Raw genomic sequence first — 57,671 nt, 5'->3', positions numbered from 1 at the left:
CTCGCCCGTACATATTTACCCCCTTAATGAAAGCAAATGCTTCAAACGCTTTAAACGGTATTCCAGTTTGGCTAGTGTTAGCTTGTCATTATCAAACTCAATACTATGCGCCTCTCGGTATTGCTTGGTTTTCTCAATCCGTAAAGCAAGCATAGTGATCAACTCTTGAAGGCTGTAAGGCTCTTCATCAGAATAAAGGCTGATAAAGGTAAAGGGGATAATCTGCTTACCGTGTTGATTTAGCTGTGATAGGTAAAATTCGCTCGCCTCGTCCATTAGTACCGGATTACGCTTTGCTATGCCGTTCTTCTCGTGCGAACCGTCTAACATTAGCCACGTAACAAAACGACTTGCGGTAAGTGCTGTTGCTGTTTCCTTAAGTTGTAGCATTGGTTTCTTCCTCTGTTGCTTTAACCTGTTCTACATACTCCGCCACGCTTTCAAACTGTTTGATCAGATAACGAGAGATATTTCTAAAGGCTTTCGCTTGTGCTTTCTCTTCATTGGTAAGCGGTCGGATTTTGGCTAAACTTTGCAATAAGGCTTCTCCTTGTGCCAATCCTGCCGCCAACTGCTTGCACTCTTTGGCGGTTTGAACCTTAAAATGAAAGCAATCAGGGAAAACGCGCTTACACGTCTCTACACTGTCCTTCATGATGTTGAATTGTCTTGTTACCTGTGTAAAACGCCCTAAATGAAGCATTTTCGCTTTGTTTGTTGCCTCCTTTGGGTTTGCCTTGCTCTGTGCTTTTGTCGCTGTTTTTGGCTCGTTTAGCTCGCTAAGGATAGCTTTCATTGCTTCTCTCATTTATTCCCCCCAAAATATTTCAAATAGTTCTGTGTTTCGGCTTCCGATAAGATAAGTACACCGCATTTACTCCGCTCAAAGTTAAGCAACTTGATAACCTTTAAAGCCTCTTCAACATCAGGGAGGCGGTAAACGTTATAAAATCCGTTGTGTGCTTGGTTGTAGCGTTTCTCTTTAATGATTTTTACATTGTGAAGGCGCTCAAGCTCCGATACTTCATTGTTCCCCTTGTTGATGAAATACTTAATATCGATCTCTCTACTGCTAATACCGTGAGGGTGTTCCAGTAAAGCGATATATGCCTTCGCTCTTCGGGTTGGGTAGATAGGTTGTTTCATAAGAATGCCCCTTATGATTTTTTTGCTTTTGAAAATGGGTTAAATGTTTCAGATGGCTTAAAGCTTGATAGCCACGCTTTTACGTCACTCTCTTTCCAACGAGAAGCACGCCCCCATTTATCAGCTTTTGGTAATTTGCCTTTTTGAATTTGTCGATAGATGAAAGCGTGAGAAAATCCGCTCAATGCCTTAAGCTCCGCCATTGAATAGCGTTTCTCTACGGCTTCGGTTGTGGTTTGGTTTTGGATTTGTTCCATAGAAATACCCCTGTTTATGTTGGTTTATGGTTGGAAATGTAGGGGTATTGTAGAAAGGGTGTTATGAAAGGTCAGTCAGGTGTACTGTAGGTCATATTATTTAACAGTAAGTCATATTGTCTTACTGTTAGGTTGTTGCTTTTACTGTGAAGCTGATATCTGCCAAATATATTTTAGATAAATAAAAAAGCCTAGTCATATAAAGCTAGGCTTTGGCATTTTATTCTTTAGATTTGGTTTTCTTTTTGTTTGGGTTTAAATCCCTTATCCATTCTTGAATAGAAGTGGATGCAACTTTCAAATTTAACTCGCTTTTTATTTGATACGCTGTATCTAGTAAGGCTTTTGATTTCTCTTTTTCCCATATTTTTTTAGCCGCCTCTCTAGCTTTTTCTATGTTTGGGTTTGGCTTATTGTTTCGTTTAGCGCGGTTTTGTTTGGCTACGATTGTGGGAATGTTTAATAAAACATCTGCTAAATGTTTACTAGAAAGCTCTAATAGAGTTAATGCTTGCTTTGTTCTTTTAAAGTTTTCTTCAGATACAAGCATTATTATATAAGGGACAATAGATAAATCCATATCTCCCAGATCAGGTAAATTTTTTGATGTTGGTTTATTTTTGCTTCTTATTATTTCTTGTAATACTTCTTTTCGTTGTTCATTTGTTAGTTTACCCCATGTTTTTATAAAAAAATCGCCAGTTATATTGTTTTGATTTTCTAATAATTCTAAAGAATTCTTCAAGCTCTCTATTGAAAACTTAAAAATTTTAAATATGGGATTTTCATTTAGTGATTTGCATTGTAAAAAGATCTCAATGTTATAACCGGTTTTGCAGAAAAAATCCCAAAGTTCGTTAAGCGTTTCAATCTGTTTTGAGAGTTCTTCTGTTGTTAGCTCTTCATCATCTTTTTTATTGAGTAGGGAAAATAACTCGCTCAACTCGTTAAATCGCTGTTGTTCCTCTTCTGTAAGTACTCTCATAACCGCCCCTATGCGTTACCCTATTTTGTGAGAACGTGGAAAAGAACAAATAGGGTTGCTCTCTTTCGGCTTGGTAGCTACTCCTTACCTATCCACGCTAATTTGATACAAGCTGTTACGCTCGTTTACCTTGTGAGATTATTTTACTGATTTTTTAAACAGTTTCAAGTCGGTTTATTAGACTAAATAAAAGGGTGTGCGGTGTTGCCGTATACCCCTTTTGTTGTGGTCATATAACCATGATTAAAATGTGATAGGTTTGATTGAGCATTTTTTTATTTCAAAATGTACAACGGAAAAATAAAAAAACTCAATTAAATCATAATGTTGCTCCGTTGTGGTGGATCATCCAAAATTTCAAAAAACTGCCGAAAACCGCGCGTCTGCTACCCCGTGGAAAGGTGTACCCCCTCGGGAGTACCTTTTCACTTACATAGGGTTGTTTTTAAAATCTACCCTTTAGCCGTTCTATTAAGTCGTCAATGCTCATAACAAAAAAGCCATACATTCAAAAATGTAAGGCTTTGAATTAAGTACTTGCTATCTGATACTTTCTTTATTTTACCCACTGATTTTCATATTTACCCACTGTTTACCCACTTTTACCCACTGTTTTTTAACCTTTACCCACTGTTTACCCACTGATTTCCACTTTTTTATTTTCTTTATTTATCAATTACTTAAATAAAAAATAGAGTAAATAATAGTCAAAAAGTGGGTAAAGTGGGTAAAAAATCAAAAAGTTTTAGTTTTTTTCAAAGTGGAAAAATAAATAAAAAAGCCTAGCAAAATTCGGCTAGGCTTATTCCATACTATTTCGGGAACTCCCTACTTTTTCGGGAGGTTTGGCAATTAAGCAACTTTCTTCAAATGATACTGTGGTAAAGCACCTTGAGAACACTCATCAACAAAATCCGCCCACGCTTGCAGTATTTGAAAACGCTGTTTCAGATAGTCCGCTCTGTTGTATGCCATTCTAATTCGGTCTTGGTTCATGTGTGATAGTGCAACCTCAATCAATTCAGGATCATAGCCCTGTTCATTCAAATAGGTGCTTGCAATACTTCGCAATCCGTGTGCGACTAACTTCCCTTTATATCCCATTCGCTTTATGGCCGCATTGGCGGTCTGAGTGTTCGTGTGCGTTTGTGGGTTCTTATGGCTAGGGAACAAATAAACCTTATCCCCACTTAACTTTTTAATCTCTTTAAGCAAGGCGAGTGCTTGGCGGGATAATGTAACGATATGCGCCCGTCCTTTATCATCTTGCTTTATCCCCTTGCTGATGTATATCGTCCACGTCTTCGCCTTCTCATCAATATCTTCATATTTTGCAGTCGCTGATTCATTCGGTCGTGTCATCGTAAGCAATTGCCATAGAATTAAATATCTTGTTTGTAGCTGAATTTGAGCATTGTTCAAAGTGAAAAGAAATTCCCTTAAGTCTTCCGGCTTAATCGTCTTGAAGTGTTCTACCGTTGGACTATCAAACTCTTTCGAGATATTTACCAAAGGATTTTGAGAAATGATTTCACGGTGCAATGCGAACGTCATGATCTCATTCATCTTCTGAATGGTGCGCTTCAAGGTTTCTAGCGTTCCTTTCTCTTGCAATGGTTTAAATGCTTTTAGTGCCATGGGTGCGGTTATTTGTGAAATAGGATACTTTCCAAAAGAGGGGAGTAATATTCTATTCATTAAACTTTTAACATCTTTCGCATAGCCGGCTGAAAAATTAGCCCGTGTCTTCCGCCATTCATACCACGCTAAAGCAACATTCTCAAAAGTATTATAAATTTCTGCTTGCTTCGCTTGCTCGATTGCTTGGCGGTGTGCTTGAGGGTCGATATTTTGAGCCAGTAAGGTGCGGTATTCTTCCCTTATTTCCCTTGCTCTTGCCAAAGTAACATCAGGATAACTGCCTAGCCCTGTTTCGGTTCGGTCTTTAGTATAGGGTTTGTAATAATTAAACCGCCATAACTTAGCCCCGTTAGGTTTAACCAATAAGAAAAGCCCTCCGCCATCTGTAAGAGAATACTTTTTATCTTTTGGTTTTGCCTTTTCTATTTCGGTGTTTGTAAGTGGTTTCGCTATTCTAGCCATTTTAGTAGGACGCTTTATTTTATATTGGAAAAAAGAATAAGGCTCTAAGCCTTGTGTAGCAACGTTTTGAGCGTTTTTAGTAGGACGGCTTTTTATGCTGCACTGAATGATCCTACTAAACGTCCTACTAAAAGTCTATTATTTTGGTTTACGTAGAGAGACAAAGAGAGAAACAAAAAAAGCCTCAAACCGTTGCGGTTCAAGGCTTCTTGTTACGTTCTGTTACGTTGGATTATTTCGATTTGGTGGAGCTGGGGGGATTTGAACCCCCGTCCGAAATTACTCTACCTTCAGCACTACACGTTTAGTCTCGTCTTTAATTTCACTTATCCCCAGCGGACAGACACGCAAAGAATAAGCTAGCTTGATTTAATTTAGTGCTTCGATCCTCAAGCGGAGGCTTCAACACGATCTCGTTTTGGATGACTTATCGTTACCCTCGTCTTACGAGCGGAAGCTGAGGCGATAAGGCTTTAAGGCAGGTTATTAAGCTGCTAAAGCGTATTGTTCGTCGTTTGCGACTATTTTTTTGCGGTTTGTTTACGAGGCCTACCGCACCTCGACGTGCACCTTGGGCTTCGCCAATCCCGTCGAATCCAGAATCAGCCCCAAAAAGTTTGGCAATTTTAAAGGAAAGCGGTAAGATCTGCAAACTATTTTGCAAAAATACACTCAAAAGAACATCAAAACGAGATAAAAACGAAACATGAAAAATTTTGACGAACACGAAATTGAAGATGCTGAAATTGTTGAAGCAGAGAGCATTGAGCCTGATGAAGTAGAATTACTAGATGAAGATAAGCATATTGAGGCAACACATCCGGCCTTGCTTTCTGCAAATATGCCTGTTACGACAGGTAATCTTGAAAGCTATATTCGTATGGCAAACCAGTATCCGATTTTAACGGCAGATCAAGAAAAAGAACTCGCAGAACGCTACTATTACGATGAAGATGTTGAAGCTGCAAAACAACTGATTTTGTCCCATATGCGTTTTGTTATTCATATTGCTCGAGGCTATTTAGGTTATGGTTTACCTCTTGCAGATTTAATTCAAGAGGGCAATATCGGATTGATGAAAGCGGTAAAACGCTTTGATCCGAATGTTGGCGTTCGTTTAGTCTCTTTTGCGGTACATTGGGTAAAAGCAGAAATTCATGAATATGTATTAAGAAACTGGCGAATTGTAAAAGTCGCTACGACAAAGGCACAGCGGAAACTCTTTTTTAACTTAAGAAAAAATAAAAATCGCTTAGCGTGGTTTAATGAAGAGGAAATCAAACGTGTTGCGCACGATCTTGGTGTGTCTGAAGAAGAAGTTCGTGAAATGGAATCTCGCATGACTGGGCAAGATCTTGGCTTTGATTTGCCAAGTGGCGATGATGAAGATGAAGCATATACCCCTTCAATGTATTTAGAAGATAATAGCTCTAATTTTGCTGATGAGCTGGAAGATGAAGAGCACACAGGAGAGGCTACCGCACAGCTTGCATATGCGCTATCAACGTTAGATGAGCGTAGCCAAGATATTATCAAAACACGCTGGCTAGATGAAAATAAGCTTACTTTACATGATTTAGCTGCGAAATATCAAATTTCTGCGGAACGTGTGCGTCAGCTTGAAAATGCGGCACTGAAGAAAATTAAAAATGCAATTACTGTTGAAGCATAACAAAATACCCGCAAACAAGCGGGTATTTTTTCAAGTTTTTTGCAATTATTTAGTTAATGTTAAAACAACGCTTTCGCCTGCAACAACACTACCTGATTTTTTCTCTAAGTTAGAGATTTCATCCATATTAGAGATAACAACCGGTGTTAATACTGATTTTGCTTTTTCTTCTAATAAAGCTAAATCAAATTTGATGATTGGGTCGCCTGCTTTTACAGTTTGACCTTCTTCTGCAATACGAGTAAAGCCTTCGCCTTTTAACTCAACAGTATCAATACCGAAGTGTACAAATAACTCTACGCCATCTTCAGACTCAATTGAAAATGCGTGGTTAGTTTCGAAAATTTTACCAATTGTACCGTTTACTGGTGAAACAATGGTATCGCCACTAGGACGAATTGCCACGCCATCGCCTACGATTTTCTCAGAAAATACAACATCTGGAACATCTTCAATATTAACAATTTCACCTGATAAAGGTGAGAAAATTTGAATTTCCTTTGATTCTTTTTGTTTAGAACCGAATAATTTGCTTAAAAAGCTCATAGAATCTCTCCATTTGTGAAAACAAAATTCTCATACATTCTATACGAGAATTTTGTTTTTGTATGCTATTTATTAAATTTTAGTTCAATTTTGCGTAAAAATCATTCACTAAACGTTCAATATCCGCAGCAGTTGGTTGTGCAAGTGCTTCATCTGCTAATGCTTTTGCATCAGCGTAGTTAATTGAACGAGCCAGTTTTTTCACGTGAGGCACTGAAATTGCACTCATACTAAACTCATCTAAGCCCATACCAAGTAATAATGCGGTTGCTCGAACATCGCCCGCTAATTCCCCACACATACCGGTCCATTTACCTTCTGCGTGTGAAGCATCAATTACTTGTTTAATTAAGTTCAATACTGAAGGACTTAATGGGTTATATAAGTGAGCAATGATTTCATTACCGCGATCCACCGCTAATGTATATTGAGTTAAATCGTTAGTGCCGATACTGAAGAAATCAGCTTCTTTCGCCAAATGACGAGCATTAACCGCAGCCGATGGTGTTTCAACCATAATACCTAACTGAAGATTTTCATCAAAGGCTTTACCTTCTGCACGAAGCTGTTCTTTTAATTCTGCAACGATGCGTTTTAATTCACGGATCTCTTCAACAGAAATGATCATTGGGAACATTACCGCCAATTTACCAAATGCTGAAGCACGTAATACCGCACGTAATTGAGTATCTAAAATTTCACGGCGTGTTAAACCAATACGCACTGCTCGCCAGCCTAAGAATGGGTTCATCTCTTTTGGTAAATCTAAATATGGTAACTCTTTATCGCCACCAATATCCATTGTACGTAAAACAACTTGTTTACCGCCCATTGCTTCTACAATTTCTTTATATGCTTGGAACTGCTCTTCTTCGCCCGGTAATTCCGTACGATCCATAAAGAGGAATTCGGTACGGTATAAACCAACAGATTCTCCACCATTACGTAATACGCCGTCCACATCACGAATAGTACCAATGTTACCCGCAACTTCAATACGATGACCATCTAATGTCTCTGCAGGTAAATCTTTTAATTTTGCTAATTCCGCTTTTTCAGCAGCTACTTTTTCTTGAACAGCTTTAAATTCTGCAATTTGAGAGTCTGATGGATTGATGTGAATTTGGTTATTTACCGCATCTAAAATTAACACATCTCCCGTTTTAACACGGCTAGTGATATCGTTGGTTCCCACAATGGCAGGAAGCTCTAATGAACGAGCCATAATTGAGGTGTGAGAAGTACGACCACCAATGTCTGTAACAAAGCCAAGCACTTTATCTAAATTTAATTGTGCTGTTTCTGATGGCGTTAAATCGTAAGCCACCAAAATAGATTCTTCTTGAATGTCGCCAAGATCAACAATGTGCATGCCTAAAATATTACGTAATAAACGGTTACCAATATCACGCATATCGCCTGCACGTTCTTTTAAGTATTCATCATCGATTTCTGAAAGTACTGCAACTTGTTGGTCAATCACTTTATTTGCAGCAACATCCGCCGTAGATAAATTATCCTTAATATAGCCAATAATTTCTTCTTCTAACTCTTCGTCTTCCAAAAGCATTAAATGCCCTTCGAAAATTGCGGCTTTTTCTTCGCCTAATGTACGCAACGCTTTCGCATGAATTGCGGTTAATTGGGCAGCTGCTTTTGCACGACCATCAAAGAATTTCGCGACTTCAGCATCAACCTGATCAGCTGTAATTTTTTGCGTGTTAAGCACAATTGGCTCTTCTTTTAAAACTAATGCTTTACCAAAAACAATACCAGGAGAAGCTGCAATACCTGAAATCATAATGTAATCCTTTTATTAAAAAGTAATGTAAAAACAATGGCAAGCCGAAACTTGCCATAAAAAACAGATCTTATTCTAAAGTAGGAATTAAATCTACTAAGAAATCAACTGCTTTTTGCTCATCTTCGCCTTCAGCAGTAATGGTAATGTTAGTACCTTGAGTAAGACCTAAGGTTTGAAGTTTAAATAAACTTTTTGCGCTTGCACTTTTACCGCCAGAAGTCACGGTAATATCTGATGTAAAGCCTTTAGCTGCTTTTACAAATTCTGCTGCAGGGCGAGTATGTAAACCACTTGGAGCAGTAATAACAACGTCTTTAGAATACGCCATAGGATTTTCCTCTTTTGAACATTCAAATAAAAAATGAATTGGAATGGAAAGCCTCCATTAAATCTTTTTCACTTTACTACAAAATATATATAAATTCACGATCAAAAATAAAAAACATAGAATAATCCTTAGTTTTTAGACTGTTTTTTAAGCAAAAAATACAATTTTAACGATTACGTGACATTTTTATCACGATTTTTCAATATATTTAAAGGCCATTTCTATCTAAAAAATGATAAACTCTCATCGCTACTTTTTTAGAATTATGATTATGTCCAAATTTTCTCCAACTGCCTTCTTAACGAAACAAGCTGCATGGCTGATCTATTTCAGTCTCATTGGTCTTTATGCATTTAGTTTATGGGCATTAGTTCAACATCAACAAGCAGAAAGTTTCTTTTCTTGGCAAGAAATGGGGCATATCCTTGCATATAGTTCATCTCAAGCATTGCTCTCCGCATTAATTTCTACCGGATTAGGTATTTTACTCGCAAAAGCATTCTTTTATATTGATTTCAAAGGAAAAGCGCTTTTATATAATGCAATTCAATTTGTTTGGGCGCTTCCTTCTCTCGTGATTATTTTTGCGGTTATCGGCATTTGGGGAAATTCAGGGTGGTTAGCTCAACTTTGGCAGGCCTTCGGCTTCTCATGGCAATTTAATGTGTACGGACTACAAGGTATTTTGATTGCTCATTGCCTCTTAAACATTCCGCTCGTTACGAAATATAGCCTTTCCGCACTGATGCAAATTCCCTCTAGCCAATATCAACTTGCCGCTCAGTTAAACCTAACAGGTTGGGCGTATTTTCAAATTGTTGAGCTACCCGCGCTCAAGCGTTTATTGCCTTATGTTTTTATGACGGTTTTCCTGATCTGTTTTACCAGCTTTCCCATAGTGTTAATGCTCGGAGGAAGCCCCAAATACAGCACCTTAGAAGTGGCAATTTATCAAGCGGTCAGTTTTGAATTTAATTTTGCAAAAGCTGTTAAACTCATTGCTGTTCAATTAGTAGTGGGTATTAGCTTACAGGTAATTTTATTTCTCGTTTCTCAACGTGCATTTCAAACGAAGCTAGAAACACTGAGCATTGATATTTGGAAACCTAAAGTTCAAGGGTTCACAAAAGCAATCTTACAAAGTTTACTTTGGTTGCAAAGCTTACTCATTATTTTACCGCTTGTAAGTGTTATTTGGGCTGGAATAACAGTTTCCCACTTTATCGAACGTTTACTCAATCCTCTCTTATGGGAAGCAGTATTTTTTTCAACCATGTTAAGCCTCATTGCTTCTTTAACGGCATTAAGCATCAGCTACTTTATTGCGCTTGAAGCTCGAAAGCTTCTTTTTCGACAACAAAAACTTCGCTATGCCCTTTTATCTAGCGCCGTTACCTACCCCTTAATTCTGCCTGTTTTTTTACTGGCAGTCGGGCTATTTCTTTTATTGAAGAATGTGGAATTATCTACCGCCCAGCTTTTGTGGCTAGTCGGTCTTTGCAATGGTATGACATTATTACCGTTTATCTACCCATTGCTTTTTGCACCACTTTGGCAAACATTAACAACCCAAGATAAACTCGCCAAAAGTTTAGGTTTAAGTGGTTTTCAACGTTGGTGGGTTGCTGAAAAACACTACCTCATTCGGCCTTTTGCTCAAGCATTTGCTCTAGCAATGTCGGCAAGTTTAGGGAGCTTTGCGGTTATCGCCTTTTTTGGTAGCCCGGATTTTAGTTCGCTACCCTATTTGCTTTATCAACAGCTTGGTAGTTATAGAACAGAAGATGCCGCTGTCACTGCATTTATTCTAATGCTCTTTACCTTCTTGCCCTTTTTACTGACACGAACAAAAGCATAAACGGAGGAAAATATGATACAACTCAACGTAACCTTTGATTATGAAGATATGCCAATGCATTTTGATTTACAGGTCAAAAAAGGCGAGCGCATTGCGATTATTGGCGAAAGTGGCGCAGGCAAAAGCACCTTGCTCAACCTTATTGCAGGTTTTGAACAACCGACAAGCGGTCAAATTTGGCTTGATCATTGCGAACACAGCCAAACACAACCGGCTGAACGCCCCGTTTCAATGCTTTTTCAAGATAATAACCTCTTTCCTCATTTAACGGTTGCACAAAATATCGGCTTGGCTTTGCGCCCGAGCCTTTCACTTTCACCGCAACAATCTGCGCAAGTTGCAGCTATTGCAGACAAAATGGGCATTGCAGAACTTCTCAATCGCCGTGCGGATCAGCTTTCAGGCGGGCAAAAACAGCGTGTGGCACTTGCCCGAACCTTATTGCGTGATAAACCGATTTTATTATTAGATGAACCTTTTTCAGCACTTGACCCAAAACGCCGAGAAGAATTGCAACAACTGGTTGCCCAACTATGTCGTGAACGGGAACTGACCCTTTTAATGGTCACTCATCAATTAGCAGAGAGCCGCACGTTATTTGATCGTGTGATTACCATTGAAAACGGGTGCATTACAAGCGGTTAAATTCTTTCGTTTTCTTACACATTTAATTAAAAATGTGATTTATCTCACATTTCTCAAACATTTCTCTTTTTTAGCTAAACCGTTTTAGTTAAAATACGCACGTTTTAATTTTGAACATACGAGGTCTGTTATGAACTTCCCAAAAATTGCGGAACAAACTATCGCAAAACTTGGTGGTAAAGAAAATATTACTACCCTCGCACACTGTGCAACACGTTTACGTTTAACGCTTGCGGATGAATCCAAAGTGGATAAAGAAGCGATTGAAAATATTGAAGGCGTTAAAGGTCAATTCTCAACCAGTGGTCAATACCAAATTATTTTTGGTTCAGGTACGGTTAATAAAGTGCACGCTGAAATGCAAAAACAAATGGGCATTGGCGATATGAGCACATCAGAAGTCGCGGCAGCAGGAGCGGCAAATCAACCACTATTACAACGTTTAGTGAAAGGTTTAGCAGACATTTTCGTGCCAATTATCCCGGCAATCGTGGCAGGCGGTTTGCTGATGGGTATTCACAGTATGCTTACTTCAATCGGCTTCTTCTGGGAAGGGCATTCTGTTGTTACCAAATATCCAGAAGTGGCAGATTTAGTTGATTTCATCAACACCATTGCAAACGCACCATTCGTATTCTTACCGGTATTACTTGGATTCTCAGCAACCCGTAAATTTGGTGGTAACCCATTCTTAGGGGCAGCATTAGGGATGTTATTAGTTCACCCTGCCTTAGCAGATGGTTGGAACTATGCAAAAACCTTAATGGAAGGCAACATCAAATACTGGAACGTATTAGGTTTAGAAATCGAGAAAGTGGGCTATCAAGGTACGGTTATCCCGACCATCATTTCAGCTTGGGTATTAGCAACATTAGAAAAAGGGTTCCGTAAATTTGTTCCATCTTATTTAGATAACCTGATTACCCCAATGTTCTCGCTTTTCATTGCAGGTTTCTTAGCCTTTACGGTAATCGGACCATTCGGTCGTGAAGCGGGTAGCTTAATTTCTGCAGGTTTAACGTGGTTATATGACACCTTAGGCGTATTTGGTGGTGCGGTATTTGGTACATTCTATGCACCAATCGTAATTACCGGTATGCACCAAACCTTCATTGCGGTAGAAACACAATTATTAGCGGAAGTGGCTAATACCGGTGGTACATTCATCTTCCCAATTGCGGCAATGTCTAATATCGCACAAGGTGCAGCGTGTTTAGGTGTGGCATTCACAATGAAAGACGCAAAAGTTCGTGGTTTAGCTGTTCCATCAGGTATCTCAGCATTATTAGGGATTACTGAGCCAGCAATGTTCGGGGTAAACTTACGCTACCGCCACGCATTTATCGCAGCAATGATTGGTTCAGGTTTAGCAAGTGCATTTATCGCAACCTTCAATGTTAAAGCTATCGCATTAGGTGCAGCCGGTATCTTAGGTATTCCATCAATTAAACCGGATAGCCTTGCAATGTACTCTGTGGGTATGTTAATTTCATTCGTAGTGGCTTTCAGTTTATCGGTTATTCTTGGTAAACGCGCTCAAGCCAAAGCTTAATAAAAATTAAACATTTTTCACGCCTCAAACCAACGTTTGAGGCGTTTTGTTTTATAATAACGTTATGAAAATACATAATGTTACCCTTGAGCGATGTGCCGAATGCGAAACCTTAGTCAAAGTACCACATCGTCTTTATTATAAAACAGCGCTCTGCCCTAATTGCAATCATGTGTTAGCCAAAGGGAATTTTTGGAGCCTACGCCGCTGTGCCATTATTGCACTAGCGGTGCTTATTTTATTGCCTCTTGCCATTGGCTACCCTCTCATGAGCATTGATTTACTCGGTATGCCTATCCACGCAACCATCTGGGGAGGAGCGTGGAAAATGGCAACGTCTGGCTATTCTTTTACCGCTTTTATGGTGCTACTCTGCTCAGTGATTACCCCTATTTCCTTTGTGCTACTTATTTTAACTATTGCTTTGCAACGTATATTAGGGCAACGACCTCGCTACACTTTAATTTTCCTAACTAAAATTAAAGAATGGGTCATGTTAGATGTCTATTTTGTCGCACTTGCTGTCGCTGCATTTAAAATTAAGGATTATGCCCACCTTAGCTTCAACCTGAATTTAATCGCCTTTGTTTTAGCTACTTTACTAACGACTTTATTGTTTATAAAAATTGAGCCGAAACAAGGTTGGGACTTTTTCTATCCGGAATATCGCCCTCTTCCTCCTGATTATCCTCATAAACCTACATTTTGTGGCGTTTGTGAATATACCTTTGATGAGAACATTATTGATTTGAAAGGAAGACATCGTTGCCCTCGCTGTGAAAGTAATCTGGATATTCCAGATAAAATTAAGCTACAAAGGGTATGGGCAACCTTAATTGCCGGAACCATTATGATGATCCCTGCTAATCTGTTGCCGATATCTTCCACTGAATTGGCAGGGAATGTTTCCGCTGATACGCTCTTTTCAGGCGTTATTACCTTTATTCAATTAGGGAGCTATGCCGTAGCGGCTATTGTATTTATTGCAAGTATTGCCGTTCCTTTTAGCAAAGTTGCTATTATTTTATACCTATTACTTGCGATTCATTTTAAGTGGAAGCATTCCATCCACCGTCAAATGAAATTGCTCCACTACGTTCACTTTGTTGGACGTTGGTCAATGCTCGATCTCTTTGTATTAGCGTTGATGATGTCGCTACTTGAAAGGGGGCAAATCCTCAATTTCTCCGTAGGCGATGCCGCCTTTTTCTTTGGTGCAGCCGTTTTCTTAACCATGATTGCTTCAGCGAATTTGGATGCTAAAATGTTATGGCGAATTCATTATTCAAATGAATCAGAAAATAAAACGTAGCCATTTATTTTTGCGATCTTGCTCGAAAAATTGAAGATTTCTACTTTTCGAAAAATCGGCTTCTCCGTATGCTTAATAAAAAAACTTACGGAGAAATTATGTCCCTCGCCATTGTATATAGCCGAGCATCTATCGGCGTTGAAGCGCCACTTGTTACCATTGAAGTCCATATTAGCAACGGGCAGCCGAAATTAACGATTGTCGGCTTGCCCGAAGCAACCGTAAAAGAAGCAGGCGATAGGGTGCGCAGTGCCTTGATTAACGCCAACTTCTTCTATCCACCGCAACGTATTACGATTAACCTAGCCCCAGCAGATTTACCGAAAGAAGGCGGTCGTTTTGATTTACCGATTGCGATCGGCATTTTAGCGGCCTCCGGTCAAATTGATTCCGACTTACTCAAGCAATTTGAATTTTTAGGCGAACTGGCACTCACCGGCTCATTACGTGGTGTACACGGCTCTATTCCGGCGGTGATTTCTGCGGCTAAAGCAAAGCGACATATGATTCTTGCCGCACCAAATGCCAATGAAGCCTCATTGGTTTCTCACGCCAAGACTTATGTGGCTCGCTCACTTTTACAAGTTGTCAATTTTTTAAATAAGCGAGACACTCTCCCTGTTGCTCAAGAAATATTGCAAGAAACCGCTGAAATTTCACCGCTTGTAAAACGGGATTTAACCGACATTATCGGGCAGCAACACGCAAAACGGGCTTTAACCATCGCCGCTGCAGGACAACATAATTTGCTTTTTCTCGGCCCTCCCGGAACGGGTAAAACAATGCTTGCCAGCCGCCTTGCGGATTTATTACCGGAAATGAGTGATGAAGAAGCTATTGAAACAGCTTCTGTGACTAGCTTGGTACAAAATGAGTTAAATTTTAAGAACTGGAAACAACGCCCTTTTCGAGCGCCACATCATAGCGCTTCCATGGTTGCTTTGGTAGGAGGGGGAACGATCCCAAAACCGGGAGAAATATCACTTTCTCACAATGGCGTACTTTTCTTAGACGAACTGCCTGAATTTGAACGAAAAGTGCTGGATGCGCTTCGTCAGCCGTTGGAGTCAGGCGAGATTATTATTTCTCGAGCCAATGCAAAAGTGCAATTTCCAGCACGCTTTCAGCTCATTGCGGCAATGAACCCCAGCCCGACAGGGCATTATCAAGGCACACATAACCGCACATCGCCGCAACAAGTCATTCGTTACTTAAATCGATTGTCCGGCCCTTTTTTAGATCGTTTTGATCTCTCCATTGAAGTGCCACTATTACCGCAAGGTGCACTACAACAAGGGACAGAAAATCGAGGCGAAACGACTGCTCAAGTAAGAGAACGAGTTATCGCAGCGAGGGAAAAACAGTTCGCCCGAGCCGGCAAAATCAATGCACAATTAACCACTAGAGAAATTGAACGAGATTGCCGTTTAACCGAAAAAGATGCACTCTTTTTAGAAACTGCATTAACGAAACTCGGTTTATCTGTTCGAGCTTATCATCGCATCCTCAAAGTTTCTCGTACCATTGCTGATTTAGCGAATGAAGAACATATCCAGCAACCTCATCTTGCAGAAGCCCTAGGTTATCGGGCAATGGACAGATTGCTACAATGGTTACATGGGGAATCTATTTAATAAAAAAGAATGGCTTGTATTTTTTCTCTCTTACTCTAAAATATAACCAGAAGGTTATAAGGCGTTTAAATGACAGAAATAATTTGGAGAGTAAAAAATGAAAACTTTAGAACAATTAATGGAGGAAATTCCCTCAGAAAGACAAGCTAAAGTAAAAGCGTTAAGTGAACAGCTGATTCAGGAAGTTGGCTTAGCTCATTTAAGGGAAGAATTGAATATTTCTCAAAAACAGCTTGCAGAAGCTTTAGGTATATCTCAGCCGGCAGTAGCTAAAATAGAACAGAAAGATAATGATCCACGCCTCTCTACACTTAAACGTTATATTGAGGCAATGGGTGGAAAATTAAGCCTTACCGTACAAATGCCTATGGGGGATAGCCGAATTTTTAGAATTTGATAATAATCTTTATATTATTCACACCAGCTAATCAATTTCTCAACAAACTCACTCGGATTTGCTTGGTGAGCATTGTGTCCGGCTTGAGAAATGATTTGATAAGTGAGTTGGTTTTGTTCTACCATTTGACGGAATTTTTGATCTCGTTCGCCAATGAAAAATAAGATGTTCTTTGTGGTTTGGGCCTCTTTCAGTAAGTCAAGATAATAGGGTTGCTTTGCCAACCCTGTGGCTTCGAGCATTTCCGCAATGCGTGTTCCACTATTCATTCGTCTTTTTTCAATTAAAAAAGACCGCTTGCTCTCCTCTAAATCGGTAAAAACAGCTTGTTGATACCAATCTTTTAAGACTTGTTCTATCGGTTCTTGGCGAAAACGCGTCGCCCATTTTTGATCATTTAATTGGCGATTTTGACGATCCTGTTCACGATTTAAACCGACATTTGCCCCTTCTAAAACCACGCCAAGCAAATTTTTAGCCGGCATATTTAAGACATAATCCATCGCAACTCGTCCACCTAGTGAGTAACCAACAAGGTAAAAAGGCTGTTCGCCTAGACAATGAGTTAGCGTTTGATCTAATAAATGACGCATTTCCACAAAATCTCGACAGCGAACCTCTGCACTTAATCCATGAAAAGGAAGATCTATTGTAAGCGGTTGAAATTGTGGAAATTTTTGCAATTCATCTATTACAGGTTGCCAATCTTGTTGTGAGCCAAGTAAGCCATGTAAAAAAACAATAGGCGTAGCCTTTTCGCTACGCCCCGTTTGATGATGCCACTGATATGCTAACATTAGGCAATTTCCGCTTGAGAAATTTGCTTAATCAATGATTTATACAAGCTACTTCCATCTTGTTCATTGACTTTCACTTCGACAATCGTTACACCTTTGCGACCATAAGCGACTTTTAACTTAGCTCTTAAGTCTGCCCAAGTAAATGGACGGATATATTCAATACCAAACATCGTGGCAACTTGCCCAAATTCAAAATTATGCGATAGACGATAAAACTGCTCTTTCGCACGCTGATCGACCGGTAACATATCAAAAATCGCACCACCACTATTATTTACTACAAACAGAATAGTTGGCTGGTTAATCTGTGCTAATAATGCAATTGAGTTTAGATCATGTAGTGCTGAAATATCGCCAATCACGCCAACTGTCGGTTGTCCTGTGCCTTTGGCAATACCGGCAATGGTTGCGATCAAACCATCGATACCGCTTGCACCACGGTTGGTATAAACCGGATAGCCTTCCGGCAATTTACAAAGAGCATCGACTAAACGAACAAATAAGCTATTACCAATAAATAGATGTCCGCCAATGGCAAGAACATCTTGTAAATGATGTGCCAATGAAGCCTCATTCAAACCGCCGCCAATCTGTTTTTCAATAAACGTTGAACAGAATTGCGATAGCGCTAATGGCTCTAGTAACCACGGTTTTTGGCGAAGTGGCGGGTGAACACGCAAAAAGTGATGTGCTTTCGCTACAAATCGTGTTTGATGATGAGCAAACGGATTTAGATAATCCTGATACTCTTCTACTTGCCAAAACTCCCCCTGGAAGGCTTCAAGGAATTGATTTACTCGCTTACTGACAATTTGTGAACCAAATTGGATCACAATATCTGCTTGTAATAAACGATCTCTTACGGTGTTATTAGATAACCAAATATCAGCATAAGGTAAACTTGCATCAATCGAAGACTGAACATCGGTTAATAAACACCAGCCCAATGTTTCCGCCCACGCTTTAATTCCGATACCTTGTTCTACGGGTAGTTTTCCAACAATAACTACGCCTCGTTTAGTACGCCAATAGTCCCAATTTTCGTGCATAGAGACTTCGCTTTGGATTTTTTGGCTATCAATCCATCTGGCTTGTGAATTAACTAACCAACTTTGAATTGGCTTTAACCATGGATTTTGGCTAATCGCCGTTTCATCGGCTTCATATAATGGTTCTGCAAAAGGTGCATTGATATGAATGACTCCACCTTCTTGCTGCTGTTTAACACAGGCTTTCTCAATAGTAGCAACTAACCAATTTGCGGAATACTCTCCTGAGGCTTTTGGCAGGTTAATACTTTCCAGCGGATATTGAGCAAAAATACCAGGTTGAACAATCGCTTGATTTGCACCACAGCCAATCAATTCTGTCGGGCGGTCTGCAGAAAGTACGATTAACTTATGGTGTGTTAAACTCGCTTCAATGACCGCAGGATATAAGTTTGCCACAGCGGTGCCTGAAGTCACAATAATGGCAACAGGATCATGAGTTGCTTTAGCTAATCCTAAAGCAAAAAAGCCTAATCCTCTTTCATCAAAATGACTATGACATTGTACTTGTTGTGTCTGTTGTAACTGGAGAGCCTCTAACGTTAAAGGTGTTGAGCGAGAGCCTGGTGCAATACAAATATGCTTCACTCCATAACGCACAATGGCATTTAAAATGACTTTTGCCCAACTACGGTTAAAAGTACTGGTATTCATTATTTATTCTTCTCTTCTTATTAAAATGGCGTTTTACTCTAAATAGTTTCGATTGTAACAAAAAATCAACCACTTAGGGGATAGAATATCCTTGATTCACAACAAATTTTGTTTGTTGTTTTACAAAAATAGTGAGAAAAGCTAAGATAGTCGCATTATTTGTTATATTTCAAAGAGAATTGATTATGAGTAAACCTATTGTATTTAGTGGTGTTCAGCCTTCCGGCGAATTAACGATTGGTAACTATCTCGGTGCATTACGTAACTGGGTAAAAATGCAAGATGACTATGATTGCCTATTTTGTATCGTTGATTTGCACGCCATTACCGTGCGTCAAGATCCTCAAGCGTTACGTAAAGCATCATTAGACGTTTTAGCCCTTTATTTAGCCTGTGGTATTGATCCGAATAAAAGCACGATCTTTATTCAATCACACGTCCCTGAACATACACAATTAGCGTGGATCTTAAACTGCTACACCTACTTTGGCGAAATGAGCCGAATGACACAGTTTAAAGATAAATCAGCCCGTTATGAAGAGAATGTAAACGTAGGTTTATTTACTTACCCTGTATTGATGGCAGCGGATATTTTGTTATATCAAGCGAACCAAGTGCCGGTTGGCGATGACCAAAAACAACATTTAGAAATTACCCGAGATATTGCTAACCGTTTCAATGCATTATATGGGCAAAAAGATCAAGAAGGGAATTTAGTTCAGCCTGTTTTTGCAATCCCTGAAGTTTTCATTGGTAAAGCCGGTGCTCGTGTGATGTCATTGCTTGAGCCTACGAAGAAAATGTCAAAATCGGATGATAACCGTAATAACGTTATTGGTTTATTAGAAGATCCAAAAGCCGTGGCGAAAAAAATCAAACGTGCGATGACCGATGGCGATGAACCGCCAATGGTAAAATACGATCAAAAAAATAAAGCCGGTGTGTCTAACTTACTTGATATTTTATCGGCGGTTACAGGCAAAAGCATTGCGGAATTAGAAGCAGAGTTTGAAGGCAAAATGTATGGTCATTTAAAAACAGAAGTTGCCGATCGTGTATCTGAACTGCTTACCGAACTACAAGAACGCTACAACCATTTCCGTCAAGATGAAGCTTTACTTGAAAAAATCTTCCGTGAAGGTGCTGAAAAAGCACGAGCTCGCGCGAAGAAAACGCTTGATGAAGTGTATAAATTAGTTGGATTTGTACAATAATCAAAAGTTACATAAAGCCACGTAAAAATAATCCTACGTGGCTTCATTTTATTTCCCTACTGTTTCCTTTAACCATTCCTGAACAAATTGACTAATTTCATCAATGTCATTGATATTTAAGTGGTTTTCTCTTTCTAACGGATAATCTGTCGCTGTTGCGATCGCCCATTCATCTAATTCAGGAAGCGGTTTTTCAATGCCTTTCCGATGTAGTTGAATTTTAGGTAGCTTCTCATGCTTAAATCCCTCAACTAGAAGTAAATCGATTTCTTTCGATGAAAATTTTGCAAAAATTTGTTGAAAATCAACCGCTTGATCCGGTGTTTCAACCATCAACGCCCAACGTTGATCACAAGCAATCGCCGTTGGATTAGCACCGGCTAAACGCAAACGATGGCTATCTTTTCCCACTTTATCCACTTCAATATTGTGATGAGAATGTTTAATCAGCCCTACTCGAATTCCGCAAGCGGTTAAATTTGGGATCAATTTTTCCAATAATGTTGTCTTTCCTGTGCCACTATACCCTGTGATTGCTAAGACAGGTATATCAAAACGATGGCGCTGTTGATTTTCAGCTGCCAAGTCATCCAATGTATTCACATTCTTAAATGCTTTTACTTGTTCTGAAAAATCAACGGCAACACTATTTTGAGTGCGAAAGAACCAATAAAGTCGGCGTTCTCCCGATTGTAAATAATGTGATAAATCCAATGCCACCGAGCGGTGGACTAGAGCAAAAGTAGGGTGAGGACGCTCGCCATCATGAGCATAAGCAATTTTAGCCTCATTTATTTTTAATGCCGTATAGAGCCTATCTAGCAAATTTTTAGGCAAAAAAGGCGTATCACAGGGAACAAATAAAAGATAGTCACTTTCAATTTGTTGTAAGCCAGTCAGCATTCCACTTAATGCGCCTTGAAAGTCTGCTAATGTATCTTGATAAAACGGAAGCTGTGGATAATGACACTGGTATTCTGCAAATGATCGGTTGATATTAAGATAAATTTGTCCACCGGCTAATTGAGGTTGCAACCTTTCTAAAATATGGGAAATCAACGGCTTGCCTGATAAAAGTTGCAAGCCTTTTTCTACGCCATTCATCCGGCGAGCTAATCCCCCTGCTAAAATAACGGCGGAAATATGTTCAGTGATATTTATCATAACAGTTTGGTTTTCTTTGCAAAACGTGGGCTAAAAGTATATGATCCGACTCAATTTTCAACAAGATTTTTTAGAGGCAATTTATGAAATGTAAACGTTTGGAAGAGTTACTGGAGTTATTAGGTGAACATTGGCGTAAAAATCCGGATTTACACTTAATGGATATTCTACAACAACTTTCTGTTGAAGTAGGCGAGCCAGATAACTACCCCGCATTACGCGATGAAGTATTAATTTATCAGCTAAAAATGCGTAATGCCGATAAATTTGAACCTATCCCAGGTCTTAAAAAAGATTACGAAGACGATTTTAAAACCGCCTTATTAAAAGCCCGTGGAATTTTAAAAGATTAATGGGGTCAAATACTCCGATCGTTTAAACAAAAAGGAAAAAACATGAAAAACATCGCATTAAAAAGTACATTTATTGCATTATCTGCGTTATTCGCAGTAAATTCGACCGCTTTAGCTGCAGACCCGGTAGAAGGAAAAGAATACATTAGCGTAAGACAAGCACCATCAGCACAAAAAGAGGTATTAGAATTTTTCTCATTCTATTGCCCTCATTGTTACGATTTTGAATTGACATACAAAATTCCCTCTCAGATCAAAGCAAAATTACCTGAAGGTGCAAAACTTGTACAATACCATGTAAATTTCTTAGGTCGTCAATCTGAGAATTTAACTCGTGCATGGGCTTTTGCGATGGCACAAGGTGTTGAAGACAAAGTAAAAACAGCGTTATTTGAAGGCGCTCAAAAAGATGCATTCAAATCAATGGATGATATTAAAGCAGTATTTGTTGCAAACGGTATTAGTGCAACGGATTTTGATAACGGTATCAATAGCTTTGCAGTAAACGGTTTAGTGAACAAGCAAGTTCAAGCAGCTGAAGATTTCAAGATCCAAGGCGTACCGGCATTCTTCGTAAACGAGCAATATCAAATGAATCTTGAAGGTTTTTCTGATTCAAAATCAACAAATGATTTTATTCAACGTTATGTTGATGCCGTGACTTTCTTAATTCGTAAGTAACGCCCTTCTTCTTATGGCGGAGAATCTCTCCGCCATAATGTGATCTATATCACAAAATCTCATCAATCGATCGCAAATTAAGAATTTTTCCTATCTTTCTTAGGCTATTCTCTCAAGGAAATTTAACGTAATTTCTCTAAGATACGAACATCTTTTTTATCTCTTATATATTGAGGCAATTATGTTTAAATTTTTAGAAGAAGTGAGAAAACCCACTCTCGATCTTCCGGTGGAAGAAAGAAGAAAAATGTGGTTTAAACCATTTATGCAATCTTATTTGGTTGTATTTATTGGTTATATGGCAATGTATTTAATTCGTAAGAATTTCAACATTGCACAAAATGATATGATTGAAACCTATGGTTTAACCAAAACAGATTTAGGTTTAATCGGTTTAGGTTTCTCTATTACCTATGGTATTGGTAAAACCGTTGTGTCTTATTATGCCGATGGTAAAAATACGAAACAATTCGTCCCTTTCATGCTGATTCTTTCCGCTATCTGTATGCTTGGCTTTAGCGCAAGTATGGGCGGTGGTAGTGTTGCATTGTTCTTAATGGTGGCTTTCTATGCATTAAGTGGTTTCTTCCAAAGTACAGGTGGTTCATCAAGTTATTCAACCATCACTAAATGGACACCACGTAAAAAACGTGGGACGTTCTTAGGTTTCTGGAACTTATCACACAACGTTGGTGGTGCGGCGGCAGCAGGGGTTGCATTATTTGGTGCTAACGTTTTCTTCGATGGCCACGTAATTGGGATGTTCGTATTCCCATCAATCATTGCGTTAATTGTTGGTTTTGTAGGTTTACGCTACGGTTCAGATTCACCTGAGGCTTATGGTTTAGGTAAAGCGGAAGAACTCTTTGAAGAAGAAGTGAGTGAAGAAGACCGCCACGCAGAAGAAGAGCAATTAACTAAATGGCAAATCTTTGTTCAATATGTATTAAGAAACAAAGTCATCTGGTTATTATGCTTTGCAAATATCTTCTTATATATCGTGCGTATCGGTATTGACCAATGGTCTCCTGTGTATGCTTACCAAGAATTAGGCTTCTCAAAAGATGCTGCAATTTCAGGTTTCGCACTCTTTGAAGTTGGTGCATTAGTAGGTACATTCTTATGGGGTTACTTATCTGATTTAGCAAATGGTCGCCGTGCTTTAACCGCTTGTGTTGCATTAATCTTAATCGTATTCACACTTGAATTCTATCAATTCGCAACTAACGAAATTATGTATTTAACCGCATTATTTGTGTTAGGTTTCTTAGTATTCGGTCCACAATTATTGATTGGGGTTGCAGCAGTAGGTTTCGTGCCGAAAAAAGCAATCGCAGTAGCGGATGGTGTAAAAGGAACTTTCGCTTACTTAATCGGTGATAGCTTCGCAAAACTCGGTTTAGGTATGATTGCAGATGGTACACCAATCTTTGGTCTAACCGGTTGGAGTGGTACATTTGCAGCGTTAGATACCTCTGCTATTGTCTGTATGGTATTATTAGCCTTCGTTGCGCTTGCGGAAGAGAAAAAAATCCGTAGACAAAAAAGAGCTAAATTAGCAAAATAATAAATCAATCAATGCGGTGATTTTTCTCACCGCATTATTTTTTATATTGTAAAATATCGGCGTTTATAAGGGGGAATTTATGATAAATGTTGTACTAATTGATGATCATATGATTGTTCGAGCCGGGTTCTCGCAATTACTTTCCCTTGAAGAGGATATTCAAGTTATTGGTGAATTTGGTTCAGCAAAAGAAACTCGTCAAAATCTTCCTCGCCTTAAACCCGATATTTGTATTCTTGATATTTCAATGCCTGATGAGAATGGGCTTTCCTTATTACAAGATATTCCGTCCGGTATTCGATGCATTATGTTAAGCGTAAATGACTCGGAGCTTATCGTCAAAAAAGCATTAGAATTAGGCGCAAAAGGCTATTTAAGTAAGCGTTGTAGTGCGGAAGAATTGATACAAGCAGTAAGAACCGTTTATGCCGGTGGTGTTTATTTAATGCCTGAATTAACCACGAAATTAGTCTCTTCTCGAAATAATAGCCCTATTGAGCAACTCACCAAACGAGAAAGAGAAATCTGTGAACTCCTTATTCAAGGATTTGATGCAAAAGAAATTGCGGATAAACTCAATTTAAGTTTTAAAACCGTACATGTTCATCGAGCAAATGCGATGAGCAAGTTAAATGTTAAAAATAATGTCGAGCTTGCGAATTTACTTAACCCACAAATAGCATAACACATGAAATCTGTCTTTACTGTTGCTTACACATGGTTTTTAATCCTTTGTTCCTATCTTTGTTTATGGGTTATTTCTGATTATTTGCTTTCAGATGCTACGCTTGCATTTCTATTTCTTCCTTTTGCATTAAGATGTGGTATCAATTTACATATCCCTAAAAAATATTGGTTCATCGCCTATGCAGCAGAATACACTATTTTATTATTACTCATTCTTTCATTTCCTGAACTCAATGCGTTTTCTTTATTTCTAATCAGTCTGCTTAGTTTCCCTATTACGTCTTTTTTTTATACGTATTACGTGGGATCGCAGTGGCAAAAGTTACTGGTTCAATTGAGTTTTATTATTGTATTAAGTCTTATCAGCAGTTTGGTTATTAGCCATTCGGCATTTTATTTTACTTTTCTGGTGAGCTTTACCGGTGGAATATTAATTATTCCAACTTGCTATTTATTGCATGATTTTTTATTCAATACCAAATGGCTACCTCTTACCGCTACCCTCGTAAAAAAGCCCATTACATTAAGAACTAAACATATCTTGATGTATATAGTGCTTTTTACTTTAAACATTTATATTCAAACAACATTACCTAATGAATTTTATCGATTTGCCTTATTCTGTTTAGCCATTCCGATTATTTTGTTAGCTTTCCAATATGGATGGCAAGGTGCTTTTTTAGGCACTTTACTCAATAGTATCGCTTTAATTACGGCGATGCATAGCTTCTCAAATCTGGAAATCGCAGATCTTTTTTTATCTATTTCTGTTCAATCCATTACAGGGATTTTTTTAGGATTGGGTATTCAATATCAGCGAAATTTAAATCAAAGCTTGTCTATTGAGCTAGAAAGAAATAAAAATCTGACGAGACAATTAATTAATTCTGAAGAGGCTATTCGTAAAGAAATCTCTCGAGAACTGCATGATGAAATCGGACAAAATATTACAGCGATTCGGACACAAGCAAGTATATTAAAACGAGTAAGCAGTAATGCAAATCAAGAAAATATTGCCACAACGATTGAGCATCTTTCTCTGAATGTTTACGACACAACAAAAGGGTTATTAAATCGTATTCGCCCTAAATTATTAGATGATTTAGAATTACAAGAAGCCCTCGAAAATCTTTTTATTGAGCTAGATTTTGAACATCAAGGCATTGATATTTCACTTCATTGGGAAAATCCGCAACAATTAAAATTAGAACATGTATTAGAAATTACGATTTATCGTTTATGCCAAGAGAGTTTAAATAATATTATTAAATATTCACATGCGACCGAGGCCAGTATTTCTATTCAAATTTTTGAACAAATTAACATTATTATTCAAGACAACGGGATTGGTTTTGATCTCCAAAAAGAAGCACAAGGTTTTGGTATTAGAGGCATGAAAGAGAGGGTCAAAATTTTGTGTGGCGAATTTAGAATTATTTCCAAACAAATTGAGCATGATGAATCTAATCATGGTACAAAAATCATCATAAACTTACCTCGGTTTTAATAAAAATGCAGATTGAAAAAGAGAAAGATCACATTTATCGTTACTGGCGTATCCATATCATGATTGGAATGTATGTTGGATATGCTGGTTTTTATCTTACCCGAAAAAGCTTTAACTACGTTGTGCCAACTCTAATTACAGATTTAGGTATCGATAAAAATGATATTGGAATGATGGCGACCTTGTTTTACATCACTTATGGCATTTCTAAATTTGTGTCGGGCATGTATTCAGATAAAGCCAATCCCCGTCATTTTATGGCATGGGGACTCTTGATTACAGGTATTACAAATATCCTTTTTGGATTATCCAGCTCTGTATTGATGTTTACCACACTTTGGGTTATCAATGCTTGGTTCCAAGGTTGGGGCTGGCCTGCTTGTTCTAAATTGCTAACAACATGGTATTCTCGTAATGAAAGGGGATTATGGTGGTCAATTTGGAATACTGCACATAACGTAGGTGGCGCGATGATTCCACTTATTGTCGGTTATTTAACTCTCCATTACAGTTGGCGCTATGGATTTACCCTTGCAGGTATTACCGCAATTATCATTAGTCTATTTCTTTTCTCACGCTTAAGACATACGCCTGAAAGTCTTGGATTACCAAGCATTGGGCAATGGAGAAACGATAAGATAGAGCAAGCACAAGAAAAAGAGGGGGCTAATCTCAATTGGCATGAGATTCTCCACCATTATGTTTTCTTTAATAAGTATATTTGGTTATTAGCGCTGAGCTATACGCTTGTATATATTGTACGAACTGCAATTAATGACTGGGGGAATATTTATTTAACCGAAAAATACCATTACGATCTCGTCTCTGCGAATAGCTCTCTCTCTTTATTTGAAATTGGTGGGATTTTTGGATCGCTCGTTGCAGGCTGGGGATCAGACAAATTATTCTCAAGCAACCGAGGCCCAATGGCATTACTTTTCGCAATAGGCATTTTCTTTTCTATTCTTGCATTGTGGTTAATGCCTAAAGAAAACTTTATCTTACAAGCGAGTGTCTTTTTTGCGACAGGCTTTTTTGTTTTTGGTCCGCAAATGCTGATTGGTATGGCAGCAGCAGAGTGCGCTCACAAAAAAGCCCCGGGATCAGCAACAGGATTTATTGGTCTTTTTTCTTATTTAGGTGCGGCTATTGCAGGTTATCCATTAGCGCTTATTATGGAATCTTACCATTGGAATGGCTTTTTCGTTGTGATAGTTTGCGCTGCATCCGGCATCGCTTTATTATTGCTTCCCTTTTTAAAAGCGCAAAATGAAGCTTAATCCCTCTTTTCACTTTATAATTTATCTTAAAAAAGGATACAAAAATGACGCATATTTATAAATTAACGGGTACACCTCAACACTATGTTTGGGGAGGCCAAAATTATATTCCTGAATTGCTTGGCGTTGAGAAAACACAGCCCTACTATGCTGAATGGTGGTTAGGTGCTCATACCTCTAGCCCTTCAAACCTTGAAATTAATGGAAAAAACCGTCCTTTAACCGATTTTATTGCTGAGAATCCCCAAGTATTAGGGCAAACCAGCCTTGAGTATTTTGGAAAAGAATTACCTTATCTATTAAAAATTCTAGATGTAGCAAAACCGCTTTCAATTCAGCTACACCCAACCAAACAGCAGGCAGAAGACGGGTTTACAAAAGAAAATGAGGCTGGAATTGATTTAAAAGATCCGACAAGAACCTATAAAGATAGAAATCATAAACCGGAAATGATGATTGCTTTATCTGATTTCTGGTTGCTACATGGATTCAGACCTAAAGCAGAAATGTTGGCTGTTTTATCCGAACGTCCATCTCTAACTGATTTAGCAAAAAAATTAGAAAATCAGGATATTGCTACCTTTTATGCAGAAATTATGCAAGCCGATCAACTTCAATTAAGTACATGGCTTAATCCAATTATCGAAAGCAATAAAGCGCGTTATCAACAACAAAAGTTAAGTATGGAAAATCCTGACTACTGGGTGCTTTATACTCTAGAAGCGATGGAAATTTCTCCCGAAAAATTAGATGCCGGACTTATCTGCTTCTATTTATTTAACATTGTTCATGTGAAAAAAGGGGAAGGTATTTTCCAAGATGCCGGCATTCCACATGCCTATTTACGTGGTCAAAATATCGAATTAATGGCATGTTCAGATAATGTTATTCGTGGCGGACTTACTCCAAAACATATTGATATCCCTGAATTGCTCAGAGTAGTTGATTGCAGAGAAGTTATACCGCAACTCATTGATATTGCTGATGAAAATCAAGCAATCTTTACTTACTCAACGCCTGCTAAAGATTTTGCCTTGAGCCAAATTCGCTATCAGACTAATGATAAATTTGAGCTTAATTCCTCAACGGCGGAAATCCTTTTTGTCATGCAAGGGGAATTAAAGATTACTGCTGAAAATACCGAATTAACGCTTAAACAAGGTGAATCAGCCTTTATTGGTGCCAATAGTACTTACCAGCTTGAAGGATGTATTGAAGGGTATGCTGTGAGTGCGCATTTGCCTAAATAAAGTAACATATTAAAATAGCAGAACGAATTTCCGTTCTGCTATTTTCGATTAGATAGCTAAAACAGCTTTAGCTGCCTGAATTGCCTCTGCGACACGCTCAGGATTTACCCCACCTTTCGCGCAACGTTTCTCTAAACAAGATTCTAATGATAGAATCGGATAAACATCTTCATCAATCACACTATGGAACTGTTTAAATTCTGAAACAGATAATGATTCTAAAGGTTCACGTTTACTGATCGCATAAACTACCGCTTCTCCAACAATATGGTGCGCCTCACGGAATGGAATACCTTTCGCCACTAAATAATCGGCTAGTTCCGTTGCATTAGAGTAACCTTGTTGTGCGGCTTCACGTGTACGTTCAACATTCACATTGATATCTTCAAGCACTAAAGCACCAATTTCTAAGCAAGCTTGCCATGTTTCCATCGCATCAAAAATACCTTCTTTATCTTCTTGCATATCTTTGTTATAAGCTAATGGCAATCCTTTTAAAGTTGTAAGCAAGCCAGTTAAAGCACCGAATACACGTCCGGATTTTCCTCGAATTAACTCACATGCATCCGGGTTTTTCTTTTGTGGCATGAGCGATGAGCCAGACGTTACACGATCAGAAAGTTCTAAGAATGCAGATTCACCACTATTAAAGAAAATTAAATCTTCTGCAAAACGAGATAAATGCACCATACTAATTGAAGCATTTGAGAGAAGTTCTAAAACGTGATCACGATCCGATACGCTGTCTAAGCTATTACGCGTACCAATACTAAAGCCGAGATCTTGAGCAAGTTGGTCACGATCGATGGCATAAGCTGTACCGGCTAATGCTCCTGAACCAAGTGGACATGTATGCATACGCTTATAAGCATCGGCTAAACGACTGTAATCACGCTCTAACATTTCAAAATATGCCATACACCAGTGTGCGAAAGTAATTGGTTGAGCACGTTGTAAATGAGTATAGCCCGGCATTACGGCTTGTTGATTTGCTTCTGCCGTTAAGACTAATTTTTCTTGTAAGTTACGGATACGTTCTTGGAGTACAACAACTTGTGCTTTACACCACATTTTCATATCTACTGCAACTTGGTCATTACGGCTACGTCCGGTATGGAGTTTTTTACCTAAATCTCCGACTTTTTCAATGAGCTTTGATTCAACCCAACTATGAATATCTTCTGCATCATCTTTTAAAATAATTTCAATTTTAGGTTCTATTTCTGCACGTAGCGCTTTTAATGCTGCGACAAGCTGTTGATGCTCTTCTTCTGTTAAAATACCAACAGATGTAATCGCTTTTGCCCAACCGATTGAACCATCAATATCTTGTAATGCAAGACGATAATCGAAACGTAGAGAGTCATTAAAAAATTTGAATTTTTGGTCTGCTTCTTGTGTAAAACGTCCACCCCAAAGTGCCATAATGTTATTCCTTTCTTTCTATTTAAGAGTGCTTAAAAATGATGTGCTTATTTTGCATAAATATGCAAAATTATTCAATAATTATTTATAATTAAATTGGATTTTTATGGAAATAAAAAGTAAAGCGGTTGATTTTTGCAACTTTTTTACAAAAACCAACCGCTTGAAAAATACGATTATTTTAAAAACGGATTGTGAGCTTTTTCTCTACCTATTGTGGTATGAGCACCATGTCCTGGGATAATAATAAAATCGTCTTCCAAATCAAACATTTTTGTTTTGATTGTGTCAATCAGTTGCTCAAAATTCCCCAAATAGAGATCAGTACGCCCGATACTATCTTTAAACAACACATCGCCACTAAACGCAATTTTATTTTCAAAATCAAAAAAGCCGATATGTCCTGGGGCATGTCCAGGTAAATGGCGAATATTAAATTTTAAAGTACCAACCGTCACTTCATCGCCTTCTGTGAGCCAATGATCAGGTAAAAAGCCTTGCACAGGCGGTAATCCAAATTTTTCACACATTTGTGGTAATTGCTCAAAAAGCGGTTTATCTGCAAGATGAGAACCATAAACCTGCGCTCCAAAATGATCACGAACAGTTTCTACTGCCATAATATGATCAAGATGAGCATGAGTGATCAATAATTTTTCAACGTGAAGTTCTTGCTGTTCCACAAATTGAATTATTCGATCTGCGTTATCGCCAGCATCAATAATCGCCGCATTTTTATTATCATCCCAAATGACAGAACAATTTTGTTGAAAAGGGCTAACCGGAATAATCTGTAAGTTAAACATAACAGTTATTTATACTCCACGCCATGTTCTGACAGGACCAGTGTCCACATGAACAAAGTTACTACGCGGATAATAACCAACACCACCGTTATGTAAACTTTCTGCTGCCGTCTTAACTTTGTTTAGTGCGACACCAGAAATTTGAAAATCAACTGCTTGTCCACGAATATGAAAACTATTACTTGCAACACCTCGATGAGTTCTACGTAAAGCAGCATTTGTTTTTGCTGACCGATAGCCACTTAATACTAAAATTTCAGCGTTACGAAAACCTAAACGTTGTTGAAGCATATTTAATTTTACAAATAAATTAGGATCGATATGTTTAATTTGTCCTGTATGGCGATCACGCATTAAATAATCAAGTCGCTTCAGATCTGCAGAAGCCAAATTCCCACCATTAAATTTAACCGCATGAGTATCTCCCGTATTGATATTTCGGAAGCGTAATGCAAGTGGAGTAACTGTTGATAAACTTGCCATGACTTGATTGGGTAAAAGACTCGCTCCTAATACAAGACCACCTAGAGATAACCATTTACGGCGTTGAATATTAATTTTATTCATTTTTCCTCACTTTGCTGCTGAGTATGACAGATAGAAAATAGTTAAAGCCCTTTAGCCATTTGCTATCTATCATGTTTTATCATTATGATGTAATTTTAGGGTAATAATAAAAGAAAAAGTTCCGAGAAGCGGTAAAATCCTCTCGGAATTTTTCATTTTTGAGAACTAGATCACATTTTTTACTTTATTCCAACTAATAGAAGTTTTTGGAATATTGCTATCTAACTTATAAATATCCGGCAAGGTATACACTTTGCCACCTTCTACCCATGATGTAACATAATATAAATAAACAGGGTTATCAGAGCGAATATTTACAGAGGTAGTTTTCTTGCTTGCTAATACACTTTGTTGTTTTTCTGCAGACCAACCTGCTTCTCTTAATAAAATGCTCGCTAATTCACTTGATTTATTCACTCGAACACAACCAGAGCTTAAAGCACGATCAGTACGACTAAATAGTCCATGATTTGGTGTGTCGTGTAAGTAAATCGCATCTGAACTTGGCATATTGAATTTATAACGCCCTAACGCACTATCGTCGCCCGCTTTTTGACGAATGCGGTAAGGTATACTTTTTGCATTCAAATACTGAGACCAATTCACACTACGAGGATTCACTTTATTGCCACTACCATCTAAAATTTCGTAGCTCAAACTATCAGCAATTCCTGGATTTCTTGCTAATTTGGGTACGATATCTTTTGTTAAAATACTCGTTGGTACATTCCATGGCGGATTTACAACTACATTACTAAGTTTACTATACATTACCGGTGTACGGCGATCTTCACGTCCAACAATTACTTTTGACTGTAACGCTAATTGACCATCACGGAAATAGTATAATTGGTAACTTGGAATATTGACAAAGATACCATTATTAAAACTTGGAATAATGCGTAAACGCTGCGCATTTAATGCTAATTTATAGAAAGAGTTTGAACCCGTTGCAACAATTCCATCAACAGGTGTGGTTGCTACATTTTTAGATTTTCCTTTCGTCGCTTTCTTAGTCGTCATTGGGGCGTCAGGAGACATCATAAATAAACGTTGTAGAGTTTCCTGATAAACATGATTACGAGGCACTAAATTTGTGATGAATTGTCCTACGCTACCATTTTTTACCGATTTTACCCAAATTGCAATTTGCTCTTCTGAAGGGGATTTAGGTGAATATGAGCCTAAGTTATATAGCCAATTATTTGCATTGCGATATACATTTTTATTGTAATAAAGATAGTCTAAGAAACTATCAGTTAATAATATATCTTTAGCCAAACCTTCAGGTTGATTTAAGATTTGCTGTAATGCTTTTGCTGATTTTGCTGAAACGCCACTTGCTGCAAATGCAGCGTATTCTTTTAAAAATTGGCGAACTACCGAATGATCATTCCACATCGGTGTAAAACCATTATCTAAATAAATTTTTGCTGTTGTAGCGCTTAATAATAAGGCGTTACTACCAATCGTTTGTTGTATTTGCTGTTCAGCTTCCGCTAACTTACGAGCTTGTTCTTGACGAAGTAGCTCTTGCTCATAAGCATAATCTGCCCGTTGTGATAATTCAGCCGCTCTTGTTTGTTGGGCCTCAAAACTTAATTGAGGTAAAACACCATCATGGACTGGCAGAGTCACAGCCGGAATGGTTTGCTCAACAGCAGGCGCATTTACTGTGGCTGCTGGCATGGCTTGCTCAACGGGTGCTTCAGTAACGGGAGCTGTTTCAGCAATTGCTACGCTAGAAAGAGCCATCATCAATGGTAATAATTTAATTTTATTCATCGTAAGTTCTTACTCTTTATTTTGCATAAAATAAAAAATTAAGCCGCTTGTCCAATACATTCTTTGATAAGCGGCTTAAGGATTGCTACATTATATACGATTTTGTTACTTTTTATCAATTTCTAACCAATCAACCATCATTTTCTCCGTTTCTTTCAAGAAGAAATCTGGTGCTTCATAGTCTTTTGGTAGAGCATCAATATTTTTTAACACTTTTTTGCCTTCACGTTTAAAACGCTCGTTAAGATTTGCCAATCGTCTAGCTTCATCTTCATCGTTTTCTTTCTGACGTTCAGCTAAATTTAATGAAGTAAATTTACGATCATCACGCTCTTTACGTAGTGCAATATCTTCATTTAATACGATAAATTCAGGATCTTTTGCGATACGCTCTTCATGTTTCTTCGTTAATTCTGCCACAGCATTACGAGCAGAACCCGATAATTGGTAAGAGGCTGCGGGAATTTTATCCCAAGGAAGCGCATTATCTTCGAAGCTTTCCCCTGTTTTTGCAGCATTGATAATTTCAGGGAATTTAATATCTGCTTCAACCCCTTTTAATTGGGTACTGCCACCGTTAATACGGTAGAATTTTTGAATCGTATATTGAATATAGCCGAGTGGCTCCTGATCTAAATCATATACAAAATTTAATGAACGGCTTTGTTGAACCGTACCTTTACCAAAGGTTTGCTGACCAACAATAATTGCACGATTGTAATCCTGCATTGCTGCTGCAAAAATTTCTGAAGCAGAAGCGCTATGACGGTTGATCATAACCATTAAATTACCATCATAAACCGATTTATCTGCTTCCGGATCTTCATGTACCTTAATACGATTAAATGCATCTCGTACTTGAACAACCGGACCATCTTTAATAAATAAGCCTGATAGTTCAATCACTTCTGTTAGTGAACCACCACCATTCTCACGTAAATCAATAATCAGACCTTCTGCTTTTTTCTCTTTCATCTGGTCTAATAATTTACGCACGTCTTTTGTTAAACCAATATAGAAAGTCGGGATTTTGATAACCGCAATGTTTTTTCCGTCAATCTTATCAATAGTCAGTTTGGCAGCACTATCTTCAATACGTACTTTATCGCGAATCAGGGTAATAATTTTCGTTTTACCGCCTTTTTCAGGTTCAATCTCTAAACGAACCTTAGAACCTTTTTTCCCTTTGATCTTATCGACAACATCATCTAAACGCCAACCAATGACGTCTTCAATTTCACCTTTGTCGCCTTGCCCTACACCCACAATTTTATCGCCTACAGCTAATTTCTTGCTACGAGCCGCTGGTGCACCAGGTACGAGCGATTTGATTGTTGTAACATCATCTTCCATTGAAAGTGTTGCACCAATCCCTTCAAGAGAAAGGTTCATACTCTCTTGGAATGCTTTGGCCGCACGAGGTGATAAATAACTTGTATGCGGATCAATCTCACGAGCAAAAGAATTTAAATACGTTTGTAAAATATCATCTGCTTTTACTTGCGTTAAGCGCTTAATGGCTAAATTATAACGTTTAGTTAATGTTTTCTTAATTTCCGGCCACTTTTTGTCTTTTAAATACAAGTTAATAATGTCATTTTTGACACGCTGTTCCCATAATTTATCGGCATTTTCTGCTGTTGTTGGGAAAGGCGCTTTTTCGCGATCATTCTCAATAACATCATTTGTTTTTAAATTAGGCTCTTTATCTAATAAAGATAACGCATATTGATAACGCTCATAGCGACGTTTCATCATCAAATCATACATAGCAAAAGCAGAATCTAATTTGCCTTCGTATAATTCATCATCTAAAGTTAATGCGTATTTTTTACGCATCTCATCAACATCAGACTGTAAAAAAGTATTATGCGCAGGATCTAACCAATCCATATAACGGTTAAAAATTTTACCCGCAAACTCATCATCTAATTTGAATTTATGATAATGTGATTGTGTTAAACGTGCTGTGACTCGCTTTGTCGAAAGCGAATGTTGCTCAGTTGGTTTTGGAGTCACTAAAGCGTCTGCTTTAATTTGTGGCTCGACGGCAAAAGCTTGCCCAGCTAAGAGACTCATTACCACGCATGTAACAAATCGATTTATTTTATTCAGTTTCATATCTACCTTATTCAGCTCACTCAAAACTAAATTAAAAAACTAAATGCACTCAAGCGGTAGTGTTTTTCAAATTTTTGCAAAACTTGAAAAAATCCTACCGCTTGTTTTTACATAAAAAGATTATCGACTAAATTTATTGGCTAAAGCCGCTAAACTTTCCGCTGTTGCTTTAGGTGCATCTGCCACTTTTTTCTTCACAAAGGCTTTTTTTGCTTTATGTTGAGATGCAGATTTACCTTCTTCACGCTGTTTTTTGAAAAATTCTTTACGTTGTGCCTTACGTTGCTCTGCTTTACGCGCTTCAAAAGCTTCTTTTGCTTGTGCTAAAGCAATCGCCGCATGTTCTGCTTGTTGCTCATTTACAATACCGGCCTCTTCGCCTTGTAACCCTACACGCACAGCATTTGGTTTACAACTTGCTAAATAGCGCCAGCTCATGGTATAAGCTCGTAAAACTTGACGTAATTGTGTTTTACTAACTTTCTCATCATCAGCTAATGCTTCAGCTAAATCTTGGAAAAGACCAATTTTTAATGGTTTTACCTCGCCTTCTGTAATAAAACAGAGTGGGAATTTTTCTGCTAAATAAGCAATAACCTCTTTAATAGGGGGATTCACTTTATTTGCTGAGGGTTGAGTTGATGCTTCACTTGTTTCAATTTGTGCATCTAATTGTTGTTCTGACATAGTATCTTCCGTTTTTTTACTAAAAAATCTGGTAAAAGAATAGCCTAAGACTAAAAGCGTAACTATATTTTATTTACCCTTTTTCGTCCACCATTTCGAGTGACTTTTGTAGAAATAAGGCAAATACTTTCATTAAAAAGTTCCCTTATTCCAAATTTATCAAAATAATGTTTGCTTTCATGATGAATAAATGGTCTAATCGTTTGGCTTTTGTGACTTAATGTGTGATCTAGTTCTTCTCTAAAATAATTGAGAGTGTTTTACGATTCCCATCATCTCTCTTTAAGCAATTTGTATTTATTTTTTAGAAGGATTTTTTATGTCTAAAGTAACAGGCACAGTAAAATGGTTTAACGCAACTAAAGGATTTGGCTTTATCGCTCCAGATCAAGGTGGCGAAGATATTTTTGTACACTTCTCTGCGATTGAAAGCAATGGTGGATACCGCACTCTGGAAGAAGGTGCAAAAGTAGAATTTGAAGTACAAGCGTCAGATCGTGGTGCTTCTGCTGCGAATGTGAAAAAAATTTAATTATCATTGCTAAAGATAAAATGTGCTCTTAAAATCGCAATCGGATCACAAACAAGCTCACTTTTACAGATAATCTAACAAAGTGAGCTTATGTGGGGTATTTGATCATTTTTTATGACACATAATTTCAGGTATTGACTAAATTACCAATTCTTTATTTGAGAAATAAATGGGGATACCATATTTGGTTTCCCCTATTTTTAAAGTGTATTGCAACTTTTTGCGCTATTTTGACCGCTTATAGCAAACTAAAACTCGTACCTCAAACCTACATTAAAATTCCGCCCCGGAGCTGTGTAAGTATCAGCATTAGTCACAGAGAGACTTGAGGCATTCGGTCCCCCAGTTGCTGCTGATGAGCCCTGTACAGCGAAATAGGAAACATCTGCCCAATTCCAATATTTCTTATCAAAGAGATTATTCACATTAGCTGTTAAAGTCAATGCTTTAATCGGTTTCCAATATACGCCTAAATCGATCAGATTAACGGTCCTAGTTGGATTGTAAATCGTTCCATTGATATCTTTATCCGCTTTGGCTTTTATATGGGTAAGTTGGATATTTCCACCGAAGTTCTCTCCTTCATAGCCGAATCCTGCTTTGAATTTGAGTGGTTGAATGGTATTGATAGGAGCTTTTACACCATCATGTTCTGACTTACCTTTTGAATAAGCGATCCCACCTAAGAGATAAAAGTTATCAACAAAGTTCCATTTTGCATTTGCAGTGATACCATAAATTTTTGCTTTATCGAGATTTTGATATTGGATCAATGGGTTATGGGTTGCTGTTGCTCGAGATTCCCAATCAATAAAGTTTTTATATCGATTGTAATAACCTGCGATATCGTACTGAACCTTATCGTTTCTTCCTTTAAAGCCAAGACTGAAGTTATCCGCCGTTTCTGCTTTTAAGTTTGGATTTCCAACTACAGCATATTGTCGAATAATTCGTCCGCCAACTGCAACAGTATTACCAAAGGAAGAAGTCAACTGCTGTGCAGAAGGTGTTTTTACGCCTTTAGAGTATTGGAAATAAGGTTCAAAAATTGGGGCTATTTTCCAGTTCATACTTAATTTAGGTAAGAAAATCGTCTGTTTTTGACCTTCCACTGCGGCATATTGTTCTGCCGCTTGCACGTAGCCAGATTTTGATGGATTAAAGCGATAGTGCAATACACCTAAATGTGGCGTGATGATAAAGCTACCTAAAGCTAATTCATCTTCAAGATAGAGATGCGTTTTGCTCTGCTTGGTGGTTGCCATTGGATCAAAACTTAGACCGCTAGAACAGCTATTACAATGTAAATCTGCTCCAAAATCTGCTTGATGATGCGCAATGCCATAGCGTAATACTTGCGGTATGGTGCTATCAATCAAGGTAGTTAAATGCGAGGTAATGCCATAGGTTTTTTGTTTTACTTCACCTGTTTCTGTACGGTTTGAGCGGTTCGATAGACGTTGACGGTAATTTTCATTTTGGGCGCTTTGGAAGTAAATTTGGGTATTAGCTTGGTTTAGCCAACCTTTTTCATTTTTATACTCATGCCCTAAAGAAACTCGTGTTCTACGATTTTCATCGTCAGTAAAACCAGAGAGTTGTGTGCCTGTTGCTCTATCAATAGATGCTCCATTACTGGAGAGAAGTTCTGTTGTTTTCGCTTTTTGTTGATGTTCAAAAGTCAGTTTGATCTTATGTTCATCATTGATTTGGTAGGCTTGTTTGACTAAGACATAGCTGTTTTTGTAATCGGCAGGATCGGCTTTTGTTCTTGTTGCACCTTCTCCACCAATAGTACCTTGGTTTTCCGTTTCATGTCCAAAACGAGCAGTGGTTAAGACAACTCCTTCGTAACGATCATTTTTAGCTGCACCAGCAATAGAGCCGTAGAATGATTTATCGACACTATTATAACCTGTTGCGACAAAGCCTCCGACATTACCCGATTTAATGACATCATTTGGTTCTAATGTTGCGAAATCAACACTCCCTGAGAGCGATTGATAAGAACCACCATATTGAACTGCCGCAGAACGTAACGATGTGGGTTCTACGCTGTTAGCACCACCAAAGTCTAATCCTAAGGTGGTCATTAATTTATTTTCTTGAGTTTCAGGCAACGGAATACCATCAATACTACTTGCGACACGATTACCCTGTAAGCCTCGAATGTTGATCCCATCATTACCAGAACGTGTGCGTTGTAAATCATTCACTTGCACATCAAGTTCATTGGAAAATAGATCTTTTATATTTCTAGGATGTTGTTGAGCAACCTGTTTTTGAGTAATATTTGCTTCATTTGCTCCACCTAACACATCAACTGCCTCTAAAGATATCGGTTGTTCAGCCAATGAAGTTTGTGTAGAGCAGATCGTTGTTATGAAAATAGCCAGTTGTGCTTTTTTACTCATAAAGTCTCCATCTAACATATTATTTTTTTACTTAAATATTTTTATTCTTCAATATGTTTATGCCCTTCATCCAAATGAACGAAATTGACTAAATCGTCTGTGCTGACTTGGAATGCTTGCCCAAAGCCTTTAACAAATAAGCCTTTTTTTGGCTTGAAACAGAAAAGCTTGAAATCTTCAAGTTTGGCTAAATTAGAGATCGTATCGCCATGACGAGCTTTAAGAGCTTGAATAGCTTCTTCCCATTCTGCGCTATGGCGTTCAACTATACGTGCTGATGCATCAAAGGTTAAACGGCGACGAGCAAAAATTTCACGACTTTGGCTTTCATCTTCAATTAACATGAGTGAGACTTTTGGCACTTCAAGTAAATTGCGTGCATGGCGGGCAATGGTTGAAATCAGTACTTGATATTCGCCATTGTGAATAACAAAAGGGGCATAGCTCACATTTGGATTGCCTTCAGCATCAACGGTAGAGAGCAAAATTGTTTTCATCTGCTGTTTAAATGCCTGAATTTCAGGGCCTAAACGATTTTGTAACACTTCTTGACGGTTAGTTTGTGACATAGTAACTCCTTTAATTAAATGCTTTAAATTTTTCAACTTGTTCAGGGAACAATTGGCGTTGCTCATCTCGTCCGAGATAAACTTTGAAAATGGTCTGTCCGTTGTGAGCAATGAAGGCAATGTTATAGCTCTCTTTGCCACGGAAAGGCAGGCTAACGAAAGCGATGTGCGCAATGCTGTCTAGTTTCAAATGCCCATTGAGTGCGCCTTCTTCGTCTTTCATATTTAAGTTGTAATAACCACATCCAAAGATACCGCTTGGGAAACGGTCTTTGATCTCAAAAATCGAGCCTTCTTTCTCAATAATGGTGGTAAATGTTCCCCATTGGCTGATTTCAGTGAGAATTTCTTCTGCTCGGCTTGCATCAAATAATTTGACGAACATTTCAGGCAGCGAAATTAGAATATGCCCTTCAGGCTGTTGTAGCTGTTCTGCGATTTCTAAGGTAATCGCATTCGGATTTTGTGCCAAATAATCTGCAACTTGCTGTGAAAGATTTGTCATTTTCTCTCCTTTTATTCATTTAATAGCAAAATTGAAACTGTGGGGTTTGGGTGGCATAGTGAGGTAATGTTTTAATTTCTGCCTTATACCATTGCTGAATCAGCGTTTCTGTCAGTACATCTTGCGGCTTTCCTTGTGCCTGAATCTGCTTGTCTGCCAGTAATAAAATGTGATCGCCATAAAGAGAGGCGAGATTTAGATCGTGCAAAATACAAAATACTGTCAGCCCTTTTTCCGTACAAAGTTGTTTCATTAAGCGTAAACATTGCTGTTGATGGTAGAGATCAAAGGCAGATGTTGGTTCATCAAGAAACAGCAGTTTGCCTTGCATCTCTTCTGCCCAAAGTTGTAATAACGCTCGTGCCAGCTGGGTACGTTGTTGCTCGCCACCAGATAATTGGCGGTAGGCTTTATGGCGTAGCGATTGGCAATCGGTAATCTCAATCACCGTTTCGAGCCATCGTTCAACATCTTGTTTACGGCGATGATAACCGCCCATGCGGATCACTTCTTCCACTGAAAACGGGAAATTCAGTTGGCTATGTTGTCGCATTACCGCACGTTGCTGAGCCAGTTCTACGGGGGAATACTCGCTCAGTGCTTTTTGGTGAAACGCACAATCTCCTTGAGCTTTTACGTAGCCTGATAAAATTCGCATCAAGGTCGATTTCCCTGCACCATTTGGGCCGATAAGCACGGTTAATTGCCCTTGTGGTACGTGAAACGAAATATTTTGCAAAATCGGTTGCTGTTGTAGCTGGAAAGAGAGCTTTTCAACCACTAACAAGCGGTCAGATTCTGAGAAATTTTTGCAAATCATCGGCTTCCTTCCTTGTAACGAACCACTAACCATAAAAAATAGGGGGCACCGATGAGGCTAGTAAGCATTCCCACAGGCAATTCAGCTGGAGCAATCACAGTTCTAGCAATAGTGTCCGCAATTAACAGTAAAATAGCCCCACACAAAGCGGATGCAGGTAAAACCCAGCGATGATCCGCTCCTAATTTGAATCGAACTAAATGGGGAATTACTAAGCCGATAAAGCCAATCGCTCCGCTTACTGCAACCGCTGCCCCAACTAGTAATGCCCCTAGTAGAATGAGCTGTTTTTTTAAGCGGATGACATTAACGCCTAAATAATGTGCTTCTTCATCGCCAAGTTGTAATAAATTGAGTTGCTTTGCCAGCAGTAGCGAATAACAAGCGGTTGGAATAATGACAAAAGTTGCAACTAATACCGGCTTCCATTGTGCTTGCCCAAGGCTACCCATTGTCCAAAGGCTAAATTGACGTAGCTGTTGATCGTTACTTAAATAAGTCAAAACACCGACTGCAGCAAAACAAAGGGCATTAACTGCAATGCCCGCCAGTAATAATTTATTGACAGAAGCGTGGGAGCGGTAACTCAAGGCATAAATCAGCGTCGAAACGATTAAACTACCGATAAAGGCAGCAACCATTGTGCTGTAAAGGGCAAACTCCGTGGGTAATAGGCTAGGAATTAAGATCGATAATCCGACCGCTAACGCAGCACCACTATTTACCCCGATTAATGCAGGATCTGCCATCGGGTTATGAAAAAGTCCCTGAAATAATGAGCCTGACAGTGCAAGGGCTAAACCGACTAAAACTGCCAATAAAATACGGGGTAAACGTATGTTGAGCCAAATTTGCCATTGGTTATCATTGATCTGACTATGCCAAAGATCGTGCCAAGTCAAAGACAACGCACCTATATTTGACGTGATTAACACGGCGACCAATAAAAAGATCAGCAAGCCAATTAACCAAACCGCACGGTTAGCCATTATTTTTTCACCTGTTCAGCTGCTTGGCGAAGTGCTAAAAGGGCTTTGGGCGTGGTTAAACCAAAGGACATAAAGGCAATATCTTCTACGATCACAAGCTGTTTATTTTTGCCTGCATTGGTATGTGCAATACCCGGTAATTCCCAGACTTTCTCGGTTGAGCCTAAATTTTGTATGCCTAAACGGGTCATCACGATTAAATCAGGATTCGCAACAATCACGCCTTCTTGTGAAATCGGCACAAAGCGGACATTATTTTCCATCGCATTTTTAGCACCGATCAATTTAATCGCTTCATCGGCTACAGTATCTTTCCCTGCTACTGTTTGATTTGCCCCCGCACGATTTAGCACAAACAAAATGCGAACATCTAAAGGTGAATTCGGAATGGCTTTAAGTTCATTTGCAAAATTTTCAGCTAAAGTGACCGCTTACGTTTGCTTTCCAAGGCTTTCACCCACCTTTTTGATTTTCTCAACCACATTTTCAGCACTGTATTTAAACGGAATGGTATCTACGTTTACTCCTGCGGATTTCAGCTGTTCCAAGACGATAGAAGGTTGGGCGACTTCGGTTGCGATGACTTTGGTTGGTTTTAATGCCAAAATGCCTTCGGCATTGAGTTGACGCATATAACCAATATCAGGTAAGGCATTAACTGCTTGTGGGATCATGCTGGTACTATCTCGACCGACTAAATGTTGCTCGGCATTTAATGCATAAATAATTTCAGTCACATCACCGCCAATACTCACAATACGTTCTTGTGCCATTGTGACAGCGGATAGTATTACTGCTGAAGAAAAGAGAAATAATTTTTTTACGAATATCATATCAATCTCCTTATTTTATTATTGATAATAATTCGCAATTAGATTTAGATCAAGTATTTTATGTTAGAAATTTGTTAAAATATAAAGATAAACAGAAGGGAAGAACTAAATAAGATAGCTATACAACCGATAAAAAAATCCTGATAAAGCCAATAGCCTTATCAGGATTAAAAATATTTAATTGGGAAAAATTACGCTTTCGCTTTTTCTGCTGCTTTTACGATAACCGCAAATGCTGGTGCTTTTAATGATGCACCACCAACTAATGCGCCATCAATATCCGGTTGTGTGAATAATTCTGCTGCGTTCGCATCATTTACAGAACCACCGTATTGGATAATTACTTGATCCGCAACTGCTTGTGATTTCGCTGCAATATGACCACGGATAAATGCGTGAACCGCTTGAGCTTGTGCTGGAGTTGCAGATTTACCTGTACCGATTGCCCAGATTGGTTCGTATGCGATTACGGCACCGTTAAATGCTTCAACACCTAATGCATTGATTACTGCATCAATTTGTTTTGCACATACTGCTTCTGTTTGACCCGCTTCGTTTTCAGCCTCAGATTCACCAATACATAATACTGGTACTAAACCTGCTTTTTTAATTGCTTCAAATTTTTTCGCAATAAATTCATCGCTTTCTTTGTGGTAGGTACGGCGCTCAGAGTGACCAATGATGATATATTTCGCACCGAAATCTTTTAACATTTCTGTTGAAATATCACCAGTAAATGCACCTTGTACGTTAATATCAACGTTTTGCGCACCTAAAGAGATGATTTTTTTCGTACTGCAATCGCAGCCACAACTTGCTAATGCTGCTTCCGCTTCTGCTAAGTACATTACCGGTGGTGCAATCGCAACATCACAGCCAGTTACGCCATCTAATTCACGTTTTAAGCCTTCGACTAATTCTTTAGTGAATGCTTTGCTACCGTTTAATTTCCAGTTACCCATTACAAGTGGACGACGTGCCATTTTGGTTTCTCCTATTAGATATAAAATTAAGCCAATCAAGTGTACCAAATTTTATGAGGTTTCGCATAGCGATTGCGAGCGTTATCTATGATTTATTTGATTTAGCTAAAATTCTCTGGATAAAAACACTTTACTGTATATTAAATCAATAGTACTATATATACAGTAAATTTTTATTCAGGTGTTTTTTATGCTTACTCAACTGACTATCAATAATTTTGCTATTGTTCGCCATCTTAATCTTGAACTTAACGAAGGCATGTCTGTTATCACAGGGGAAACAGGGGCTGGTAAATCTATCGGGATTGATGCATTAGGCTTGTGTCTTGGTTATCGTTCTGAAAGCAGTATGATTCGAAATGGGGCAGATAAAGCAGATATTACTGCAACATTCCAGATGCAGCCTGATAGCCCTGCTTATTTATGGCTTAAAGAACAAGAATTATTGGATGAAGATAATCCTTATGAGTGCATTTTACGCCGCATGATTAACCTCGAAGGGCGTTCAAAGGCCTTTGTAAATAATCGCCCATTACCTGTTTCACAGCTACGAGAACTCGGGCAATACCTTATTCACTTAAACGGGCAACATGCGCCACAACTATTACTAAAAAGTGAATACCAACTAGAAATTGTTGATAACTATGCAAGCATTCAGCCTTATTTAGTTCAAATGCAAGCTCAATATCAACAATGGCGCAAACTTCATCAACAGGTTAAAAATTTTCGCCAGCAATGCCAAGAAAATGAAGCACGCCGACAATTACTCCAATATCAGGTTGATGAGCTCGATGAATTTGCCATTAAAGAAGGCGAATTTGAGGAAATGGAAGAAACGCATAATCGTTTATCTAATGCAGAATCTTTAATCGAGCTTTCACAATCTGTACAGGATCTATTAAGTGAAGATAGTGTTAATGCCGATTCTCTAATCTACAAAGCTATTCGCCATTTAGAAGATTTAGTTGAAGTAGACTCTCAGTATCAGTCTGCTCTGGATATGCTCAATGAAGCATTGATTCAAGTACAAGAAGCGAGTTCTGAAGTGCATCAATTAGCTAATCACATCGAACAAGATCCTGAATTACTCAGTGAGTTAGATGAACGTATTGCCAAAACAATGAGCCTAGCGAAAAAACATTATGTCTCGCCTCACGAACTTTGGCAACATCATCAAGTATTGCTGCAAGAGCTACAAACTTTAGTGGATTTTGAAGAGAATGAAGAAAAGCTCATTGAAGATGAGAAAAAAGCACATCAGGCTTGTTTAATGCTAGCAGAGCAGATTTATCAGCAACGTTTAGCTGCTGCACAAAAGCTGGCGGAACAAGTAACTCAGCAAATCAAACAGCTCTCAATGGAAAATGGTGAGTTCTTTATTGATGTACAACATGATCCGAAAAAATTAACGCCTCATGGTGCGGATTTTGTCGAATTTAATTTGCGCAGCAATCTCGGACAAACGGCTCAACCCTTAGCAAAAATTGCCTCAGGGGGCGAACTTTCTCGTATTTCTTTAGCCGTTCAAGTTTTAACCGCCAATAAACTCTCAACACCAACCATTATCTTTGATGAAGTGGATGTTGGCATTAGTGGCGCTGCTGCAACAACTGTCGGTAAATTGCTCCGCCAGCTTGGTAATAAATGTCAGGTGCTGTGTGTCACGCACTTACCGCAAGTGGCAAGCTATGGGCATCATCATTTTAATGTTCAAAAATATGTGCAAGATAACCAAACCGAAACGCAAATGAGCTTACTGTCTGAGAAAGAGCGTGTACACGCCCTTGCTCGTTTACTTGGTGGAAGCAAAATTACTGATGCGGTTTTAGCCAATGCTCAAGAGATGTTAGATCTAGCAGCTGCTGAATAATCAAGCGGTTAAGCGACATCAGCTTCAACTAAGTAATGACCGAAATCAACGGGAATCTTCCATGTTTGCAACAATTTGCTGTCATGTTGCTCTAATTCTGCTAATAACGTAATGGCATCAGCTACACTCCAAGCGGTTGGTTTTTGATAAAATTTTGCAAAAAAATCATCTAATTCAACCGCTTGTTTACCTTGCTGTCTTGAATGTGTAACGGCATAAATTTGAAGAAGCAGTAAGAGCAACTGCTGTAAATTTTGTTCACGTAACCCTTTTGGTACGGCACTCATAGAAAGCCGCACTTTGCCTTGCCAATTTTTCTCACTGATTTGGAAGCCCCATTTCGCTAACTCATCTTTGAGTTGAGACCAAACAGCGTTTTGTTCTTCTTCCAAAGTAAGTGTGAGTGGAATCAGCAATGATTGACTTTCGCCTGATTTAAGTCGTTCTAACCAATGCCACTGCCCTAATTTGGTTAAAGGCAAGAGGAAAAAGCTTTCATGCTCTTTTAATAATGCCGCTTGTTGTTGCACAATCGCTAAAACAGTTGCATGTGAATGAGGAACAGATAACGTTTCCGAATTTAATGGTAACGCTCGTTCAACGTGAGTAGATAAGCGTTCTGGTTCCGACTGTTTTGCCGTATCTTGGTAAAAAATTGCAACAGGCTGATGAAAATCGTCTTCCTCACATTTTTCTGTTGTAATAAGCTCGTTATACCAACGTTGTGCCGAAGGTGAAGATGATTTTGTTGGGATATGCGATGAAAATGTTGTTCGTCCACCATTCCCACCGGAATGCCCGTGATATTTTGTGGAAGACGCCATCTGCCCCGCAAAAATATTCTCGCCAGCCGCAGCTCGATTTGTATCTTGTGAATAAACTGGAACGGCCTCATGAATTTCATCAGTGTGGCTTTCTAACATCAAAGCAAGTGGTGCTTGCTGCTGTAATGTCTGATGTACACCTTGCAAAATAAAGTCATGCACTAAACGCCCCTGATGAAAACGCACTTCATGTTTCGCGGGATGAACATTCACATCTACATGGCTTGGGTCTAAATCTAAAAAGATAACAAATGCCGGATAATCACCTTGCGCAATACTATCACCATATGCTTGACGAATGGCGTGGTTAATGGTTTTATCTCGCATCATTCGCCCATTTACATAGCTATAACATAAATCATTTTGCGTACGGGCAAGCGTTGGCATACCAACCCAACCATGCAAATGTAAATCGCCATGTTGCCAATCAATATGAGTGGCCTGTTGAATAAATGCATCGCCACAAATCGCTGCAACACGTTTTTGTTGTTGCTCTACCGAGTTATCTAATACCTTACGATATTGTCGAACCACTTTGCCATTATGAGACAAAATAAAAGTAACATGCGGTTTAGCTAATGCAATTCGGCGAATTACCTCATCAATATGCTGGAATTCCGTTTTATCGGTGCGTAAAAATTTACGGCGTGCCGGCGTATTAAAAAATAAATTGGCAACCGACACTGTTGTCCCGACAGGATGAGAAGCAGGCTGAATTTCTACCGTCATCTCTCGCCCTTGCGCATAAGCTTGCCATGCTTCTGTTTGACCTTCAGGACGTGAAGTTAATGTTAAACGAGAAACAGAGCTGATACTTGCCAAAGCTTCGCCACGAAAGCCCAAACTCAAAATACACTCTAAATCTTCTAAAGTTGCAATCTTACTGGTTGCATGACGAGCCAGCGCTAAGGCAAGGTCTTGCTTAGCAATACCACAACCGTTATCTCGAATCTTAATCAGCTGAGCGCCCCCTTTTTCAATCTCAATGTGAATTTGGTTTGCGCCGGCATCTAAACTATTTTCAACAAGCTCTTTAACCACCGAGGCTGGGCGTTCGACCACTTCTCCGGCAGCGATTTGGTTAGCTAATTGTGGTGGCAAGATATGAATAAGATTTTTCGTCATATTTTATTAAGAGAATGATTGCAATTTTGAAGATTTTAGCATAATTTGCGAATAATTTATGTTTAGTCAGAAATAGGATCGCTCAATGAGTTCACTCACATCAGATATTCTCCAGATTGCACAGCAAGCCAAGCTTGCCAGCATTGAAATGGCACAATTTGGCAACGTGCAAAAAAATCACGCACTTTTAACCATTGCAGACACACTAGAAGCACGCTCTGTGGAAATCTTGGCTGCCAACGCTAAAGATATTGAGTTTGCTCAATCACAAGGCATCTCTTCCGCCATTATTGATCGCCTATTGCTCACAAAAAGTCGCTTACAAGGGATTGCAAATGATGTACGCCATGTTGCCAAACTTGCAGATCCTGTTGGGCAAATTATTGATGGTGGCGTACTGAATTCAGGCTTGAAAATTGAACGCCAACGCGTTCCTCTCGGCGTTATTTTAACTATTTACGAAGCTCGCCCAAATGTAACCATTGATGTGGCATCTCTCTGCTTAAAAACGGGTAACGCAGTGATTTTACGTGGTGGAAAAGAGACCAAATTTACCAATGCAATTTTAGTTGAGGTCGTACAACAAGCCTTAGAAACTGCCGGACTCCCTAAATTCGCCGTACAAGCCATTACTAATCCGGATCGCGCTTTACTCCTTGAGCTTCTTAAACTCGATCGCTACATTGATATGGTTATTCCTCGTGGTGGTGCCGGTTTACATCAATTCTGTAAAGAAAATTCAACCATTCCGGTAATTGTCGGCGGAATCGGGGTTTGTCACTTATTTGTGGAAAAAAGCGCAGACCAAGACAAAGCGCTTGATGTGATCGCTAATGCGAAAACACAACGACCAAGCACGTGTAATACACTCGAAACTCTCTTAGTTGATAAAGCGATTGCTGATAGCTTCTTACCAAAATTAGTTGAACGTATGAAATCTCTTGGCGTAACACTGCATACGGACGATTTGCAAAAAAGTGAAGGAATTGAACCGCTTGATCCGGCAAAACTACGCCAAGAATGGCTCTCACTGGATTTAAATCTTGTTGTTGTAGAAGGCTTGAGTGCTGCGGTGGCACATATCCGAGAGTATGGTTCTCAACATTCTGAATCCATTTTAACCTCTGACTATCAGCTCGCCCGCCAATTTGTCGCACAAGTGGATGCAGCAGCGGTATACATCAATGCAAGTACACGCTTTACCGATGGTGGCGAATTTGGTTTAGGGGCAGAAGTCGCAGTAAGCACCCAAAAACTCCACGCTCGTGGTCCAATGGGCTTAGAAGCACTTACCACATATAAATGGGTATGTGAGGGAGATTATCTTTCTAGGGCATAAATTTTTAAAATCACCTCAAAATACTTTTGGTGACCATTATTTTAGGCATATAGGACAAAATAGTTGGTAATAATTATTATTTTACCAACTATTTTTGCTATAGATGTTTATTTATCACGATTAATCGTAAATTAAATTTGGTACTTTGTTTTATCGCCAATATCAAAATGAAGTGGCATACGCCATTTTTGAATTGTTAAAATCAGTAGTAAAAGACCACAAATGCCGCTTAGTATTTGAATAAGTATCGTTTGTTCAAACAACACAGCAAACCATAAAATCCCTACCAAGATAGGCTGGAAATTAAGCCCAAAAATCCGGAAACAGAAGTATTCTTTATAGCTTAGTCCACCAATGACAAGTAACATGGCTCCAAATGCTAGGCTTGGTAAGTTGAAAATAGCACAAAGTAATCCAATCCAAGCAGCGAATTGAAAAATCAAGCGAAATTGTTTGAGATAGAGATGTAAAGATGAACCAAGCATTGTTCCAGCAACTAACAATCCTTTTTGAGCCGGTTCAGATTGGTAAGGTAAGAGAAATATCATCAATGTCGCAATAATAAAGCCTGAACGATAGATGATAACGGTAAGGTAATCCCCAAAGTCCATTGGGGATTGAATGTGTGGATCAGCCATAAAGCCCTCATAAAAATAAAGCGGTTAAATTCTTTGTAAATTTTACAAAAAAATTAACCGCTTGAGAAATTACTCTATCGCAAAGCGAACTGGAACTGTTACATTGCTTGGGAAGCCTGCCGGTGGAGCTTCTGTTTTTGTGCCTTGTGCCGCTTTAACTGCCGCCGCATCAAGGTTTGAATTTCCAGAGCTATTAATTACCTGTACATTCGTAACTTGTCCTGATGGTGAAACAGAAAATGACAGTGTTACTGTTCCGGTTTTTCTCATCATTTTTTCACGCGCAGGATATGTATTATTTGCTCTTCGCTGTAAAGCCCGTTGCAATGTGACTTTATAAGCATTGATTTCATTACCTGATGCCGTGCTTTTCGGTGCATTACCATTGTCTGAACCGGCTGAGCTACCGATATTACCTTTACCAGCTGGGCTACCTTGTGCTACACCTGATTGTGCTTTAATTGCTTGAGGAAGATTAGGGGCAGCTTTAGCCACAATACCTTCTTTAGCTTCAATTCCTTTTTCAAGGGCTTTAATTGGTTTAGCCGGTTTTTCCAGTACAGGTTTCGGTTTTTCTATCAGCTTTGGTTTTTCGACTTTCGGTTTTTCAATGTTTTTTTCGATTTTTTTAGGTTTTTCTTTTGGCGGTTCAGGTTTTTTCTCTTTAGGTTTTTCTTTTTTCTCTTTTGGTTTTTCGGCAATAGGTTCCACTTTTAATGGTTTTTGTGGTTCTACTTTAGGTTCTTCTTTTAGTTCTTCAACTGGGGTTGGCGTTTCTTTTTCTTCTACTTCCGGTTGCACAGGCGTATCTTCTGGTGCAACAGCAACTTGAGCTTGTTGCTCCACACCGGCGAGCATTTCCATTGAAATGCTCGTTACCTCTTGTTCGATGATAGGTTCTTGAGGCAGTTGGGTCATTGCCGCCCAAACGCTCCCAACAATGGCGCCATGAATTGCAATAGAGCCAACTAAACCAATACGAGAGTTGCGTTTATTCATCTTTACGCCCTATTTGCCATTCTCTTTTCGAGTTACAATCGCTACATTTTTGATTTGATTTGCTGCCAGTAAATCGGTTAATTCAACAAATTTATCAAAACGAACTGCGCCATCTACTTTTAATGTCACTTTTTGTTCTTTATTCCAACGGGCAATTTCAGCATTCAACTGTGATTTATCAATCGGTTGATCGTTAAAATAAAATTGATTGTCTGCGGTTAGTGTAACCAATTTCGCCAGATCATCAGCTTTTACCGCTTGAGTTGTGGTCGCTTTCGGCACATTTACTTGGATTTTTCCTTGTGAAATAAAGGAAGCTGTAACGAGCACGATAGCAAGTAGCACCAACATAATATCAATAAAAGGAATGATGTTGATCTCATCAAATTTTTTCATTTAACACCTCGTAAAATATGGCTTAAAAATTACCGCTTGTTATGCTGATTTACGAGCGTTTAACGCTTGCCATTTGAGTTTGTTTTCATCCACTTTTCGATTAAAACCGCTATAAAACATCATGGCCGGAATAGCTACTAAGATACCTGCTGCTGTTGCTTTTAAGGCTAATGAAAGATGAACCATGATTGATGCCGCATCAATATCGCCACCAGAATGACCTAATTGATAGAATGTTAATAAAATACCAATAACAGTACCTAATAAGCCGATATAAGGGGCATTTGCACCAATGGTTGAAATCGTTGTGAGATTGCGAGTAAGGTCAATTTCTAACTCTTCTTGTGTGTCATATTGTTGTACATTCACTTGCTTGTAGAACATAAGGCGTTCAATGATTTTCCAAACCAGCACAATGCTCATAAATGCTAATAATCCTAAAATAATGTAGTCGATATAATTTTGTAAAAATTGAAAAAGCTGTTCCATAAATTCCTCAGTTCAATGAATGTCATGCATTAATTTTTAATGCATTTGAAAATAGTTCTTAATTATACTAAATAAGATAAGAAATTCAACTTAGAATAATAGGAACGAGAATGACTATTTTGTGTTATATTGCCGAAATTTTTTGAAATAGAGAGATAATTATGGAAACATTTACGGAGATTTTACCTGAGCAGGCTTGGCATTTACTTGAACAAGAAGGGGCAACATTAGTGGACATTCGTGATGCTCGTCGCTATGTTTATAGCCACCCTCAAGGTGCTTTTCATTTAACGAATGAAAGTTATGGGCGACTATTAGATGAGGTTGATTATGACGAGCCGATTATCGTGATTTGTTATCATGGCGTAAGTAGCCGAAATGCAGCTCAATTTTTGGTCGAACAAGGTTTTGAACAAGTATATAGTGTAAAAGGTGGGTTCGATGCATGGCAAAGAAATGAGCTCCCTATTGAAACGGCTTAAGCTCACAGAATTACTATCGAACAAGTTATTCCCTTTACTTGTGGGTCTTGCTTTGTCTATTTCAGTGCTATTTTAGTACTACTCAAAATCCAGAGTTCCGGCAGTTCGAAGAAAACAAAAAGCCTCAAACTATACAGCTTGAGGCTTTTTTATTTAAATTGGGATAATCACAACCGAATTCATTATATAGGCGATTGAAAACAAAGGCTTTTAATGTTTACACTTGTTTTACTGGGTACTTAATTGGGTACTAAAAAATAAAATCAAAGTAGAGTAACGTGGATTAAAGCTGACGAACGTCTGTTTTTTCTTCTCACTTCTTCCCATGTCTTCTTGCCTCTTCCCGTGTTTTTATTTTTCTTTTTAGTAGAAAATACACCGTAAAACGGTTTTTTACTGAAAATTTAATATAGCCCATTTCTTGGGCTACTTCAATCGGTTTCAATGGTTATCAGATATTAAGGGCTCCTTTAATTAGGTACCCCGCTGATTTCCCTAATAAGTGCGGTTTGTGAATATCTGTACAACGTAAGATTTTTACTTTCCCGCCTTTTTCTAAGTAGGTATCTACAAATAAGCCTTTTTCACGTCTTACTGTGTAACCAAATGAGGGCTCGTAAATGCTTTTTGTTTTTTTCGGTACATAAGCCAAAATTATAGAATCACTCCATAAAGGCTTTAATTTTCCTTCATGCTCTTGCATTGCTCCGCCAATTTTTACCGTTTCAACGCCAATCATCTCCGCAAACACTTCAGGGGTTAAAATTCCGGTACGGGTGTATTTAATACGCTCAATCAATTCTTGATTTTGTTTTAATACCACCCAAACATCTTTGGCAATTACACAAACGTTAGGCTTTCTTCCAATGGTTGAAGCAACTGTATCAATCCCTTTATCAATAATTAAAAGCGGGTTTTCCTTCTCGCTTTTAGAAGTGAGTTGGATAACGTTTTCTTTGTCGTAATTATCCGGATTTTGCACTAATTCCGCTACTTTTGCTTCTCGCCCTAATGTAATGCGATCTTGAACTACGCTTAAAGCATATTCTTTCAGTTTGTAGCTCGCTTCATTTTCTTCGCGATAATCAATAGGGTATTCTAAATCGTGTTCTTCAAGCTCTACATTGAGGCTTGTAATATCTTCAGGGGTCAAACGGTTTGAATCCCCGTGGACTTCTCGAACAGTTGAGGAAAGTCTAAACGCTAAACGCCCAAATTGTGGAATTTTGCCCGCCTCTTTCTCAATTTCCACCACTGGGAATAGGGTTTCGCAAATCATTTCTGCATTGTGGTAACCTTGTGCTAAGGTCGTTAAAACGGGGTCTTGTATACGTTTATTTGCTAGTGTGTTACTCATTTTTATGCTCATTTAGTAATAACATGTAAAGCGGTTTGATAGTCTGTGCCATTTACTCGGGCGTATGCTCTAATTTTTTGATCCAAATCAATCAATTCCGGCGGGGTTTCTTCGTGATATTCCACTAAACTATCTACTGAATCCGGTTCTTTTGCTCGGTCTTTGGTTGCAATTTCGCTAAATTCAATAATTTTAGGCTGGGTGCTGAAAAAGGCTTTTATTTTTTGTAAAAGGCTTTCATTTTCGCCAAATTCTACAAAATCGCCCTTATCGTAACGTTCCGCAAAATTTAATAATTCAATAGCCTGCTGTTTTGCTACGGGGGCTAGTTTTCCTTGACTAACAAGCCCATCTGCAAACGCTAAAATATCCGACTTTTCTCGGCTTGCTAACTGAACTTTTAAGCGTTCGTTTTCTGCCTTCAGTTTTTCAATTTCTGAAGGTTCATCATAAATAGCAAAATCTACTACGCCCATTTCATTTTCTGAAAAAACGGGCGTTTTTAAGCCCTTTACGGCTGGAGCCATAGCCCCTAAAAATCCTACGTGCCTTAAATATAAAGCCCCTTTTTTTGGGTTGTGTTCGCTATCGGGTAAATAGAAAGAGGCTGAAATTTTCTTAAATCGCCCTTTTTCAACCATTTCTGCAAAATCCGGATCCACTTGCTGAAATTCTGCTTTTAAAACATCATCATCTAAATACAAAGCCTTGACCCATGCATAAGCGGGGGCGTTGTGTTCAGGGTGTCCAATCACTGCGGGGGCTTCAAATGTATTTACATCATAGGCTTTTACCGCCTCTTGTAAGTCTAAGCTTGTGATGTTTATTTCTGTACCTCGGGAGTCTTTACGCTTACCGGCTTTAAAGATTTCGATTAAGTTCATTTTCTAATTTCTCTTTGTGTTTTTGTATAGTCTTATAAACATGCACCAATGAAATTTTTAGACAAGCTGAAATTTGCTTACGATGCATTCCGCTATCATATAAAGATATGATAGTTTGTTTTAATTTTTTGGCTTCAAGTAATCTAACCATAGGGAAGTAAACACTCTTCCCCGCAAAATTTCGATAAATAAACGTTCTAAAAATTTCGCCAATTTTTACTGCAATTTTTTGAGTAAAAAGCGTTTCTTGAAGGTTTGCTATAAAATCATTAAAGCAGGCTTCAAAAAGCCGGCATTCATTTCGCATAGCTAAATACATACCTACACCGCCAAAATGTTTACAGAATATATTTATGGTTAATTCTGTGCATTTTTCTGCCTTGTCTTGTTTGTAACGCTTGCTAAAAAATGCCATTAAATCCGCTTCTAGCTCGGGGAGCTTTTTTAGTACGCTTTCCATTTTAAAAGATCCTTATTAAGTAAAACTGGGGAAATTTTAGAGAAAAACGGCTTTATACTCATTTAAAGCACTTTAAAGAAAACAGTATAAAATCAAGTAGAAAAATTTGAGATTTTTACCCCCTCTTTAATATATTAAAGAAAAACGGCTGGGACAGCGGGACAGCGGGACAATTTTGGAAAACTCTTTTATTTTCAAATGGTTACAAGTCAAAAATTGTCCCGCTAGGTGCGGGACAATTTCAAAAATAGCGGGACAAAACACAAAAAAAGAGCGTTTTTAGTATAAAAAACACTCTTTTTAGTTGTTATTCTTCGTTGTCGTCTGCTTCATCGAATAGGGTTAAAACGTAACATCTTGTCCGTTTAGGGTCTATTTTAAGCGGTAATTTTTGCGTATTTCGCCTGTCTTTACTCCGTTTTAGCATTCCCGCATTAAATAACACTTCATTGGCTTGCTTCTCATTAAATCCCTTGATGATGTCATTCAAGTAAACTTGTTGGAACGTGTAAAAATGCGGTTCTTCGTTGATACTGATCGCATATCCCGCTACATCGTGCGGTTCCGGTCTATCGTGGTTTATCGGGGTTTGAATATATCGCCCTACAAAACGTTGTAAAAAGCCGTTTACTTGGTCTATAATTTGCTTATCTTCTCGGCTGTGTAAGCCATATTCATTTATCCATTCATTAAAACAGTGTAAAATTGCTTCTGCATTGCTTTCTACGCTCCAACTTGTTAAATCTCGGGCAAGTTGTAACGCTGTTTCAAGGATCGCAAATCTAACGGCTACCCGTTGAACTTGCGGGCTTGCCTCTGTGGGTAAACGGGAAAGCCATTTTTCTTTAATGCATTGATAGGTTTCTACCGCCAACGCTTTATTTTCAAGTAGCCACTCAATCCATAAACGCCCAATCACGCCATAATGCTGACGGCTTGCCGTGTTGATGTGGTCTGCGTGTGCCTTACCGTCTGCTAAATCGTGGTATTGCTTCGCCTTGGTAATAGGTATATTCAACAAGCGCACTAATTGCCCCGCATTGACTTGAATACCGTTCATTTTAAGATAGGTTTCTATGTCTTTTTCGCCTGTTGAAAATACCACAGTACGCCAGCGTAAAAGCTCACGATTTCCGCCATCTTTCGCCCCTTGGAGTTTCCCCACGCCATTAAATAAGGCGTAGGACGTTTCAAAAACGTATCGAGGGTTTACCCCTTGCCCGATTTCGTCCATCGGTAATAGATTATCATTGTGCGCCAGTCCTTCATTTAAAATGCCTAGTGTTGTACCGAACCACGATAATTTAAGCAGCTCAGGGTTACCATAAAGGCTAATAGAAGCAAGTGCGGTTGTTGTTTTGCCGGTAGTGGAGTCGCCATAGAGGTGTACGCCAAAACTGTCCGCCTCAATCACGCCAATTAAGGGAGCAGATAAAGCGCATGCCACGCCTAACATCATTGAAGGATTGCCGTTTAAATATTTGCCTATGTTCTCTTGCCAACTTTCTAGCGTGCCTCTTGTGCTGTATCCGCTATTGCTTGCGGATTTCCCTTTAAATAGTAACGGTGTTTCGGGATTTCCCAATATTTCCCCGTTAGGCAAAATATATGCGCCATTTTTCCAGCCGGTTGTGTGGGTTATCGTCCATTTTTGGCGGCTACCGCTTAACTGCAAATAATCCGCCAAGTAGTTGCGGGCTGAAGAACTATTTGCAATTTTTAGCCCTTGTTGTCGCAATTGCTTCCAGCCTTCCCGCTCGCCTAAATCTTTAAGCGGGACGGCTTCGGTAATTGGGGATAATTGCCCTTCAGGCGTCCAGCGTAAAATAATGAAGGTTTCGATCTCACTTGTACCAATTCCCACTACTTCCACAAAATCAGATAACCATTGTTCTGCCTCGCTTAATAGCTCGCCTGTTGCATTGTCGTATTTCGGGGTAATACGGTAAAGCCCGCTTATCCCGTTTACGGTGCGTTGTTCAATGTACGGCTGTTTTTTGTCTTGGCTTGGTTTAGCGGTCATTTCTGCCACTTTTTCCGCCATAGTCTCCCCGTTGCGTATGCGGTTGATATAATCGCTTACGTTTTCCCGTTGCATTGCTTCATCTACAAATGAAATAATTTCCGCTTTTGTGTGCTTGGCAATGTTTAAACAAATCGCATTTTTTTCTTTTTCGCTTAAATCGCCAGATTTAAAAATAGAAATATATCTTTTATTTTCCGGTGCAATTTGCAAGCGGTCAATTTCGGCTAATCTTTCGCTATTTAAAATAATCGGCTGTAAATTATTTTCGGCTTGCGTAAATAAAATAATTTGTGCCAGTCTTTCTTTATTAAATGCATCACTTCCCGCAAGAATATATAATTCATTAAGCGGGTTATTATCTTGCTTATTTAAATAAGGGGCTTTCTTCAATTTCATATTATTCCCCACTGATATTTAAAATTTTAGTTCTTTGATTTTCAGGAAGAACATTCAAATAAAAGTTTGCAGTATTATTTGCTCCACTAATAGAATGTAATAGTTTGATATTTTCTGCAAAAAGATCGCTTAAGCCTAATAATAGGTTACCTGTGATATATTCTTCTTTGTTCTCATCTTCTGATAATGAAACAGCCTTCATCATTCCGGTAACATTTAATAAACCGTTGATAATGTTTGCTTCACTATCATCCAATTGTTTTCTGAAATCTTCTAATAGCTTGGGTTTATTTTGATTGATAACAATGTAAGCGTTTAATATATCGGTGTAATTAAGCATTTTTACCCCCTTCTACATCTGCTAAATACATGAAATTCGTGTTCTTGATCGTTTGTAAAGCTAAATAGGCACGCTCTAGGCTTCCTTCTTCCGTGAGTTCCTTCGCCCATTGTGTCCATACTTCGACATGCTCAATTTCTTTCAGTAGCTTTTCCGGTGTGAGGTTGTTTTTAAGCATAAACCACCCCCATAACCGCAAATAAAGGGCATACAATAGATTTGGCTTGCTCTAAACTCTCGGCTTTAATGCGTAGGGTATAGCAAGGGAAGGCATGAATAGGTTTTGTTGTGTTGCGTAAGTCTCTACGGCTTACGGCTTTGAATAGGTAGATCATCGCTGATAGCTCCATATGTAATACTTGTAGGGCTACCGCTAAACTTTCCAGGGTTTGGGCGGTAACGTGTAACGGGCTGGAAAACTGCGACATATGGAACACAGCAAAGGGCGAACCTTTCCCATTACACGCCACCATAGAGAGAACAACGCTCAAGGCGTTTTCTTTGGGTGTGTGTGTGCTACGAACAAAAAAAGCACGGTAATAGAAAGGCGTGCTAGTGTTCGCCA

Annotated in this window: 55 protein-coding genes, 1 other RNA gene and 2 pseudogenes (1 of these 58 running past the window's edge); 19 read left to right on the top strand and 39 right to left on the bottom strand. The window is 38.7% G+C overall.

Annotated features, from left to right (window positions below; all coding sequences use genetic code 11):
- The 8 genes from AM305_RS12705 to ssrA form a co-directional block, all read right to left on the bottom strand.
- On the bottom strand, positions 1-13 hold the 5' portion of the coding sequence (locus AM305_RS12705) for a hypothetical protein (protein ID WP_005822327.1). The gene continues 419 nt to the left of window position 1, outside the view; only the first 13 of its 432 coding nucleotides appear in the window; its start codon is at positions 11-13; the stop codon falls past the left edge of the window.
- A 2-nt stretch (positions 14-15) separates the two neighbouring features.
- Positions 16-390, bottom strand: a complete 375-nt coding sequence (locus tag AM305_RS01170) for a hypothetical protein (protein ID WP_005822325.1) — start codon at positions 388-390, stop codon at positions 16-18.
- Positions 377-796 carry a hypothetical protein gene (locus tag AM305_RS01165; RefSeq protein ID WP_160162325.1) on the bottom strand — a complete coding sequence of 140 codons (420 nt, stop codon included), beginning with the start codon at positions 794-796 and terminating at the stop codon, positions 377-379. The genes AM305_RS01170 and AM305_RS01165 overlap by 14 nt, the downstream gene beginning before the upstream one ends.
- Positions 797-804: 8 nt before the next feature.
- Positions 805-1,146: a hypothetical protein gene (locus AM305_RS01160; RefSeq protein WP_005822322.1), complete on the bottom strand. Its 342-nt coding sequence runs from the start codon at positions 1,144-1,146 to the stop codon at positions 805-807.
- An 11-nt stretch (positions 1,147-1,157) separates the two neighbouring features.
- The gene (locus AM305_RS01155; RefSeq protein WP_005822320.1) at positions 1,158-1,403 is read right to left on the bottom strand and encodes a helix-turn-helix transcriptional regulator; all 246 of its coding nucleotides are present in this window, start codon (positions 1,401-1,403) and stop codon (positions 1,158-1,160) included.
- Positions 1,404-1,623: 220 nt separating this feature from the next.
- A complete protein-coding gene (locus AM305_RS11765; RefSeq protein WP_005822318.1) occupies positions 1,624-2,388 on the bottom strand; it encodes a hypothetical protein in 765 nt (254 codons plus the stop codon).
- Between the two features lie 852 nt (positions 2,389-3,240).
- Positions 3,241-4,491, bottom strand: a complete 1,251-nt coding sequence (locus AM305_RS01145; protein ID WP_005822316.1) for an integrase arm-type DNA-binding domain-containing protein — start codon at positions 4,489-4,491, stop codon at positions 3,241-3,243.
- A 243-nt stretch (positions 4,492-4,734) separates the two neighbouring features.
- Positions 4,735-5,101, bottom strand: a transfer-messenger RNA (tmRNA) gene (ssrA, locus tag AM305_RS11890).
- A 96-nt stretch (positions 5,102-5,197) separates the two neighbouring features.
- Here ssrA and rpoH point away from each other — a divergent pair.
- Positions 5,198-6,163, top strand: a complete 966-nt coding sequence (gene rpoH / locus AM305_RS01140; protein WP_005822314.1) for an RNA polymerase sigma factor RpoH — start codon at positions 5,198-5,200, stop codon at positions 6,161-6,163.
- A gap of 45 nt (positions 6,164-6,208) precedes the next feature.
- Here the strand turns inward: rpoH and crr are convergent, their stop codons facing one another.
- The 3 genes from crr to AM305_RS01125 all read right to left on the bottom strand — a co-directional run bounded on the left by crr (position 6,209) and on the right by AM305_RS01125 (position 8,841).
- Positions 6,209-6,709 carry a PTS glucose transporter subunit IIA gene (gene crr / locus AM305_RS01135; RefSeq protein WP_005818065.1) on the bottom strand — a complete coding sequence of 167 codons (501 nt, stop codon included), beginning with the start codon at positions 6,707-6,709 and terminating at the stop codon, positions 6,209-6,211.
- 79 nt (positions 6,710-6,788) lie between these two features.
- Positions 6,789-8,510: a phosphoenolpyruvate-protein phosphotransferase PtsI gene (gene ptsI, locus AM305_RS01130; RefSeq protein ID WP_005822312.1), complete on the bottom strand. Its 1,722-nt coding sequence runs from the start codon at positions 8,508-8,510 to the stop codon at positions 6,789-6,791.
- A gap of 70 nt (positions 8,511-8,580) precedes the next feature.
- Positions 8,581-8,841 carry an HPr family phosphocarrier protein gene (locus AM305_RS01125; protein WP_005818062.1) on the bottom strand — a complete coding sequence of 87 codons (261 nt, stop codon included), beginning with the start codon at positions 8,839-8,841 and terminating at the stop codon, positions 8,581-8,583.
- Between the two features lie 271 nt (positions 8,842-9,112).
- Between AM305_RS01125 and thiP the strand changes: the two genes are divergently transcribed.
- The 6 genes from thiP to AM305_RS01095 all read left to right on the top strand — a co-directional run bounded on the left by thiP (position 9,113) and on the right by AM305_RS01095 (position 16,239).
- Positions 9,113-10,699, top strand: a complete 1,587-nt coding sequence (gene thiP / locus AM305_RS01120; RefSeq protein ID WP_005822311.1) for a thiamine/thiamine pyrophosphate ABC transporter permease — start codon at positions 9,113-9,115, stop codon at positions 10,697-10,699.
- Positions 10,700-10,711: 12 nt separating this feature from the next.
- Entirely contained in the window at positions 10,712-11,344 is a 633-nt protein-coding gene (gene thiQ / locus AM305_RS01115; protein ID WP_005822309.1) for a thiamine ABC transporter ATP-binding protein, read from the top strand.
- A 130-nt stretch (positions 11,345-11,474) separates the two neighbouring features.
- A complete protein-coding gene (locus AM305_RS01110) occupies positions 11,475-12,896 on the top strand; it encodes a sucrose-specific PTS transporter subunit IIBC (RefSeq protein ID WP_005822307.1) in 1,422 nt (473 codons plus the stop codon).
- 64 nt (positions 12,897-12,960) lie between these two features.
- Complete coding sequence (locus tag AM305_RS01105; RefSeq protein ID WP_005822305.1) at positions 12,961-14,208, top strand: paraquat-inducible protein A; 1,248 nt, start codon at positions 12,961-12,963, stop codon at positions 14,206-14,208.
- A gap of 98 nt (positions 14,209-14,306) precedes the next feature.
- The gene (locus AM305_RS01100; RefSeq protein WP_005822303.1) at positions 14,307-15,842 is read left to right on the top strand and encodes a YifB family Mg chelatase-like AAA ATPase; all 1,536 of its coding nucleotides are present in this window, start codon (positions 14,307-14,309) and stop codon (positions 15,840-15,842) included.
- Positions 15,843-15,939: 97 nt separating this feature from the next.
- Positions 15,940-16,239, top strand: coding sequence for a helix-turn-helix domain-containing protein (locus tag AM305_RS01095; protein WP_005818050.1), 300 nt, complete (start codon positions 15,940-15,942; stop codon positions 16,237-16,239).
- Positions 16,240-16,253: 14 nt separating this feature from the next.
- Here the strand turns inward: AM305_RS01095 and menH are convergent, their stop codons facing one another.
- Together menH and menD are read right to left on the bottom strand one after the other, a co-directional pair.
- Positions 16,254-17,036, bottom strand: coding sequence for a 2-succinyl-6-hydroxy-2,4-cyclohexadiene-1-carboxylate synthase (gene menH, locus AM305_RS01090; protein WP_005822300.1), 783 nt, complete (start codon positions 17,034-17,036; stop codon positions 16,254-16,256).
- A complete protein-coding gene (gene menD, locus AM305_RS01085; protein ID WP_005822298.1) occupies positions 17,036-18,742 on the bottom strand; it encodes a 2-succinyl-5-enolpyruvyl-6-hydroxy-3-cyclohexene-1-carboxylic-acid synthase in 1,707 nt (568 codons plus the stop codon). Before menD ends, menH begins: the two co-directional genes overlap by 1 nt.
- A 185-nt stretch (positions 18,743-18,927) precedes the next feature.
- Between menD and trpS the strand changes: the two genes are divergently transcribed.
- Positions 18,928-19,956: a tryptophan--tRNA ligase gene (gene trpS / locus AM305_RS01080; RefSeq protein ID WP_005822296.1), complete on the top strand. Its 1,029-nt coding sequence runs from the start codon at positions 18,928-18,930 to the stop codon at positions 19,954-19,956.
- Positions 19,957-20,004: 48 nt separating this feature from the next.
- On the opposite strand, the gene mobA is transcribed toward trpS, so the two are convergent.
- A complete protein-coding gene (mobA, locus tag AM305_RS01075) occupies positions 20,005-21,120 on the bottom strand; it encodes a molybdenum cofactor guanylyltransferase MobA (RefSeq protein ID WP_005822294.1) in 1,116 nt (371 codons plus the stop codon).
- Positions 21,121-21,203: 83 nt separating this feature from the next.
- Between mobA and AM305_RS01070 the strand changes: the two genes are divergently transcribed.
- From AM305_RS01070 to manA, 7 genes are all read left to right on the top strand, one after another.
- Entirely contained in the window at positions 21,204-21,473 is a 270-nt protein-coding gene (locus tag AM305_RS01070) for a YihD family protein (protein ID WP_005822292.1), read from the top strand.
- A gap of 42 nt (positions 21,474-21,515) precedes the next feature.
- Entirely contained in the window at positions 21,516-22,154 is a 639-nt protein-coding gene (dsbA, locus tag AM305_RS01065) for a thiol:disulfide interchange protein DsbA (RefSeq protein ID WP_005822291.1), read from the top strand.
- A 181-nt stretch (positions 22,155-22,335) separates the two neighbouring features.
- A complete protein-coding gene (gene uhpT, locus AM305_RS01060; protein ID WP_005822289.1) occupies positions 22,336-23,721 on the top strand; it encodes a hexose-6-phosphate:phosphate antiporter in 1,386 nt (461 codons plus the stop codon).
- A gap of 79 nt (positions 23,722-23,800) precedes the next feature.
- Complete coding sequence (locus AM305_RS01055; RefSeq protein ID WP_005822288.1) at positions 23,801-24,406, top strand: response regulator; 606 nt, start codon at positions 23,801-23,803, stop codon at positions 24,404-24,406.
- 3 nt (positions 24,407-24,409) lie between these two features.
- Positions 24,410-25,915 carry a signal transduction histidine-protein kinase/phosphatase UhpB gene (uhpB, locus tag AM305_RS01050; RefSeq protein ID WP_005822286.1) on the top strand — a complete coding sequence of 502 codons (1,506 nt, stop codon included), beginning with the start codon at positions 24,410-24,412 and terminating at the stop codon, positions 25,913-25,915.
- A gap of 5 nt (positions 25,916-25,920) precedes the next feature.
- A complete protein-coding gene (uhpC, locus tag AM305_RS01045) occupies positions 25,921-27,195 on the top strand; it encodes an MFS transporter (protein ID WP_005822284.1) in 1,275 nt (424 codons plus the stop codon).
- Between the two features lie 44 nt (positions 27,196-27,239).
- Entirely contained in the window at positions 27,240-28,445 is a 1,206-nt protein-coding gene (gene manA / locus AM305_RS01040) for a mannose-6-phosphate isomerase, class I (protein WP_005822282.1), read from the top strand.
- A 48-nt stretch (positions 28,446-28,493) separates the two neighbouring features.
- On the opposite strand, the gene argH is transcribed toward manA, so the two are convergent.
- The 6 genes from argH to proQ all read right to left on the bottom strand — a co-directional run bounded on the left by argH (position 28,494) and on the right by proQ (position 35,836).
- Complete coding sequence (gene argH, locus AM305_RS01035; RefSeq protein ID WP_005822280.1) at positions 28,494-29,870, bottom strand: argininosuccinate lyase; 1,377 nt, start codon at positions 29,868-29,870, stop codon at positions 28,494-28,496.
- Between the two features lie 176 nt (positions 29,871-30,046).
- On the bottom strand, positions 30,047-30,676 hold the full coding sequence (locus tag AM305_RS01030) for an MBL fold metallo-hydrolase (RefSeq protein WP_005822278.1): 630 nt from the start codon (positions 30,674-30,676) through the stop codon (positions 30,047-30,049).
- A gap of 9 nt (positions 30,677-30,685) precedes the next feature.
- Positions 30,686-31,243, bottom strand: a complete 558-nt coding sequence (gene mepK / locus AM305_RS01025; protein ID WP_005822276.1) for a peptidoglycan L,D-endopeptidase MepK — start codon at positions 31,241-31,243, stop codon at positions 30,686-30,688.
- 165 nt (positions 31,244-31,408) lie between these two features.
- Complete coding sequence (locus tag AM305_RS01020; RefSeq protein WP_005822274.1) at positions 31,409-33,028, bottom strand: L,D-transpeptidase family protein; 1,620 nt, start codon at positions 33,026-33,028, stop codon at positions 31,409-31,411.
- 105 nt (positions 33,029-33,133) lie between these two features.
- The gene (gene prc / locus AM305_RS01015) at positions 33,134-35,149 is read right to left on the bottom strand and encodes a carboxy terminal-processing peptidase (RefSeq protein WP_005822272.1); all 2,016 of its coding nucleotides are present in this window, start codon (positions 35,147-35,149) and stop codon (positions 33,134-33,136) included.
- Positions 35,150-35,269: 120 nt separating this feature from the next.
- On the bottom strand, positions 35,270-35,836 hold the full coding sequence (gene proQ, locus AM305_RS01010; RefSeq protein WP_005822270.1) for an RNA chaperone ProQ: 567 nt from the start codon (positions 35,834-35,836) through the stop codon (positions 35,270-35,272).
- A gap of 319 nt (positions 35,837-36,155) precedes the next feature.
- On the opposite strand from proQ, the gene AM305_RS01005 reads away from it, so the two are divergent.
- The gene (locus tag AM305_RS01005; RefSeq protein WP_005820317.1) at positions 36,156-36,368 is read left to right on the top strand and encodes a cold-shock protein; all 213 of its coding nucleotides are present in this window, start codon (positions 36,156-36,158) and stop codon (positions 36,366-36,368) included.
- Between the two features lie 248 nt (positions 36,369-36,616).
- On the opposite strand, the gene AM305_RS01000 is transcribed toward AM305_RS01005, so the two are convergent.
- From AM305_RS01000 to tpiA, 7 genes and pseudogenes are all read right to left on the bottom strand, one after another.
- Complete coding sequence (locus tag AM305_RS01000) at positions 36,617-38,782, bottom strand: TonB-dependent hemoglobin/transferrin/lactoferrin family receptor (RefSeq protein WP_005822268.1); 2,166 nt, start codon at positions 38,780-38,782, stop codon at positions 36,617-36,619.
- Between the two features lie 41 nt (positions 38,783-38,823).
- Positions 38,824-39,351: a heme utilization protein HutZ gene (gene hutZ, locus AM305_RS00995; RefSeq protein ID WP_005822266.1), complete on the bottom strand. Its 528-nt coding sequence runs from the start codon at positions 39,349-39,351 to the stop codon at positions 38,824-38,826.
- A 10-nt stretch (positions 39,352-39,361) separates the two neighbouring features.
- The gene (gene hutX / locus AM305_RS00990) at positions 39,362-39,856 is read right to left on the bottom strand and encodes a heme utilization cystosolic carrier protein HutX (RefSeq protein WP_005822264.1); all 495 of its coding nucleotides are present in this window, start codon (positions 39,854-39,856) and stop codon (positions 39,362-39,364) included.
- Positions 39,857-39,875: 19 nt separating this feature from the next.
- Positions 39,876-40,676: a heme ABC transporter ATP-binding protein gene (locus AM305_RS00985; RefSeq protein WP_005822262.1), complete on the bottom strand. Its 801-nt coding sequence runs from the start codon at positions 40,674-40,676 to the stop codon at positions 39,876-39,878.
- The gene (locus AM305_RS00980; RefSeq protein ID WP_005822261.1) at positions 40,673-41,665 is read right to left on the bottom strand and encodes a FecCD family ABC transporter permease; all 993 of its coding nucleotides are present in this window, start codon (positions 41,663-41,665) and stop codon (positions 40,673-40,675) included. Before AM305_RS00980 ends, AM305_RS00985 begins: the two co-directional genes overlap by 4 nt.
- Positions 41,665-42,438, bottom strand: a pseudogene (locus tag AM305_RS12875) (heme/hemin ABC transporter substrate-binding protein). The gene AM305_RS00980 and the pseudogene AM305_RS12875 overlap by 1 nt, the downstream one beginning before the upstream one ends.
- Positions 42,439-42,689: 251 nt before the next feature.
- Positions 42,690-43,481: a triose-phosphate isomerase gene (gene tpiA, locus AM305_RS00970; protein WP_005822259.1), complete on the bottom strand. Its 792-nt coding sequence runs from the start codon at positions 43,479-43,481 to the stop codon at positions 42,690-42,692.
- Positions 43,482-43,671: 190 nt separating this feature from the next.
- Between tpiA and recN the strand changes: the two genes are divergently transcribed.
- Positions 43,672-45,351, top strand: coding sequence for a DNA repair protein RecN (gene recN / locus AM305_RS00965; protein WP_005822257.1), 1,680 nt, complete (start codon positions 43,672-43,674; stop codon positions 45,349-45,351).
- A gap of 8 nt (positions 45,352-45,359) precedes the next feature.
- On the opposite strand, the gene mutL is transcribed toward recN, so the two are convergent.
- The gene (mutL, locus tag AM305_RS00960) at positions 45,360-47,300 is read right to left on the bottom strand and encodes a DNA mismatch repair endonuclease MutL (RefSeq protein WP_005822255.1); all 1,941 of its coding nucleotides are present in this window, start codon (positions 47,298-47,300) and stop codon (positions 45,360-45,362) included.
- Positions 47,301-47,385: 85 nt separating this feature from the next.
- Between mutL and proA the strand changes: the two genes are divergently transcribed.
- The gene (gene proA, locus AM305_RS00955; protein ID WP_005822253.1) at positions 47,386-48,639 is read left to right on the top strand and encodes a glutamate-5-semialdehyde dehydrogenase; all 1,254 of its coding nucleotides are present in this window, start codon (positions 47,386-47,388) and stop codon (positions 48,637-48,639) included.
- Positions 48,640-48,770: 131 nt separating this feature from the next.
- Here the strand turns inward: proA and AM305_RS00950 are convergent, their stop codons facing one another.
- The 4 genes from AM305_RS00950 to exbB all read right to left on the bottom strand — a co-directional run bounded on the left by AM305_RS00950 (position 48,771) and on the right by exbB (position 51,161).
- Positions 48,771-49,277 carry a DUF2301 domain-containing membrane protein gene (locus AM305_RS00950; protein ID WP_005822252.1) on the bottom strand — a complete coding sequence of 169 codons (507 nt, stop codon included), beginning with the start codon at positions 49,275-49,277 and terminating at the stop codon, positions 48,771-48,773.
- Between the two features lie 69 nt (positions 49,278-49,346).
- Entirely contained in the window at positions 49,347-50,276 is a 930-nt protein-coding gene (locus tag AM305_RS00945) for a TonB family protein (RefSeq protein WP_005822250.1), read from the bottom strand.
- 9 nt (positions 50,277-50,285) lie between these two features.
- Positions 50,286-50,672: a TonB system transport protein ExbD gene (gene exbD, locus AM305_RS00940; RefSeq protein ID WP_005818911.1), complete on the bottom strand. Its 387-nt coding sequence runs from the start codon at positions 50,670-50,672 to the stop codon at positions 50,286-50,288.
- A gap of 39 nt (positions 50,673-50,711) precedes the next feature.
- Entirely contained in the window at positions 50,712-51,161 is a 450-nt protein-coding gene (exbB, locus tag AM305_RS00935) for a TonB-system energizer ExbB (protein ID WP_005818912.1), read from the bottom strand.
- Between the two features lie 158 nt (positions 51,162-51,319).
- On the opposite strand from exbB, the gene glpE reads away from it, so the two are divergent.
- On the top strand, positions 51,320-51,643 hold the full coding sequence (gene glpE / locus AM305_RS00930; protein WP_035293575.1) for a thiosulfate sulfurtransferase GlpE: 324 nt from the start codon (positions 51,320-51,322) through the stop codon (positions 51,641-51,643).
- Between the two features lie 451 nt (positions 51,644-52,094).
- On the opposite strand, the gene AM305_RS00925 is transcribed toward glpE, so the two are convergent.
- The 7 genes and pseudogenes from AM305_RS00925 to AM305_RS00895 all read right to left on the bottom strand — a co-directional run.
- Complete coding sequence (locus AM305_RS00925; protein WP_005822246.1) at positions 52,095-53,000, bottom strand: hypothetical protein; 906 nt, start codon at positions 52,998-53,000, stop codon at positions 52,095-52,097.
- Positions 53,001-53,008: 8 nt separating this feature from the next.
- A complete protein-coding gene (locus tag AM305_RS00920) occupies positions 53,009-53,884 on the bottom strand; it encodes a hypothetical protein (protein ID WP_005822244.1) in 876 nt (291 codons plus the stop codon).
- On the bottom strand, positions 53,862-54,344 hold the full coding sequence (locus AM305_RS00915) for a Mor transcription activator family protein (protein ID WP_005822242.1): 483 nt from the start codon (positions 54,342-54,344) through the stop codon (positions 53,862-53,864). The genes AM305_RS00920 and AM305_RS00915 overlap by 23 nt, the downstream gene beginning before the upstream one ends.
- Positions 54,345-54,651: 307 nt before the next feature.
- A complete protein-coding gene (locus AM305_RS00910; RefSeq protein WP_005822239.1) occupies positions 54,652-56,766 on the bottom strand; it encodes a DUF927 domain-containing protein in 2,115 nt (704 codons plus the stop codon).
- Between the two features lies 1 nt (position 56,767).
- Entirely contained in the window at positions 56,768-57,106 is a 339-nt protein-coding gene (locus AM305_RS00905; RefSeq protein ID WP_005822237.1) for a hypothetical protein, read from the bottom strand.
- Positions 57,099-57,284, bottom strand: a complete 186-nt coding sequence (locus tag AM305_RS00900; protein WP_005822235.1) for a hypothetical protein — start codon at positions 57,282-57,284, stop codon at positions 57,099-57,101. The genes AM305_RS00905 and AM305_RS00900 overlap by 8 nt, the downstream gene beginning before the upstream one ends.
- Positions 57,277-57,671, bottom strand: a pseudogene (locus AM305_RS00895) (ash family protein); the annotation flags it as partial. The pseudogene AM305_RS00895 and the gene AM305_RS00900, both read right to left, overlap by 8 nt.

Origin of the sequence: Actinobacillus minor NM305 (assembly GCF_000175195.1) — a bacterium.
Classification (GTDB): Bacteria; Pseudomonadota; Gammaproteobacteria; order Enterobacterales; family Pasteurellaceae; genus Haemophilus_A; species Haemophilus_A minor.
The sequence above is the reverse complement of the archived record's forward strand: the minus strand, read 5'-3'. Positions and strand labels throughout refer to the sequence as shown.

Excerpts from the sequence above, each read along its gene's own strand:
- AM305_RS01170 (WP_005822325.1), bottom strand. The coding sequence starts at position 390 with ATGCTACAACTTAAGGAAACAGCAACAGCACTTACCGCAAGTCGTTTT.
- AM305_RS01165 (WP_160162325.1), bottom strand. The coding sequence starts at position 796 with ATGAAAGCTATCCTTAGCGAGCTAAACGAGCCAAAAACAGCGACAAAA.
- AM305_RS01160 (WP_005822322.1), bottom strand. The coding sequence starts at position 1,146 with ATGAAACAACCTATCTACCCAACCCGAAGAGCGAAGGCATATATCGCT.
- AM305_RS01155 (WP_005822320.1), bottom strand. The coding sequence starts at position 1,403 with ATGGAACAAATCCAAAACCAAACCACAACCGAAGCCGTAGAGAAACGC.
- AM305_RS11765 (WP_005822318.1), bottom strand. The coding sequence starts at position 2,388 with ATGAGAGTACTTACAGAAGAGGAACAACAGCGATTTAACGAGTTGAGC.
- AM305_RS01145 (WP_005822316.1), bottom strand. The coding sequence starts at position 4,491 with ATGGCTAGAATAGCGAAACCACTTACAAACACCGAAATAGAAAAGGCA.
- rpoH (WP_005822314.1), top strand. The coding sequence starts at position 5,198 with ATGAAAAATTTTGACGAACACGAAATTGAAGATGCTGAAATTGTTGAA.
- crr (WP_005818065.1), bottom strand. The coding sequence starts at position 6,709 with ATGAGCTTTTTAAGCAAATTATTCGGTTCTAAACAAAAAGAATCAAAG.
- ptsI (WP_005822312.1), bottom strand. The coding sequence starts at position 8,510 with ATGATTTCAGGTATTGCAGCTTCTCCTGGTATTGTTTTTGGTAAAGCA.
- AM305_RS01125 (WP_005818062.1), bottom strand. The coding sequence starts at position 8,841 with ATGGCGTATTCTAAAGACGTTGTTATTACTGCTCCAAGTGGTTTACAT.
- thiP (WP_005822311.1), top strand. The coding sequence starts at position 9,113 with ATGTCCAAATTTTCTCCAACTGCCTTCTTAACGAAACAAGCTGCATGG.
- thiQ (WP_005822309.1), top strand. The coding sequence starts at position 10,712 with ATGATACAACTCAACGTAACCTTTGATTATGAAGATATGCCAATGCAT.
- AM305_RS01110 (WP_005822307.1), top strand. The coding sequence starts at position 11,475 with ATGAACTTCCCAAAAATTGCGGAACAAACTATCGCAAAACTTGGTGGT.
- AM305_RS01105 (WP_005822305.1), top strand. The coding sequence starts at position 12,961 with ATGAAAATACATAATGTTACCCTTGAGCGATGTGCCGAATGCGAAACC.
- AM305_RS01100 (WP_005822303.1), top strand. The coding sequence starts at position 14,307 with ATGTCCCTCGCCATTGTATATAGCCGAGCATCTATCGGCGTTGAAGCG.
- AM305_RS01095 (WP_005818050.1), top strand. The coding sequence starts at position 15,940 with ATGAAAACTTTAGAACAATTAATGGAGGAAATTCCCTCAGAAAGACAA.
- menH (WP_005822300.1), bottom strand. The coding sequence starts at position 17,036 with ATGTTAGCATATCAGTGGCATCATCAAACGGGGCGTAGCGAAAAGGCT.
- menD (WP_005822298.1), bottom strand. The coding sequence starts at position 18,742 with ATGAATACCAGTACTTTTAACCGTAGTTGGGCAAAAGTCATTTTAAAT.
- trpS (WP_005822296.1), top strand. The coding sequence starts at position 18,928 with ATGAGTAAACCTATTGTATTTAGTGGTGTTCAGCCTTCCGGCGAATTA.
- mobA (WP_005822294.1), bottom strand. The coding sequence starts at position 21,120 with ATGATAAATATCACTGAACATATTTCCGCCGTTATTTTAGCAGGGGGA.
- AM305_RS01070 (WP_005822292.1), top strand. The coding sequence starts at position 21,204 with ATGAAATGTAAACGTTTGGAAGAGTTACTGGAGTTATTAGGTGAACAT.
- dsbA (WP_005822291.1), top strand. The coding sequence starts at position 21,516 with ATGAAAAACATCGCATTAAAAAGTACATTTATTGCATTATCTGCGTTA.
- uhpT (WP_005822289.1), top strand. The coding sequence starts at position 22,336 with ATGTTTAAATTTTTAGAAGAAGTGAGAAAACCCACTCTCGATCTTCCG.
- AM305_RS01055 (WP_005822288.1), top strand. The coding sequence starts at position 23,801 with ATGATAAATGTTGTACTAATTGATGATCATATGATTGTTCGAGCCGGG.
- uhpB (WP_005822286.1), top strand. The coding sequence starts at position 24,410 with ATGAAATCTGTCTTTACTGTTGCTTACACATGGTTTTTAATCCTTTGT.
- uhpC (WP_005822284.1), top strand. The coding sequence starts at position 25,921 with ATGCAGATTGAAAAAGAGAAAGATCACATTTATCGTTACTGGCGTATC.
- manA (WP_005822282.1), top strand. The coding sequence starts at position 27,240 with ATGACGCATATTTATAAATTAACGGGTACACCTCAACACTATGTTTGG.
- argH (WP_005822280.1), bottom strand. The coding sequence starts at position 29,870 with ATGGCACTTTGGGGTGGACGTTTTACACAAGAAGCAGACCAAAAATTC.
- AM305_RS01030 (WP_005822278.1), bottom strand. The coding sequence starts at position 30,676 with ATGTTTAACTTACAGATTATTCCGGTTAGCCCTTTTCAACAAAATTGT.
- mepK (WP_005822276.1), bottom strand. The coding sequence starts at position 31,243 with ATGAATAAAATTAATATTCAACGCCGTAAATGGTTATCTCTAGGTGGT.
- AM305_RS01020 (WP_005822274.1), bottom strand. The coding sequence starts at position 33,028 with ATGAATAAAATTAAATTATTACCATTGATGATGGCTCTTTCTAGCGTA.
- prc (WP_005822272.1), bottom strand. The coding sequence starts at position 35,149 with ATGAAACTGAATAAAATAAATCGATTTGTTACATGCGTGGTAATGAGT.
- proQ (WP_005822270.1), bottom strand. The coding sequence starts at position 35,836 with ATGTCAGAACAACAATTAGATGCACAAATTGAAACAAGTGAAGCATCA.
- AM305_RS01005 (WP_005820317.1), top strand. The coding sequence starts at position 36,156 with ATGTCTAAAGTAACAGGCACAGTAAAATGGTTTAACGCAACTAAAGGA.
- AM305_RS01000 (WP_005822268.1), bottom strand. The coding sequence starts at position 38,782 with ATGAGTAAAAAAGCACAACTGGCTATTTTCATAACAACGATCTGCTCT.
- hutZ (WP_005822266.1), bottom strand. The coding sequence starts at position 39,351 with ATGTCACAAACTAACCGTCAAGAAGTGTTACAAAATCGTTTAGGCCCT.
- hutX (WP_005822264.1), bottom strand. The coding sequence starts at position 39,856 with ATGACAAATCTTTCACAGCAAGTTGCAGATTATTTGGCACAAAATCCG.
- AM305_RS00985 (WP_005822262.1), bottom strand. The coding sequence starts at position 40,676 with ATGATTTGCAAAAATTTCTCAGAATCTGACCGCTTGTTAGTGGTTGAA.
- AM305_RS00980 (WP_005822261.1), bottom strand. The coding sequence starts at position 41,665 with ATGGCTAACCGTGCGGTTTGGTTAATTGGCTTGCTGATCTTTTTATTG.
- tpiA (WP_005822259.1), bottom strand. The coding sequence starts at position 43,481 with ATGGCACGTCGTCCACTTGTAATGGGTAACTGGAAATTAAACGGTAGC.
- recN (WP_005822257.1), top strand. The coding sequence starts at position 43,672 with ATGCTTACTCAACTGACTATCAATAATTTTGCTATTGTTCGCCATCTT.
- mutL (WP_005822255.1), bottom strand. The coding sequence starts at position 47,300 with ATGACGAAAAATCTTATTCATATCTTGCCACCACAATTAGCTAACCAA.
- proA (WP_005822253.1), top strand. The coding sequence starts at position 47,386 with ATGAGTTCACTCACATCAGATATTCTCCAGATTGCACAGCAAGCCAAG.
- AM305_RS00950 (WP_005822252.1), bottom strand. The coding sequence starts at position 49,277 with ATGGCTGATCCACACATTCAATCCCCAATGGACTTTGGGGATTACCTT.
- AM305_RS00945 (WP_005822250.1), bottom strand. The coding sequence starts at position 50,276 with ATGAATAAACGCAACTCTCGTATTGGTTTAGTTGGCTCTATTGCAATT.
- exbD (WP_005818911.1), bottom strand. The coding sequence starts at position 50,672 with ATGAAAAAATTTGATGAGATCAACATCATTCCTTTTATTGATATTATG.
- exbB (WP_005818912.1), bottom strand. The coding sequence starts at position 51,161 with ATGGAACAGCTTTTTCAATTTTTACAAAATTATATCGACTACATTATT.
- AM305_RS00925 (WP_005822246.1), bottom strand. The coding sequence starts at position 53,000 with ATGAGTAACACACTAGCAAATAAACGTATACAAGACCCCGTTTTAACG.
- AM305_RS00920 (WP_005822244.1), bottom strand. The coding sequence starts at position 53,884 with ATGAACTTAATCGAAATCTTTAAAGCCGGTAAGCGTAAAGACTCCCGA.
- AM305_RS00915 (WP_005822242.1), bottom strand. The coding sequence starts at position 54,344 with ATGGAAAGCGTACTAAAAAAGCTCCCCGAGCTAGAAGCGGATTTAATG.
- AM305_RS00910 (WP_005822239.1), bottom strand. The coding sequence starts at position 56,766 with ATGAAATTGAAGAAAGCCCCTTATTTAAATAAGCAAGATAATAACCCG.
- AM305_RS00905 (WP_005822237.1), bottom strand. The coding sequence starts at position 57,106 with ATGCTTAATTACACCGATATATTAAACGCTTACATTGTTATCAATCAA.
- AM305_RS00900 (WP_005822235.1), bottom strand. The coding sequence starts at position 57,284 with ATGCTTAAAAACAACCTCACACCGGAAAAGCTACTGAAAGAAATTGAG.